General features: G+C 63.9%; 55 protein-coding genes, 1 tRNA gene and 3 pseudogenes (2 of these 59 cut by a window edge). 28 read left to right on the forward strand and 31 right to left on the reverse strand.

Annotated features, from left to right (window positions below):
- Window positions 1-488, reverse strand: partial view of an ABC1 kinase family protein gene (locus AADZ78_RS06765; RefSeq protein ID WP_085249733.1) — the start only. The gene continues 856 nt to the left of window position 1, outside the view; only the first 488 of its 1,344 coding nucleotides appear in the window; it begins with the start codon at window positions 486-488; its stop codon lies off the left edge, out of view.
- Window positions 489-580: 92 nt separating this feature from the next.
- Here AADZ78_RS06765 and AADZ78_RS06770 point away from each other — a divergent pair, with 92 nt between their 5' ends.
- Window positions 581-754, forward strand: coding sequence for a hypothetical protein (locus AADZ78_RS06770; protein ID WP_139828596.1), 174 nt, complete (start codon window positions 581-583; stop codon window positions 752-754).
- A gap of 19 nt (window positions 755-773) precedes the next feature.
- On the opposite strand, the gene AADZ78_RS06775 is transcribed toward AADZ78_RS06770, so the two are convergent.
- Complete coding sequence (locus AADZ78_RS06775) at window positions 774-1,619, reverse strand: TOMM precursor leader peptide-binding protein (RefSeq protein WP_085249798.1); 846 nt, start codon at window positions 1,617-1,619, stop codon at window positions 774-776.
- 38 nt (window positions 1,620-1,657) lie between these two features.
- Entirely contained in the window at window positions 1,658-3,037 is a 1,380-nt protein-coding gene (locus AADZ78_RS06780) for a zinc-dependent metalloprotease (RefSeq protein ID WP_139828597.1), read from the reverse strand.
- Window positions 3,038-3,115: 78 nt separating this feature from the next.
- Here AADZ78_RS06780 and AADZ78_RS06785 point away from each other — a divergent pair, with 78 nt between their 5' ends.
- On the forward strand, window positions 3,116-4,138 hold the full coding sequence (locus AADZ78_RS06785) for a YlbL family protein (protein WP_085249735.1): 1,023 nt from the start codon (window positions 3,116-3,118) through the stop codon (window positions 4,136-4,138).
- Between the two features lie 70 nt (window positions 4,139-4,208).
- Window positions 4,209-7,187, forward strand: a complete 2,979-nt coding sequence (locus AADZ78_RS06790; protein ID WP_085249736.1) for a UPF0182 family protein — start codon at window positions 4,209-4,211, stop codon at window positions 7,185-7,187.
- Between the two features lie 110 nt (window positions 7,188-7,297).
- Here AADZ78_RS06790 and AADZ78_RS06795 read toward each other — a convergent pair whose 3' ends face one another.
- The gene (locus AADZ78_RS06795) at window positions 7,298-8,308 is read right to left on the reverse strand and encodes a TIGR03617 family F420-dependent LLM class oxidoreductase (RefSeq protein ID WP_085249737.1); all 1,011 of its coding nucleotides are present in this window, start codon (window positions 8,306-8,308) and stop codon (window positions 7,298-7,300) included.
- A gap of 55 nt (window positions 8,309-8,363) precedes the next feature.
- Between AADZ78_RS06795 and AADZ78_RS06800 the strand changes: the two genes are divergently transcribed.
- Both AADZ78_RS06800 and AADZ78_RS06805 read left to right on the forward strand, forming a co-directional pair.
- On the forward strand, window positions 8,364-8,987 hold the full coding sequence (locus AADZ78_RS06800; RefSeq protein WP_239656780.1) for an alpha/beta fold hydrolase: 624 nt from the start codon (window positions 8,364-8,366) through the stop codon (window positions 8,985-8,987).
- A gap of 13 nt (window positions 8,988-9,000) precedes the next feature.
- Window positions 9,001-9,123: a hypothetical protein gene (locus AADZ78_RS06805; protein ID WP_264033442.1), complete on the forward strand. Its 123-nt coding sequence runs from the start codon at window positions 9,001-9,003 to the stop codon at window positions 9,121-9,123.
- Window positions 9,124-9,152: 29 nt separating this feature from the next.
- Here AADZ78_RS06805 and AADZ78_RS06810 read toward each other — a convergent pair whose 3' ends face one another.
- A complete protein-coding gene (locus tag AADZ78_RS06810; RefSeq protein WP_204803925.1) occupies window positions 9,153-10,124 on the reverse strand; it encodes a GlxA family transcriptional regulator in 972 nt (323 codons plus the stop codon).
- 101 nt (window positions 10,125-10,225) lie between these two features.
- On the opposite strand from AADZ78_RS06810, the gene AADZ78_RS06815 reads away from it, so the two are divergent.
- From AADZ78_RS06815 to AADZ78_RS06840, 6 genes and pseudogenes are all read left to right on the forward strand, one after another.
- On the forward strand, window positions 10,226-10,879 hold the full coding sequence (locus AADZ78_RS06815; RefSeq protein ID WP_372510590.1) for an HD domain-containing protein: 654 nt from the start codon (window positions 10,226-10,228) through the stop codon (window positions 10,877-10,879).
- Between the two features lie 11 nt (window positions 10,880-10,890).
- Window positions 10,891-11,790 carry an SAM-dependent methyltransferase gene (locus AADZ78_RS06820; protein ID WP_085249738.1) on the forward strand — a complete coding sequence of 300 codons (900 nt, stop codon included), beginning with the start codon at window positions 10,891-10,893 and terminating at the stop codon, window positions 11,788-11,790.
- Between the two features lie 137 nt (window positions 11,791-11,927).
- A pseudogene (locus AADZ78_RS06825) lies at window positions 11,928-12,068 on the forward strand (hypothetical protein); the annotation flags it as partial.
- Window positions 12,069-12,135: 67 nt separating this feature from the next.
- A complete protein-coding gene (locus tag AADZ78_RS06830) occupies window positions 12,136-12,381 on the forward strand; it encodes a hypothetical protein (RefSeq protein ID WP_239656467.1) in 246 nt (81 codons plus the stop codon).
- Window positions 12,382-12,456: 75 nt separating this feature from the next.
- Window positions 12,457-12,530: transfer RNA gene (locus AADZ78_RS06835), tRNA-Met, on the forward strand.
- 239 nt (window positions 12,531-12,769) lie between these two features.
- Window positions 12,770-13,612: an HNH endonuclease gene (locus AADZ78_RS06840; protein WP_239656779.1), complete on the forward strand. Its 843-nt coding sequence runs from the start codon at window positions 12,770-12,772 to the stop codon at window positions 13,610-13,612.
- 379 nt (window positions 13,613-13,991) lie between these two features.
- Here AADZ78_RS06840 and AADZ78_RS06845 read toward each other — a convergent pair whose 3' ends face one another.
- Window positions 13,992-14,405, reverse strand: a complete 414-nt coding sequence (locus AADZ78_RS06845) for a PIN domain-containing protein (protein ID WP_085249802.1) — start codon at window positions 14,403-14,405, stop codon at window positions 13,992-13,994.
- Between the two features lie 95 nt (window positions 14,406-14,500).
- A pseudogene (locus AADZ78_RS06850) lies at window positions 14,501-14,617 on the reverse strand (type II toxin-antitoxin system VapB family antitoxin); the annotation flags it as partial.
- Between the two features lie 165 nt (window positions 14,618-14,782).
- Between AADZ78_RS06850 and AADZ78_RS06855 the strand changes: the two are divergent.
- From AADZ78_RS06855 to AADZ78_RS06895, 8 genes are all read left to right on the forward strand, one after another.
- On the forward strand, window positions 14,783-15,043 hold the full coding sequence (locus AADZ78_RS06855) for a ribbon-helix-helix domain-containing protein (protein ID WP_085249740.1): 261 nt from the start codon (window positions 14,783-14,785) through the stop codon (window positions 15,041-15,043).
- 153 nt (window positions 15,044-15,196) lie between these two features.
- Window positions 15,197-15,436: a type II toxin-antitoxin system ParD family antitoxin gene (locus AADZ78_RS06860; RefSeq protein WP_085249741.1), complete on the forward strand. Its 240-nt coding sequence runs from the start codon at window positions 15,197-15,199 to the stop codon at window positions 15,434-15,436.
- On the forward strand, window positions 15,433-15,762 hold the full coding sequence (locus AADZ78_RS06865) for a type II toxin-antitoxin system RelE/ParE family toxin (RefSeq protein WP_085249742.1): 330 nt from the start codon (window positions 15,433-15,435) through the stop codon (window positions 15,760-15,762). Before AADZ78_RS06860 ends, AADZ78_RS06865 begins: the two co-directional genes overlap by 4 nt.
- A 53-nt stretch (window positions 15,763-15,815) precedes the next feature.
- A complete protein-coding gene (locus tag AADZ78_RS28960) occupies window positions 15,816-16,241 on the forward strand; it encodes a hypothetical protein (protein ID WP_085249743.1) in 426 nt (141 codons plus the stop codon).
- A 36-nt stretch (window positions 16,242-16,277) separates the two neighbouring features.
- Window positions 16,278-18,047, forward strand: coding sequence for a DUF6398 domain-containing protein (locus AADZ78_RS06880; RefSeq protein WP_139828600.1), 1,770 nt, complete (start codon window positions 16,278-16,280; stop codon window positions 18,045-18,047).
- Window positions 18,048-18,164: 117 nt separating this feature from the next.
- Window positions 18,165-18,839 carry a methyltransferase family protein gene (locus tag AADZ78_RS06885; protein ID WP_085249744.1) on the forward strand — a complete coding sequence of 225 codons (675 nt, stop codon included), beginning with the start codon at window positions 18,165-18,167 and terminating at the stop codon, window positions 18,837-18,839.
- Between the two features lie 144 nt (window positions 18,840-18,983).
- Window positions 18,984-19,712, forward strand: a complete 729-nt coding sequence (locus tag AADZ78_RS06890; RefSeq protein ID WP_085249745.1) for a DUF2652 domain-containing protein — start codon at window positions 18,984-18,986, stop codon at window positions 19,710-19,712.
- Window positions 19,709-20,086, forward strand: coding sequence for a hypothetical protein (locus AADZ78_RS06895; RefSeq protein ID WP_085249746.1), 378 nt, complete (start codon window positions 19,709-19,711; stop codon window positions 20,084-20,086). Before AADZ78_RS06890 ends, AADZ78_RS06895 begins: the two co-directional genes overlap by 4 nt.
- Window positions 20,087-20,089: 3 nt before the next feature.
- Here the strand turns inward: AADZ78_RS06895 and AADZ78_RS06900 are convergent, their stop codons facing one another.
- Entirely contained in the window at window positions 20,090-21,472 is a 1,383-nt protein-coding gene (locus AADZ78_RS06900) for a flavin monoamine oxidase family protein (protein ID WP_139828601.1), read from the reverse strand.
- A gap of 161 nt (window positions 21,473-21,633) precedes the next feature.
- On the opposite strand from AADZ78_RS06900, the gene AADZ78_RS06905 reads away from it, so the two are divergent.
- The gene (locus AADZ78_RS06905) at window positions 21,634-22,605 is read left to right on the forward strand and encodes an alpha/beta fold hydrolase (protein ID WP_085249804.1); all 972 of its coding nucleotides are present in this window, start codon (window positions 21,634-21,636) and stop codon (window positions 22,603-22,605) included.
- On the opposite strand, the gene AADZ78_RS06910 is transcribed toward AADZ78_RS06905, so the two are convergent.
- The 8 genes from AADZ78_RS06910 to AADZ78_RS06945 all read right to left on the reverse strand — a co-directional run bounded on the left by AADZ78_RS06910 (window position 22,600) and on the right by AADZ78_RS06945 (window position 31,509).
- A complete protein-coding gene (locus tag AADZ78_RS06910; RefSeq protein WP_085249747.1) occupies window positions 22,600-23,946 on the reverse strand; it encodes a flavin monoamine oxidase family protein in 1,347 nt (448 codons plus the stop codon). The two genes, AADZ78_RS06905 and AADZ78_RS06910, sit on opposite strands and share 6 nt — an antisense overlap.
- Before the next feature lie 263 nt (window positions 23,947-24,209).
- Window positions 24,210-25,280 carry a hypothetical protein gene (locus AADZ78_RS06915; RefSeq protein WP_085249748.1) on the reverse strand — a complete coding sequence of 357 codons (1,071 nt, stop codon included), beginning with the start codon at window positions 25,278-25,280 and terminating at the stop codon, window positions 24,210-24,212.
- A 7-nt stretch (window positions 25,281-25,287) separates the two neighbouring features.
- Window positions 25,288-26,214 (reverse strand): ThiF family adenylyltransferase, encoded by a 927-nt coding sequence (locus tag AADZ78_RS06920; protein WP_085249805.1) that lies wholly within the window; start codon window positions 26,212-26,214, stop codon window positions 25,288-25,290.
- Between the two features lie 34 nt (window positions 26,215-26,248).
- Window positions 26,249-27,592 (reverse strand): cytochrome P450, encoded by a 1,344-nt coding sequence (locus tag AADZ78_RS06925; protein WP_372510589.1) that lies wholly within the window; start codon window positions 27,590-27,592, stop codon window positions 26,249-26,251.
- A gap of 35 nt (window positions 27,593-27,627) precedes the next feature.
- On the reverse strand, window positions 27,628-28,386 hold the full coding sequence (locus AADZ78_RS06930) for a hypothetical protein (RefSeq protein WP_139828602.1): 759 nt from the start codon (window positions 28,384-28,386) through the stop codon (window positions 27,628-27,630).
- A 14-nt stretch (window positions 28,387-28,400) separates the two neighbouring features.
- Window positions 28,401-29,123, reverse strand: a complete 723-nt coding sequence (locus tag AADZ78_RS06935; RefSeq protein WP_239656777.1) for a class I SAM-dependent methyltransferase — start codon at window positions 29,121-29,123, stop codon at window positions 28,401-28,403.
- 134 nt (window positions 29,124-29,257) lie between these two features.
- Window positions 29,258-30,373, reverse strand: coding sequence for a hypothetical protein (locus AADZ78_RS06940; protein ID WP_085249749.1), 1,116 nt, complete (start codon window positions 30,371-30,373; stop codon window positions 29,258-29,260).
- Entirely contained in the window at window positions 30,373-31,509 is a 1,137-nt protein-coding gene (locus AADZ78_RS06945; protein ID WP_085249750.1) for a phosphotransferase family protein, read from the reverse strand. Before AADZ78_RS06945 ends, AADZ78_RS06940 begins: the two co-directional genes overlap by 1 nt.
- Before the next feature lie 43 nt (window positions 31,510-31,552).
- Between AADZ78_RS06945 and AADZ78_RS06950 the strand changes: the two genes are divergently transcribed.
- A complete protein-coding gene (locus AADZ78_RS06950) occupies window positions 31,553-32,155 on the forward strand; it encodes a TetR/AcrR family transcriptional regulator (RefSeq protein WP_085249751.1) in 603 nt (200 codons plus the stop codon).
- A gap of 81 nt (window positions 32,156-32,236) precedes the next feature.
- Here AADZ78_RS06950 and AADZ78_RS06955 read toward each other — a convergent pair.
- A pseudogene (locus AADZ78_RS06955) lies at window positions 32,237-32,791 on the reverse strand (HNH endonuclease); the annotation flags it as partial.
- A 77-nt stretch (window positions 32,792-32,868) separates the two neighbouring features.
- Here AADZ78_RS06955 and AADZ78_RS06960 point away from each other — a divergent pair.
- The 7 genes from AADZ78_RS06960 (at window position 32,869) to AADZ78_RS06990 (ending at window position 41,162) form a co-directional block, all read left to right on the forward strand.
- On the forward strand, window positions 32,869-33,816 hold the full coding sequence (locus AADZ78_RS06960; RefSeq protein WP_085249752.1) for a DUF4129 domain-containing protein: 948 nt from the start codon (window positions 32,869-32,871) through the stop codon (window positions 33,814-33,816).
- Window positions 33,813-34,295, forward strand: a complete 483-nt coding sequence (locus tag AADZ78_RS06965) for a hypothetical protein (protein ID WP_085249753.1) — start codon at window positions 33,813-33,815, stop codon at window positions 34,293-34,295. The genes AADZ78_RS06960 and AADZ78_RS06965 overlap by 4 nt, the downstream gene beginning before the upstream one ends.
- An 18-nt stretch (window positions 34,296-34,313) precedes the next feature.
- A complete protein-coding gene (locus AADZ78_RS06970) occupies window positions 34,314-35,297 on the forward strand; it encodes an AAA family ATPase (RefSeq protein ID WP_085249754.1) in 984 nt (327 codons plus the stop codon).
- A complete protein-coding gene (locus AADZ78_RS06975) occupies window positions 35,294-36,559 on the forward strand; it encodes a DUF58 domain-containing protein (protein WP_085249755.1) in 1,266 nt (421 codons plus the stop codon). Before AADZ78_RS06970 ends, AADZ78_RS06975 begins: the two co-directional genes overlap by 4 nt.
- A gap of 1 nt (window position 36,560) precedes the next feature.
- The gene (locus AADZ78_RS06980) at window positions 36,561-37,010 is read left to right on the forward strand and encodes a hypothetical protein (protein WP_085249809.1); all 450 of its coding nucleotides are present in this window, start codon (window positions 36,561-36,563) and stop codon (window positions 37,008-37,010) included.
- Between the two features lie 111 nt (window positions 37,011-37,121).
- The gene (locus AADZ78_RS06985; RefSeq protein ID WP_085249756.1) at window positions 37,122-39,011 is read left to right on the forward strand and encodes a PPE family protein; all 1,890 of its coding nucleotides are present in this window, start codon (window positions 37,122-37,124) and stop codon (window positions 39,009-39,011) included.
- A gap of 225 nt (window positions 39,012-39,236) precedes the next feature.
- Window positions 39,237-41,162 carry a PPE family protein gene (locus AADZ78_RS06990; protein WP_085249757.1) on the forward strand — a complete coding sequence of 642 codons (1,926 nt, stop codon included), beginning with the start codon at window positions 39,237-39,239 and terminating at the stop codon, window positions 41,160-41,162.
- Window positions 41,163-41,226: 64 nt separating this feature from the next.
- Here AADZ78_RS06990 and nuoN read toward each other — a convergent pair whose 3' ends face one another.
- From nuoN to AADZ78_RS07060, 14 genes are all read right to left on the reverse strand, one after another.
- A complete protein-coding gene (nuoN, locus tag AADZ78_RS06995; protein ID WP_085249758.1) occupies window positions 41,227-42,819 on the reverse strand; it encodes an NADH-quinone oxidoreductase subunit NuoN in 1,593 nt (530 codons plus the stop codon).
- Complete coding sequence (locus tag AADZ78_RS07000; protein ID WP_169726259.1) at window positions 42,816-44,393, reverse strand: NADH-quinone oxidoreductase subunit M; 1,578 nt, start codon at window positions 44,391-44,393, stop codon at window positions 42,816-42,818. The genes nuoN and AADZ78_RS07000 overlap by 4 nt, the downstream gene beginning before the upstream one ends.
- Window positions 44,390-46,276, reverse strand: coding sequence for an NADH-quinone oxidoreductase subunit L (gene nuoL, locus AADZ78_RS07005; RefSeq protein ID WP_085249760.1), 1,887 nt, complete (start codon window positions 46,274-46,276; stop codon window positions 44,390-44,392). The genes AADZ78_RS07000 and nuoL overlap by 4 nt, the downstream gene beginning before the upstream one ends.
- A gap of 10 nt (window positions 46,277-46,286) precedes the next feature.
- Entirely contained in the window at window positions 46,287-46,586 is a 300-nt protein-coding gene (nuoK, locus tag AADZ78_RS07010; protein WP_085249761.1) for an NADH-quinone oxidoreductase subunit NuoK, read from the reverse strand.
- Window positions 46,583-47,362: an NADH-quinone oxidoreductase subunit J gene (locus tag AADZ78_RS07015; RefSeq protein ID WP_085249762.1), complete on the reverse strand. Its 780-nt coding sequence runs from the start codon at window positions 47,360-47,362 to the stop codon at window positions 46,583-46,585. Before AADZ78_RS07015 ends, nuoK begins: the two co-directional genes overlap by 4 nt.
- Window positions 47,359-47,904: an NADH-quinone oxidoreductase subunit NuoI gene (gene nuoI / locus AADZ78_RS07020; RefSeq protein ID WP_085249763.1), complete on the reverse strand. Its 546-nt coding sequence runs from the start codon at window positions 47,902-47,904 to the stop codon at window positions 47,359-47,361. The genes AADZ78_RS07015 and nuoI overlap by 4 nt, the downstream gene beginning before the upstream one ends.
- The gene (gene nuoH, locus AADZ78_RS07025) at window positions 47,897-49,150 is read right to left on the reverse strand and encodes an NADH-quinone oxidoreductase subunit NuoH (protein ID WP_085249810.1); all 1,254 of its coding nucleotides are present in this window, start codon (window positions 49,148-49,150) and stop codon (window positions 47,897-47,899) included. Before nuoH ends, nuoI begins: the two co-directional genes overlap by 8 nt.
- Before the next feature lie 85 nt (window positions 49,151-49,235).
- Entirely contained in the window at window positions 49,236-51,635 is a 2,400-nt protein-coding gene (locus tag AADZ78_RS07030; RefSeq protein WP_085249764.1) for an NADH-quinone oxidoreductase subunit G, read from the reverse strand.
- Complete coding sequence (gene nuoF, locus AADZ78_RS07035) at window positions 51,632-52,960, reverse strand: NADH-quinone oxidoreductase subunit NuoF (protein WP_085249765.1); 1,329 nt, start codon at window positions 52,958-52,960, stop codon at window positions 51,632-51,634. Before nuoF ends, AADZ78_RS07030 begins: the two co-directional genes overlap by 4 nt.
- Window positions 52,960-53,715, reverse strand: a complete 756-nt coding sequence (nuoE, locus tag AADZ78_RS07040; protein WP_085249766.1) for an NADH-quinone oxidoreductase subunit NuoE — start codon at window positions 53,713-53,715, stop codon at window positions 52,960-52,962. Before nuoE ends, nuoF begins: the two co-directional genes overlap by 1 nt.
- Window positions 53,712-55,010 carry an NADH dehydrogenase (quinone) subunit D gene (gene nuoD / locus AADZ78_RS07045; RefSeq protein ID WP_085249767.1) on the reverse strand — a complete coding sequence of 433 codons (1,299 nt, stop codon included), beginning with the start codon at window positions 55,008-55,010 and terminating at the stop codon, window positions 53,712-53,714. The genes nuoE and nuoD overlap by 4 nt, the downstream gene beginning before the upstream one ends.
- Window positions 55,010-55,717 carry an NADH-quinone oxidoreductase subunit C gene (locus AADZ78_RS07050; protein ID WP_085249768.1) on the reverse strand — a complete coding sequence of 236 codons (708 nt, stop codon included), beginning with the start codon at window positions 55,715-55,717 and terminating at the stop codon, window positions 55,010-55,012. The genes nuoD and AADZ78_RS07050 overlap by 1 nt, the downstream gene beginning before the upstream one ends.
- Window positions 55,714-56,268 (reverse strand): NuoB/complex I 20 kDa subunit family protein, encoded by a 555-nt coding sequence (locus AADZ78_RS07055; RefSeq protein ID WP_085249769.1) that lies wholly within the window; start codon window positions 56,266-56,268, stop codon window positions 55,714-55,716. Before AADZ78_RS07055 ends, AADZ78_RS07050 begins: the two co-directional genes overlap by 4 nt.
- Before the next feature lie 27 nt (window positions 56,269-56,295).
- A protein-coding gene (locus AADZ78_RS07060; protein WP_085249770.1) for an NADH-quinone oxidoreductase subunit A crosses the window boundary here: on the reverse strand, window positions 56,296-56,633 show its 3' portion. The gene runs 52 nt beyond the window's last position; the window shows 338 of its 390 coding nt (coding positions 53-390); its start codon lies beyond the right edge, outside the window; the stop codon is at window positions 56,296-56,298.

Below are 56,633 nucleotides of genomic sequence, written 5' to 3' on the forward strand. Positions count from 1 at the left end.
GCGCCGGGGTACTGGATCTTGACGGCCACCTCGCGGCCGTCGGACCACACCGCTTTGTGCACCTGGCCGATGCTGGCCGAGGCCACCGGGGTGTCGTCGAAGGAACTGAACCGCGCGCGCCACTTCGTGCCCAGCTGAGCGTCGAGCACTCGGTGCACCTTGCTTGCGGACAGCGGCGGGGCGTCTTTCTGCAGCTTGGTCAGTGCCTCGCGGTAGGGCTCGCCGAATTGCTCGGGAATGGCGGCTTCCATTACGGACAGCGCCTGTCCGACCTTCATTGCCCCGCCCTTGAGCTCGCCCAGGACGGTGAAGAGCTGGTTGGCGGCCTTCTCCATCAGCTCGGCGTTGACCTCGTCTTTCGACTTTCCGGTGAGCCGTTTACCGAAGCCGAGTGCTGCCCGGCCGGCCATGCCGACCGGCAGGCTGGCCAGCTTCGCGTTGCGGGCCGCACGGCCACGCTTGATGTCTGTCACACACCCATCATCCATGACGGCCGGTGCAACGCGGGTTGATCTGACAACAAGTAGTGTCTTGCGGGCACGCATCGAAACCCACATCCGGAGGGTGGAGCCCAAAAACCATGTCAGCGAAATCAGCGCAGCACGACGCCGCCGAAGCCCTCTTTAGGGCGCTCATCGAAACGCTGGACAAGCACCGCAATGACCGCACGTTGACCCCGGGAGTGCTGGACGATTTGGCCCGGGCTTATGCGTCCGTCTCCACGAATGTGCCGGAGCAAGGTCGACTGGGCTAGCGGGCATCAAGGACGGGCGTCAACACGAGCACAACGGGTGCTTGGTCCACCGCCGCGCCACGATGGAGCCGGCGTTGAGGTCGAACTCGAGAGTCGCGTTCAACGCAGACGGTGGATCGGTCGCCGTCTCCTGCCCGCGTACCGCTGCGATCACCCGGTTCACCTGGCTGAGTGCCAACGCCGCAGTCGCTAGGAGGGTGGCCCGGTCTGCCACTCCGACGGTGTCTCGCAATTGGGCGGCGATCGCCGGCCACGCGGCGTCACGGTCGCTGCGGTGCAGGTCCGCGCAGCTCAGGCAGCTGGTCGCGCCGGGAATGACCAGCGGTCCGACCAGCCCGGTACCGTCACGAACCCGAACGGGAAGATGCGGCACGCCGTCATTGTGCAGATCCCGAACCAGGCGCGGATCGGCAACAAGGTAGTCCGACAACACCACCAGGTCCACGGTGGTGTGAGTCACCGCAGCATGAGGCTGGCTGCTGTGCCCAATGCGCGCCCCCGAGCAGCGCAGCGCCTGTATGAGCAGGTCCGACAACGGCCCACGACCATGCACCCGGATCGACGCCGACCGGGCATCGGAGTCCCGGTGTCGGCCGTTGGCTACACCGGCACCAACCAGTTGCGCGACGAGATTCGCCACGTCGTCACCATCCACCAATCCGCCGTCGGCGGCTTGGCGCTGCAGCTCAGCTAGCGGAATCGGCGATCGCATGGACCGCAGCAGCGCGGCCAAACCCGCCGCGGTCAGACCACGTGGTGGACGGACCAGCACGGCGCGGCGGGGATCCCAGCCCACCTGTACCGCACCGTCCGGCCGCAGCAGCACGGGCATCGCCGGATCCAGCGAATACGTCACCCCGGGCATGACCTGACACTGTGCCACGCCCCGCACAGCCGCCCGGATCAGTTATCCACAGGGCCGTCTTCGTCGCCGTCGTCGTCGCGGTCTTGCTCAAGTAGGGCGATCGCCTCGTCGATACCGCTGGTGTCGCCGCCGACGACCCGGTCGATGAACCCGGCCGGGTCATCGAGATCATCGGCGTCGGGCAGCAGGTCCGGGTGCTGCCAGACACCGTCGCGGGCATCCATACCGGCCGCCTGTGTCAGCCGTTCCCACAGTGAGCCGGCCTCGCGCAGCTTGCGCGGCCGTAGCTCCAAACCCACCAGGGTCGCGAACGTTTGCTCCGCGGGGCCGCCGCTGGCCCGGCGCCGGCGAAGCGTCTCGGCCAGTGCGGCGGTGCCGGGAATCCGCTCACCCAACGCGTCGGTCACCACCGTCTGAACCCAGCCCTCGATCAGGGCGAGCAGCGTCTCGAGCCGCTCGAGGGCCTGTGTTTGCGCCGGCGTCGCTTTCGGCTCGAACACGCCTTGGCTCAGCAGCTGTTCCATGGCGGCAGGATCGGCCAGCGAGGCCGGGTTGAAATCGCGGGCCAGCTCCTCGATCCCGGTCATGTCAATTTTCATACCCATGGCGTAGGCCTCGACGGCGCCCAGCAGCTGGCTGGACAGCCAGGGAACGTGGCTGAACAGCCGGTGATGCGCGGCTTCGCGGGCGGCCAGGAATGTCAAGATCTCGCTGCGCGGCTGCTCGAGTCCCGAGGCGAACGATTCGACGGCATCCGGCAGGAGTGCGCCTATCCCCTTGGGTCCCAGCGGAAGACCGATGTCGGTGGAGGTCAGCACTTCGCGAGACAATCGGCCGAGGGCCTGGCCCAGCTGCGATCCGAATGCAATGCCGCCCATCTGCGACATCATCGACAGCAGTGGGCCGGCCATGCTCTTGGCCTGTTCCGGCAGCGACGACGCCCACACCGTCGAGATCTGCTGGGCCATCGGGTCGCACAGCCGCTTCCAGGTCTCCAACGTGTTGTCGACCCAGTCGGTGGGGCTCCAGCCCACCGCTTTGGTGGTGCCGGCAGGTATCGCGGACACCCCATCGAGCCAGGTCTCGGCAAGGTGCACTGCGTCGGCTATCGCGGAGTTGGTTGTGGCCGGGATGGGCGCGATGAACCCGATCGAGCTCGACGCGACTTGCCGGGCCAAGTCGTAGTTGACCGGGCCCGAAGCTTTGCCCGCGGCCATCGCGGTACCTACACCGCCGAACATCTCCCCTAGGCGGGTGAACAGCTGTCCCAGGTCGGCCATGTCAAATTCCCCACCTTGACCGAACGGGTTAGCGCCTGAGCCCGAGCCAGGGTCGTTCTTGCCGCGCTTGTCGCGGTCGGGGTCCTCTCCGGAGGAGAAGCCGAACGGCAGGTCACCCATAACCCCAACGGTACCCACCGGGCCAACAGAAAGCGCGGGGCGCCGTCACGCTCGCAGCTGAATGAGTCCGGGACGGGTCCGTCTAGTGTATGCGGCGTGAACAGGCGGATTTTGACCTTGATGGTCGCGCTGGTGCCGATCGTGGCCTTCGGTGTGTTGCTTGCGGCGGTGACGGTGCCGTTTGTGTCACTGGGCCCCGGACCAACGTTTGACACCCTCGGCGAGGTCGATGGCAAGCAGGTAGTCCAGATTGAGGGAACCCAAACCCACCCGACATCGGGTCATCTCAACATGACGACGGTGTCCCAGCGCGACGATTTGTCGCTGGGTGAAGCCTTGACCCTGTGGCTCTCGGGTCAAGAGCAGCTGGTGCCGCGCGACCTCGTCTACCCGCCCGGCAAGTCGCGCGACGAAGTCGATAAGGAAAATAACGCGGACTTCAAGCGGTCCGAGGACAGCGCGGAGTATGCGGCACTGGGATATCTGAAATATCCGGAAGCGGTCACCGTAGCCACGGTAACCGACCCCGGTCCCTCGGCGGGCAAGCTGAAGGCCGGTGATGCCATCGATGCCGTCAATGGCACTCCGGTGGCCAACGTCGAGCAGTTCACGGGGTTGCTGAAAAAGACCAAGCCCGGCCAGGTGGTGACGATCGACTTCCGGCGCAAGAACGAGCCGGCCGGCATCGCGGAGATTACGTTGGGCACCAACAAAGATCGTGACTACGGTTTTATGGGCGTCGCGGTGCTTGACGCGCCATGGGCGCCCTTCGTCGTCAACTTCAACCTCGCCAACATAGGCGGACCCTCGGCCGGATTGATGTTCAGTCTGGCCGTTGTCGACAAGCTCACCACCGGCGAGCTGGTCGGGTCGACGTTTGTCGCAGGCACCGGCACTATCTCCGTCGACGGCAAGGTGGGGCCCATCGGCGGGATCACGCACAAGATGGCGGCCGCCCGCGCGGCCGGTGCCACGGTGTTTCTGGTGCCCGCCAAGAACTGTTACGAGGCGAGCTCCGACGACCCGCCGGGCTTGCGGTTGGTGAAGGTCGAGACCCTCAGCCAAGCGGTGGACGCGTTGCACGCATTGCGGTCCGGGGCTCCGACGCCGAGTTGCTAGCCGAGCGACGCGAGTGCTGAGGATGCGTACAGTTGTGACCATCTGGAAAACAGAGCAGGGAGCGTAGCTAGTGGGAATGCGTCCCGCCGCACGGATGCCGAAGTTGACTCGGCGCAGCCGGATTCTGATCTTGATCGCACTTGGTGTGATCGTGTTGCTGCTCGCTGGTCCGCGCCTGATCGACGCCTACGTCGACTGGCTGTGGTTCGGCGAGCTGGGCTACCGCTCGGTGTTCACCACCGTGCTGGTTACCCGCATCGTGGTCTTCCTGGTGGCCGGGTTGCTGGTTGGCGGCATCGTGTTCGGTGGGCTCGCGCTGGCCTACCGCACCCGCCCGGTTTTCGTTCCCAATAACGACAACGACCCGGTGGCGCGGTATCGCGCCGTGGTGCTGAGCCGGCTGCGGCTGGTGGGCATTGGAATCCCGGCGGCGATCGGCGTGTTGGCCGGCGTGGTGGCGCAGAGTTACTGGGTTCGGATCCAGCTGTTCATCCATGGCGGCGACTTTGGGATCACGGATCCGCAGTTCGGCAAGGACCTCGGCTTCTACGCATTCGAATTGCCGTTCTACCGGCTGGTGCTCACCTATCTGTTCGTCGCAATCTTTCTGGCATTCATAGCGAACCTGGTGGCGCACTACCTCTTCGGCGGCATTCGGCTGTCCGGGCGCACCGGCGCGCTGAGTCGTTCGGCGCGTATCCAGTTGGTCAGCCTGGTCGGCGTCCTGGTGCTACTGAAAGCCGTTGCCTATTGGTTGGATCGGTATGAGCTACTGTCGCATACCCGTGGCGGTAAGCCGTTCACCGGCGCGGGGTACACCGATATCAACGCGGTGCTGCCGGCCAAGCTGATCCTGCTGGCCATCGCGGTGATTTGCGCGGCCGCGGTGTTCTCCGCGATTACCTTGCGGGACTTGCGCATTCCGGCTATCGGTCTGGTGTTGTTGCTGCTGTCGTCGTTGATCGTCGGGGCCGGCTGGCCGCTGATCGTCGAGCAGATCAGCGTCAAACCCAATGCCGCGCAAAAAGAAAGCGAATACATCAACCGAAGCATCACCGCGACGCGACAAGCGTACGGCCTGACGTCCGAGGTGGTGACCTATCGCAACTACACCGGCGACGGCCAGGCGACCGCGCAGCAGGTTGCCGCCGACCGCGCCACCACATCGAACATCCGGCTGCTGGACCCTACAATCGTCAGCCCAGCATTCACCCAATTCCAGCAGGGCAAGAACTTCTACTACTTCCCCGACCAGCTGTCGATCGACCGCTACCTCGACCGCAACGGCAGCCTGCGCGATTACGTCGTCGCGGCGCGTGAGCTCAACCCCGACCGACTGATCGACAACCAGCGTGACTGGATCAACCGGCACACCGTGTACACGCACGGCAACGGATTTATCGCGTCACCGGCCAACACCGTGCGGGGAATCGCGAACGACCCGAATCAAAACGGCGGTTACCCCGAGTTCCTGGTCAACGTGGTCGGCGCCAACGGCAGCATAGTGTCCGACGGGCCGGCGCCGCTGGACCAGCCGCGGATCTATTTCGGACCGGTCATCTCCAATACCTCAGCGGACTACGCCATCGTCGGAAAGACCGGCGCCGACCGCGAATACGACTACGAGACCAGCACCGAAACTAAGAACTACACCTACACCGGCAGCGGTGGGGTCTCGATCGGCAGCTGGATCTCGCGCAGCGTGTTCGCCGCGAAATTCGCCGAGCGAAATTTTTTGTTCTCCAACGTGATTGGATCCAACAGCAAGATCTTGTTCAACCGCGATCCGGCGCAGCGGGTGGAGGCGGTGGCGCCCTGGCTAACGACCGACAGCTCGGTTTACCCGGCGATCGTGAACAAGCGGCTGGTGTGGATCATCGACGGCTACACCACCCTGGACAACTACCCGTACTCCGAACTCACATCGTTGTCGTCGGCGACGGCGGATTCCACCGAGGTGGCGTTCAACCGACTGGCCCCCGACAAGAAGGTCTCCTACATTCGCAACTCGGTGAAGGCGACGGTTGACGCCTACGATGGCACGGTCACGCTGTACCAGCAGGATGAGCAGGATCCGGTGCTGAAAGCGTGGATGCAGGTCTTTCCGGGCACGGTCAAGCCCAAGAGCGATATCACTCCTGAGCTTGCCGAGCACCTGCGCTATCCCGAAGACCTGTTCAAGGTGCAGCGCATGCTGCTGGCCAAATACCATGTGAACGACCCGGTGACGTTCTTCTCCACCTCGGACTTCTGGGACGTGCCGCTGGACCCGAATCCGACCGCGAGCAGCTATCAGCCGCCGTATTACATCGTCGCGAAAAACATTGCTAAGAACGACAATACGGCCTCTTATCAGCTGATCAGCGCGATGAACAGGTTCAAGCGCGACTATCTTGCCGCCTACATCAGCGCCAGTTCCGATCCTGCGACGTACGGCAAGATCACCGTGTTGACCATCCCGGGCCAGGTCAACGGTCCGAAGCTAGCCAATAATGCGATCACCACCGATCCGGCGGTGTCCCAGGACCTCGGTGTGATCGGGCGCGACAACCAAAACCGGATCAAGTGGGGCAACTTGCTGACGCTTCCGGTGGGCGTGGGCGGGTTGCTGTACGTTGAGCCCGTTTATGCGTCGCCGGGAGCCAGCGACGCTGCCTCGTCGTATCCGCGGCTGATTCGGGTGGCGATGATGTACAACGACAAGGTCGGATACGGGCCGACGGTGGGTGACGCGCTCACCGGGCTATTCGGACCTGGCGCCGGCGCCACGGCGACCGGAATACAACCCACCGACGCCGGTGTACCGGCGGCACCGCCTGCCAGCCCACCGCCGCAGGCCAATGGACCGGCCTCGCCGCCGACCGCGGTGGTGCCGCCACCCCCTGATGGTTCGGTCGCCTTGTCACCGGCCAAAGCCGCTGCAATGCAGGAGATTCAGGCCGCGATCGGTTCGGCGCGGGAAGCGCAGAAGAAGGGTGATTTCGCCGCGTACGGGGCCGCGCTGCAGCGGCTCGACGAGGCCATCACCAAGTTCAACAACGCCAAGTAGCCTGCATCCGGCGCGCGGCCCAGGCCGCGAGCGGCCCGGGCCGCGAGTGTGCGTGTTTGTACGGCAACACGCCGCTTAGCCCCAGACATTTTGCGCACCCTCGCCACGCATCACTGCAACCGGCGGGCGACCTCGCCGTAGCGCTCGAGGCGTTCGGGATCGCTTAACGCGTTATACAGCACCAGGCGCGTTGCGATCCCGGCGTACTTCTGGGTCAGCGCGTCGGCCAAGCCGTCCCAGGTCGACTCGGTGGCAAAGACGGCGATGTGTTCGTCGGTGATCTGGGCCGCCATGCCGGCGAAGTCGCCGGCCTTCTGCTTCTCGCGGATCCGCGCGGTCGTCCCCTCAAAGCCGGCCTCGTCCAACAGGAACGCATAGTTGGGTGTGCTTGCGTAGAAGGCGATGCTGGCCCGCACCGACTCTCGGTCGTTAGCGCGCTCTTCGTCACTGTCACCGACGATCGTCATCACCGGCACGATCACCGCGATGTCCGACGGCGAGCGCCCGGCTTTCGCCGCCCCCGCCGCGACGTTCGGCAGGAGGTGACGGGTGAGATAGCCGGGCTCGCCGATCGGATGGACATGAACCCCGTCGGCCACTTCGCCGGCCATCCGCAGCATCCACGGATTCACCGCTGCGACATCGACTTTGGGATCGGGTGCGGCAATGGGGCCCGCACTCCATTGCGGAGTGATGAAGTCCAGCTCGTAGAACTCACCGTGGTGATCAAGCGTTCCGGTGCGGAAAGCCGCGAAGCAAGCCTTCACGGCGAGCACGTAGTCGCGCATCCGCGGCCCGGGACGGTCGAAGGTCATACCGTATCGCCGCATGACGTGGGTGCGTACCTGCGTGCCGAGACCGAGCCGGAACTTCCCGCCGGTCGCTTCCTGGAGCTCCCATGCCGTGGCCGCGGTGACGAAGGGACTACGCGGAAATGCCACCGCGACCCCGGTGGACAGCTCGAGGCCCGGTGCGGCCTGGGAGGCGACGGCAGCGTTGAGATAGGCGGTGCGGCCGGTCTCGGTGAACAGCAGACCCGAGAACCCCGCGCTCTGGGTTCGGCGCGCCAGGTCGCCGATCTGACCCAGCGGTTGCGGGATCGTCATCACATCGGTGTGCATTGCGGAACAGTATGCCCGAAGCGCCGGCCCCTGGATGTCGCTGATTCTGGGAAAGATGTCCCCGGTCACCGGTGACGTAACCGTCGCTATAACACCAGACTCGGACACCGTGGTAGAGACGTCGACATATGTTCTGGTTCCGGGTGCTTGGCTCGGCGCGTGGTCCTGGCGACCGGTCGCCGAGCGGCTTCGTGCGGCGGGCTATCGGGCGATCACCGTGACGCTGCCCGGTTTGGCGGATGCAGCTGACCCGTCAGGTTATCAACTGCAGGATGCGATCGACTACATCGTCGATGCGGCCCACCGGCTGGAACTCGACAATGTCGTGTTGGTCGCACACAGCTGGGGTGGTTTTCCTGCCACCGGCGCCGCTCAGCTGCTCGCGGGCCGGGTCGGCAAGATCGTCTACTACAACGCGCACGTGCCGGTTCGCGGTAGATCGTTGGTCGACGAAAACCCGCCCAACAAGCGGGAATTGATGCTCCGCTTGATTGTGGAGTCGCCTGCCGGCGCCATTGCACCGCGCCTGGAATACGTTGAGCAGGAACTAATGCAAGGCGTTGCCCCAGAGCTGCAGCGCTTGGTGGCCGATTTGATGACGCCGCAGCCAGGTGGCTACTTCCTCGGTGGACTTCGAGCCGGTCGATCTCGGTATTCCCGTGGTCTACATCGCCGCTGACGACGATTGCGCGATGCCGCGACCCGCAGCCGAATCCGCCGCCCGGCTCCGGGTTGAGCCCATCGCCGTTCCGGGAACGCACAACGGAATGCTGACCCACCCCGACGACGTGGCCAGGGCAATCCTGACCACCTGACACACACAAGCCGTGCAGCACAAGCATTTTCAGCTGCGAGATGCGGTACGAAACCTGTCGCGGTAGGCCTTTGGACTGATACCGATGTGGTTGAGAAACACCCGCCTAAGTGTTTCTGGACTGCCGAAGCCCGCCAGTCGTGCGGTTTCGGCCACGGACCGGCCGGCTTCGAGTCCGGCACGCGCGAAATCGATTCGAACCAACTCGACGTAGCGCGCGGGAGTCATCGCCAGTTCGGACTGAAACAGCCGGGTCAGCTGACGGGTGCTCAGCGATGCCCGGGCCGCGAGCTTTTTCACGCTGTGGTCGGCGCCAGGATCGGCGGCGATTGCATCGGCGACCGCCCTCAGCGGTGAGTCCGGCGGCGGATCGGCCTCCATCAAGACCGAGAATTGCGATTGTCCGCCAGCGCGTTTGAGATACACAACCAGCGACCGAGCGACATTTCGGACCAACTCGGGACCATAGTCCAGCTCGACCAACGCCAATGCGAGGTCGATGCCCGAAGACACGCCCGCCGATGTGAACACGTCGCCGTCACGGACAAAGATCGCGTCGGGTTCGACCCCCACGTCGGGGAAGGCGCGGGCCAGCCGTCGGGTATGCCGCCAGTGCGTCGTGGCACGCCGACCACTGAGTAGCCCCGCCTGAGCCAAGATGAACGAACCCGTACACACCGACGCCAGCCGCCGGGTCCTTGCCGGCACGGTCTTGAGGGCGTCGATCAGCGCGGGATCAATTGGCCGGCCGACCAGTTGATCTCCACCGGCAACCAGGACGGTATCGGCGGCGTCGATCGACGCAATGTCGGTGGTAACGGCGAAATACGTTCCTATTGACGTGGTTACGTCGTGTCCGTCTACGGATGCGATCTCGAGTGAATAGTTCGCACCGAACCGGTTGGCTTCGGCGAACACCTCGGCGGGTCCGGCCGCGTCCAACAGCTTCACGCCGTCGAAGACGACGAGCACCACCACGCGGGTCGAATTGGCATCGCCCATCTGCCCATTGTGTCGCATTTTGTGGGAACGACGGCTCGAACGACCCCGGTGGGATGGCCGTCCAACCCGCACACTGGGCACATCCCAACCAAGGAGGTCTGATCATGGCCATTCAGTCGATCGAAACCATTGCCGGCATCGTGATACCTGACACCCCGCTGGTTCGCGCGGTCACCGAGTTTATTCGGGACGCCGAAGACGACCTGCTCTTCAACCATTCCCGGCGGGTGTTCCTCTTCGGGATGTTGCACGGCCGCCGCCTCGGCCTGGAGCCAGACCGTGAGCTGCTCTATGTGGGGGCGATGTTTCACGACCTCGGCCTGACCCCGCGCTACCGAACTTCCACCCGACGCTTCGAGGTCGACGGTGCCGACGCTGCCCGGGAATTCCTCCTGGAACGTGGGTTCGACGAGGCCGACGCCGAGAAGGTATGGCTGGGCATTGCGTTGCACACCACGCCCGAGGTGCCGGATTGCCTCCAACCCGAAATCGCGTTGGTCGCAGCAGGTGTCAAGACCGACGTGGTGGGTGTCGGTCTTGACGACCTCGCTGCCGAGGCTGTTGCCGCGGTCACCGCCGCCCATCCGCGTCCGGATTTCAAGAACCGCATCCTGACTGCCTTCAACGACGGTATGAAGCACCGCCCGAAGAGCACCTACGGAACCATGAACGCCGATGTGCTGCAGCACTTCGATCCCACATTTGTCCGCGAGGACTTCGTGGCCATCATCCGTAACAGCCCCTGGCCCGAATAGCGAGCGCGTCGATGAAACGCAGTGACAACGACACCTGGGATCTGGCGACGAGTGTGGGCGCTACGGCGACAATGGTCGCCTGTGCCAGGGCGGTGGCTAGCAGGCAGACGAACCCAATTATCAACGACCCGTTCGCCGAACCGCTGGTGCGTGCGGCCGGAGTGGACCTGTTTGCTCGGCTCGCTTGTGGCCAACTCGAATTTGCCGACATCGGAAGTCGTTGGATGTCAGATTTTTTCGGCGTCCGCGCTCGATTCTTCGACGCGTTCTTCCCCAGCGCCGGTTCCGCGGGAATCCGGCAGGCGGTGATCGTCGGCTCCGGACTGGATTCACGCGCCTACCGGCTTGCATGGCCGACAGGGGCCGTCGTCTACGAGATCGACCAACCCGAGGTTGTCGCGTTCAAGGACACGACACTGGCCCGTCTCGGGGCCACACCAGCCGCCCGATTGCACAGCGTGGGAGTTGATCTGCGCCACGACTGGCCAACAGCCCTGCGGCAAGAGGGTTTTGACCCCAAGCAACCCACCGCATGGCTGGCCGAAGGACTGATGATCGGATACCTACCGGGCGATGCGCAAAACCGGTTGTTGGATCTCATCACCGAACTCAGTGTGCCCGGGAGTCGCCTGGCGGCCGACCACCTGCCGGCCGGCTCGAAGGCCGTCGGATCAATGATCCTCGAAACCGCGGAGATCTGGAGACGGCACGGCTTTCATGTCGGGTTCGGCGACCTCAGCTATCCGCACGAACGCAACGATGCCGAAGCGTACCTTCGAGCGCTGGGATGGTGCACCACTACTCAAAGCCTCACCGATCTACTCAGCGCCGCCGACATGTCCGCCGTCGACATGGATATCGGTCCCAATGGCCAGGGCGCTATCCACTATGTGACGGCCACCCGACCGTGAGGAGTTCCACATGTCGCGCGCACCCAACCGCTCGCTGATGTGGCACGGCGTGTTCTTGTTCATGATCGGGCTGGTGACCGGCATGCAGCAGCGACGTGGTGCAGATCCGCAAGGCCTACCGCGGTCACGCGCAGCAGGTGGCCGCGGCGCTGTGGGGGACCAGTGGGTCCGGGTGGTTCTACAAGCACGTGATGGTCGTCGAGGAGGACATCGACATCCACGACCCGGAAGCGTTGGACTGGGCTATGGCCTACCGGGTGAACGCCGGCCTGGGCGATATCGCGTTCTATGGGCCTACACTTGGCTCGCCATTGGATCTGTCGACCCCCGCCCGAGAAGGCGAATATGGCCAAGTACGGCAGCGGCGAATGGACCCGGGTGCTCATCGACGCCACCCGAAGCTGGGAGTTCGAACCGCGGCCGGAGTGGGGTGGTCGCCACTACCAGGCGATCAACACGATCGCTCCCGAACTGGAATCGCGGGTCGCTGCTCGCTGGGAGGAGTACGGGATCGGCATTCCCTACCTCGATGACGAGCGGCGGGAACTGCTGACAATGGAGCAACTGAGCAAGCGGCTGCCGGAAGTGTAGTTTCCGGGGCGACGGTGGTCCCGAACGCGCGATTTGGTGAGGTTCGCACGCGTTGGGTAACCTTGCGTTTACCGACGCGGGGTGGAGCAGCTCGGTAGCTCGCTGGGCTCATAACCCAGAGGTCGCAGGTTCGAATCCTGTCCCCGCTACTAAATGGAACGGTCGCCAGCATCAGCTGGCGGCCGTTTCATGCTGTTTGTGAACGGATTTGTGAACGCGAGGACTGCTGATTACCACCGACCACTGCACTCGGCCGCGGGCATCCTTTCCATCCGGAGCACGTCCCGGATGAGCAACCCGTCAGTCAACTGAACCGGGGCAGTCCCCATGCTGTCTTGGGACGCTGTGTTGATCGATGGTGTCGGTGTGCGGTGGGATATTCGCTTGTATGGGGAACGAGATGCTTGATGAAGCGGATGATGTTCCGTGGCTTCGTGACCTGAAAACTGCTCGCCCTGGCAAGAAGTACTTTGCTCTCACTCTGGGTGCGAATAGGCGGGGACGGCCCTTCTGGGGAAGCCAGACGCACTTTGTTGGCTGGTCTGAACGAAACCCCCGATGGGAGATACGGGAAGCCAGCCTCGTAGATGCAGACCGGATGATGTGGTTGTGGAAGCAAATCAATCAGAGCTGGCTGGTCGTGCACGACGATCCGGCGCTTGCCGTTTTCGTTAGGCGGGGTGGCCACGCACTGGTCGAAAAGGAGTTGGCCGAAGACCGCCTACCCAACGTGATCTGTCCCTGCGAGTGCATGCACGATGGCGCAGTGGAGGTTGGCGGGTTCGGCTTCCTCGGGACTCGGCACTTCGCCGACGACGCGATAGAGCGTCGTGCCCCCAACCGAACCCTCCGCATGCAGGTGCTCAAGCGAGATAAGTACCGGTGCGTGATCTGTGGTCGCCGGGCGACGGATCACGTCGATGTCGAGCTGCACGTCCACCACCTCATTCCGTGGCGGATGGACGGTCCGACGGCTGAGGAAAACCTCGTTACCCTGTGCGGCACCTGCCACAAGGGACTCGTCCCGGACTATCAGCCGATGTTGCGTGAGCTTGCGGGATTGCCTGGTCCTGCGAGTCCGCTCAAGGAACGCAGGATGGAGTTCGACGAAGAGGTCGCTCGGTACCGCGCCTGGGTCGCGCGACGAATTGCTGAGCACGAAAAGGGCGTCGATCAGGATGCGTCGAACGGTCGCGACGACGATGCGACTCAGTCCGGTCGTGCTGGATAGCGGTTATTGAGCATCCTTCGCGACCGAGACGGGAAGCCCGAGAGATCGACGGTTTTGGGCTTCGAGCCGGTTGGCTTTTGTCGCTTCACGCTCCGGGATGACAGCCTGCGGTCGAGGCCCTCGAGTTCGCCGTACCGGCCTTCGGTTTCGGCTCGTTCACGCCGGCTGACATTGCCTTCCGCGCCGCGGACTACACCGCCGATTTGGTGGCCACCGATGCCGTCGCGGTCACGCCCGAGGCCAAGGGCGGCAGACTCGGCTGGCTCGTCGCCTCGTCGGTCGCCATCGCCTGCGTTCAACGCGCAATCGACGCCGACGGCAGATGGTCGAAGAGAGCTTGCCAAAATAGCTGCGCCTGACAAGGAGCAGAGTCCGCTTGCTACAGGGTTCCGTGCGGCGCGATCCACTCTGTGCGCTGGCCGGTGATCGCAGCGATGCGGTCGTAGTCCTCGTCGTAATGCCACACGACGGTGCCCGAGAGTTCGGCGGCCGCTGCGATGATCAGGTCGGCGATCTTGACGCTGCGGTGATGGAGACCGGCGACGTGGGCGAGCTCTCGCTGGACGTGGTATGCGCGAGCGAACGTTTCGGTGTCGATCGGGATGCGTGCCAGGCCATCGAGTTCATCGGCGAGCGCGTCGTAGTCGGTGGCCGACCTCGCCGAGTAAAGAATCTCTAAACGCACTTGGTCGCAGATGCCCACCTGATTCGCGGACAAGGCCGCCAACCACCGGTTCGCGACTTGCGGGTTGGCCGCGTGATGCCACGCGCTGGTGTCGACGCAGAACAACATCACCGGGTGGGACGAGTCTGCGCAAGCAGTGCTTCGGACCGATCGATACCCGCGCCGGATGCGATTCGCTCGGCGAGCCGGGTGCGTGCGGACTGCCGCACCGCGGCCCGCAACGCGGCATCGACCGTGTCCTTCAGCCCGGAGGTCCCGAGCGCGGCTTGGGCTCTGGCCAGCAATACATCGTCGATGTCGATAGTTGTACGTCTGGACACCCATCAATGATATAGCTATTTCACGACAGAATTTATGTCCTAAGCCCAGCTGGCACGGCACGCCGCGAGCGCTTAGCAAGCGCTGGAAAGGTGGGCTTGAGCGGGTCGCGTGGTGCGTGCGGTCGCCGGAGCAGGATTGAGTCCTACTGGTCCTGGGAGGGTGTCATGCGGACAACGAGGCAATTGAGCATTACGTTGCCGATCGATATGGCCGATGCGCTGCGTGAGCGGGTGCGCTCTGGGGAGTACGCCAGCGAGAGCGAAGTGGTCCGCGAGGGTCTGCGCGCTTTGTTTGCTCGCGATCACGCCGTGGAAGCCTGGCTGCGTGACGAGGTGGCCGCGGCCTATGACGCTGTTGCCGCTGATCCGTCGCGTGCCGTGAGTGCGCAGACCGTGCGGGCTCGGCTGGCAGCCGAGCAGGCCTGAGGCGTGTGAGCTTCACCGTCGTCTTCACCCCCGAGGCGCAAGACCAGCTTGTCGAGCTGTATCGCTACATCGCCGACGCCGCTTCCTCCGAAGGCCATGAACCGTATCCGTGCGTCTTTGGCAATTTTTGCCATTGCTCTCTAGCCTTGCTTTATGGGCACGATGAACATCTCGCTCCCCGATTCGCTTAAGGCGTTTGTGGAAGAGCAGGTTGCCGAGGGTGGGTATGGCACCAGCAGTGAGTATGTACGCGAGTTGATCCGCAAGGACCAGGACCGCGCGGCGCTGCGGCGGCTGGTCCTCGAAGGTGCCGCTTCGCCGCCGGCCGAGCCCGCCGACGATGCTTACTTCGATGGTCTGCGTGCCCGCGTCCGGCAACGTCGCACTGGATGACGATCAAGCCGGTCATCCAGCGCGATCAGGCTGTCCGTGATGTCGAACACGCGATTGACTACTACCTTGACGAGGGAGCGGCGCAAGCCGCGTCGGATCTGATCGATGCGCTGCAGGCCGCCTATCGCCTGATCGGACAGCACCCTGGGATCGGTTCGCCCCGTTACGGCTACGAGCTCGATATTCCCGGGCTGCGCGGACGGGCGCTGGGGCACTTCTCGTATCCGGTCCTGTACCTGGAGCGCGCCGACCACATCGACGTCTTACGTGTCTTGCATCAGCGTCGTGACCTTCCAGAACTGCTGCGCAATCTCGATCAGGACTAGCCGCCATCAGGCTGGCGAGACCACGCTGCTCCAACAGTTCCACGCCGAACTCGGTGGGTGGCTGCGTTTCGCTGGATGTTCTGGATGTTGAGGTCGAGCGCGCATCCGCGCGAGCCGATCCTGCGTTGATCCTGGCGATCAAGACGGCCACCGATCGCGACCGCCTGCCCGGAGTTCTTCCTGTCGGGCTCGACCCGATTCCTGACGGCGCCGACGATCTCGGAGCCATCGCTGTCGCCGCCGAGGACGCCGACCCGGACGGTGTTGTCGTCGGCCTGCTCGACGTGATCGGCTGGATGAACGACGACGGCACGCCGTTGCCGCGGTCGACTGCATCGCGCGCCGCCTGGGACACCAAGGATGTGCCGCGGCGACTGCGCATGTTGGACCGCGGCCGTCGCGCGGTGGATCGGCGCGAACGCGTGACGCCCGGGGCGGTCGCCTTCGCTCGGGCCGCCGTGCGGTCGTGGCCCGGCTGAACACTGGCGATCGCAGCGGACGGTATCGTGGCGCACATGTCGGACAGCCGTCGCCGTCGCGACGCGAAGCGAATGCGCAGAGAGGCACGGAAGGCCCGGCGTCAGCGGCACACCTCGGACGAACCGCCGCTGCTCGGCGACGTGAGGCGCGCGCTCGCCAACCCGGATCCACTGGCTTTGCTGACGTACGTGAGCATGCTTATGTCCCTCACTGACCCGCGCGGCAAGAACCCGTTCATGGCTCCCAATGAGCCGGAGCCGCCGCGCCGCGAAGAACTCGTCGGCATGTTTATTGACGTTCCGTGCGACGAAACCTCCGCGCTGCTCACGGTATTCGCTGAGATGATCGGTGACGACGAAGTGCTGCGGGCACGGGTCCGCCGAGAGCTGTTGCTGCGTCCGAAAATTCAATTGCCGTGGCTTGCCGAGCTTTCCAGGATCGAAGTCTATCGAGCGGTGCTGATGACTCATGTTCTCGGCGACGGTGACAACGTCATTCTCGGAGCACGGATACCCGGCGGACATGAACTCGCCTGCCCGGTATACATCGACCACAACCTGGGGACGCTGGTCAAAGATGCCTTCGTCGTGCCCGAACCGATCGAGGAATTGGTCGCCAAATACCAGGAGGTAACGGAAGACCCCGACACGCGCTGGGAGGATCTCAACCTGGCTGACGCCAAAGCGTGCATCACCGCAGCGATCCAAAGGGCCGCGATCACCGTTCCACCGTACGAGTCAGACACGTGGCCGGCCTGCCGGGCTCTGGTCGAGTGGATGATCCGGGGACTGCCCGACGGTGGAATGAACTTTCAACGACCGGAGTGGGATTCGAAGGCCACCGCCAACTTGGCCAAGCGCTTCCTCACGTCCGACGAGGGCGTCCAGTTCGATGACCGGGATCATCGCGACCTCCTTGACTCGTTGCTGTGGTACGGCACCGACTACGGGACCGGTGATCCGATGCGCTGGAGCCCGGTGAAAGTCGAACTGCTACTTGCTGATTGGCTTCCCCGCAAGATCGTTGACACCGCGGAGCGGCTAGCTTCGGCGCCCGATCTGCTTCGGGCGTTCGTTCGGTTCGCCCACGCCGAGGTGGGGATACGGCCCGATCTGACCGCCGACGCGCTGGCTGAGATCGATGCCTTGGAGCCGGAGTATCAGCGGATCATCCGGTCGCCACGACCACAGGGTCCGGCGGCGTTGCTGGCGGCAATGGGCGTCTATGACGAGGACAACTGGCTCGATGAGGACCCCGACGCCGACGTCGGAGAATTGATACTTGGCGAGCTGGAGCTCGACGTCGGCAGTCGCGTGGTGCTCGACCGGCTCGACGACCACGCGTTGCCGGACGAGCCGTTCAGCTGGCAGGGCATCGCAGATGACGTCGTCGAACGTGTGCGGGCGGTTCTGGAACTGACCGACCGCTGCTGCAACGACCTTTTCGACGTCGAGGCCCGCACGGCCTGCCGACGCCTCCTTTCACGCGTCGCCGCCGGTAACGCGGAGGTGTTCCGGCGCAAGGGGAGATCGGAGACCGCGGCCGCGGCGATCGTGTGGATCATCGGAAAGGTCAACGATCTGCTCTCCCTCTATTGGGGGCCTGGGCTGCAGGTCAAGGACCTCATGAGCTACTTCGGGGTCAAGGGCAGCCCCTCGCAACGTGCCGAAACGCTGTTACGCGCTGGCGGATTCGAGTGCAGAACCTACGACATGCACCTTGGTTCGCCCGACTATCTGACCTCGACCACTCGGCGGCGGATGATCGAGTTGCGCGACCGCTACTCGTCGGAGACCGACGCTTGAGGGCTGCGGGCTCCACCTCACCGCAGATGCCGGCGCTGCTGGACCGCCGGCATGAGCGATCCGAGTCGACACCGCGTAGCTGGCCGCCATTCGGTTCGGTCGGATACGTTGGAGAATATGAGCATCGGTGTCAAGACAATCGCACTCAGTGTGTTGGGGCTGGTCGTCTTCGGCGTGCTGCTGTTCTTGCCTGCGGGCACATTTAATTACTGGCAGGCTTGGGTTTTCATCGCCGTGTTCTCGCTCACGACGGCCTGGCCCAGCATCTATTGGGCCAAGCGCAAGCCCGAGGTCCTGCAGCGACGGATGAGTTCCGGCCCCATGGCGGAAACCCGGCCCGCGCAGAAGATCATCGTCCTCGGCATACAACTGTGGTTCGCGGGATTGCTGGTGGTCAGTGCGCTCGACCACCGCTTTGGTTGGTCGAGTGTGCCCGTACCGGTCGTCGTGCTCGGCGATGTGCTGGTAGTGATTGGCCTAGGCATCTCCCTGCTTGTGGTGGAACAGAACAGTTTTGCGGCCGCCAACATCAGAGTCGAGGCGGAGCAACCACTGGTGTCCACGGGACTGTACGGGCGGGTGCGCCATCCCATGTATTCCGGAGCGCTGATCATGGCAATCGGCATTTCCCTTGGGCTGGGCTCCTACTGGGGGCTCGTCCTCCTCATCCCGGGCGTGATCGTTCTTACCTTCCGAATCTTCGATGAGGAGAAAGCGCTCAAGCAGGAATTGCCCGGATACGTCGAATACACGCAGCAGGTGCACTACCGGCTGGTGCCGCACGTGTGGTGATCGCACGGGATCGAAAGCGGGTAGTCTACACCGTCTTTCAGCGTCCGGGAGGCCGACGGCTGGTGTGTCTTAGGTGCCGTGATGCTGGCTCGCAGGTCGCCCAGTCTATGCGCCGCCGTCGGGGGCCACTAGACTTCCGAAATCATGGCCATCCGGCGCGCCGTTCTGCTCATTGCCGACATCGGTGGATACACGCAGTACATGAGTTGGAACCGGATGCACCTGGCCCATGCGCAGCAAGCGGTGGCCGGACTGCTGGAGGCGGTCATCGACACCGGTAAAGGCCTCAAGCTGGCGAAGCTTGAGGGCGACGCCGCCTTCTTCTGGGCGCCTAACGGAGATGCCCGACTAGTGTGCGAATTGCTGCCGGCCATGCGGCAGTCGTTTGTGGCGCGGCGGGAGCGGTATAAAAAAGACGCCATCTGTGACTGCCGAAGCTGCGAACAATTGGGCAAGCTGTCCCTGAAATTCGTCACACACGTCGGCGAGGTAGCCGAGCAAAGGGTGAAGCGTCGTATCGAGCTCGCCGGTGTCGACGTCATCTTGGTCCATCGCATGCTGAAAAACTCAGTGCCCATACCGGAGTACGTGCTGATGACCGACGTCGTTGCCGAGTGTCTCGACGATTCGATGCGCCAGCTGTCAAAGCCGCTGATCCACAACTTCGAGGGCATCGGCGAAACCTCGACTTTCTACCTCGATCTTTCGACGTACGAGGTGTCGGAAGCGGAGCCAGCCCTCGGTGCCCTCGGCCGGTTGACGGCGAAGCTGAACCTCGAGATGAAGTCGTTGCCGTTTGTGTTGGGCTTCAAGAAGCCCGCGGCGGGTTTCCGCAACCTGGGTCGCGCCCCAAGGGAAGAGCTGCCGGCATGAGCGTTGCATTACTTCGCGAAATGTTCGACCAGATGGTCGTGTCCAAGAATGCTGCGCTCATCGAGCACTATTACGACCCCGACTTCGTGATGTACTCCGACGGGCTGCGTCAGACCTTCGCCGAGTTCCGCGACAGCCACCGCGAGATCTACGCGACGGCCATCGGCTACGCGATCGAGTACGACGAGCAGGCGTGGGTGCAGGCCGCGGACAAGGTTGCCGGCCGGCTTTGGATTACGACGTCGCGCCCCGGCGAGGAGCCGAACCGAATCGAAGTGGTACTCATCGCGGCCTATCGCAATGGGCGAATCCATCGGATCTGGGAAACCACCTGGCCGAGTTGGCGTGATGTAGCTGCATTCGAAAGTTACTGAATATCAACGCAATCGGCGCATCAGCTGGGCGGCCGCGTATCGCCCACTGAGCAGCGCACCATGCACCGTTGCGGGATTATCCACCCCGATGGCCTCACCGGCCAGATAAAGCCGATCGCCGACGGGTTCCTGCAGTCGGCGCCGGTCGTCAAGGCCGGACCCGGGCGCATGGAACGAGTACGAGCCGAGCGCAAAGGGGTCCACGGTCCAACTCGACGATTTGATCTCGATCGGCGCGATGTTGTTGCCGAACAGTTGTCGTGCGATGGGCAGCGCGCTGGCTATCAACTCGCTGGGGGCGGTGGACTCCACGTACCGGCCGCGATGACCTGCGTTGAAAGCCAACACAATCGGTCCCGCAGCGGTTGGCAAGCTGAACCACTGTGCCCACATGCCGTCGTCGGAGTCCAGGAACTGGTAGAAGGCGTTGGCCACGTCCCAGGTTCGCCGGTCGAAGCGGAAGTAGGTCTTGGCCAAGGCGCCAAATCCCAACGTACTCACGGCGTGTGCGTGTCCGTCGGGTAGGGGTGGGTCGAAGGTGATCGCACCGGACTTCAGCACGCCCAGCGGAACAGTGACGATCGCTGCGGGTCCTTCGAACGACTGGTTTCCGGCCCGAACGGTAACGGAATTGCCGTGCTGCACAATGGCATTGACGGATGTGTTGAAAACGACTGGGAGCCCGCCGGCGAGTAACCGTGGTATCGCGTCGTAGCCACTGGTGACAACGAGCTGTGGGCCACTGGTGTAGTTACCCATGTCAAACGTCGTGACGGAGAGCTCGTTCGCATCGGCGGCGTACTCCTCCTCGATCACGGTGTTGACATAGAAGGCCAACTCGGCCCGCTCGGTATCGGAGAGGCCTGCGCGATTGGCCGCTGCATCGACGGCGGCAGCCAGGGAGCCGCCGTCGACCTGGTAGCAGGCCTCCGCCACGAAACGCCGCCACCTGGCCTCGTCGTATTTGATGGACGGCAGCCGGGGGTCTACCGCCAGTTTCGTCCACTTGTTGTAGTCGGTGGGACTGGTCTGTGCCTGCACTTTTTGGGCCAACTCCACGAGCGGATTGTTGGTCGCGCCGTGAATCCAGGACGCGCCCATTTCCAGCGGCAGACCCCAGTCGCGATTGGTGTTCACCCGGCCACCGATTCGATTGCGGGCTTCGATCAATCGCACGGGCCACCCGGCGTCGGCAAGGCTGCGGGCGGCGGACAAGCCCGCCATGCCGGCGCCGACGACGAGGACGGACTTGGTGTCGGGTGGGGCCGGCTGTGGTGATGGTGCGGGGAGTGGCCGCCGACGCACCGATGTGCAGGCGGCCGCCAGTCCGGTGCTGGTTAGGTTCGCTGTTGCGGCCAAGAACTCCCGACGGGATATCTGGGACACGCGTATCAGCTTCTCACATGCCCCACAGCGCCAACCTGGGCTTTGTCCAGTGTTTTGGCACGTCGAACTTTGGCGAATTTGACCGAGTTCGCCGTTACGGTCAGGTAAACTCGCGACAACCGGAGGGCGGCAATGGAGCCGCGGTCGAGGGGGGAGCGGCAATGAGTGCTCGAAAGTCCACTCGTGGTGGTGGGGGCGGCCAGGTGCCCGAGGCTCTGCCGCCGAGCCGAACCCTGACCGTCCGTGCTACCGACGGCACCCCACTGCACACTCAAGTGTTCGGCCCGCCCGATGGCTACCCGATTGTGCTGACGCACGGCATCGTGTGCGCCGTCCGGGCGTGGGCCTACCAGATCGCCGACCTGGCCACCGACTACCGGGTGATCGCATTCGACCATCGCGGCCACGGACAGAGCGGCATCCCGGGACGGGGCGGCTACAGCCTCAAACACCTTGCGTCCGACCTCGATTCGGTACTGGACGCGACACTGCGCCCGCGCGAGCGTGCGGTGATCGTCGGACACTCGATGGGCGGCATCACCATTGCCGCGTGGTCCGAACAGTATCGCCGCAAGGTAGCCAGCCGCGCGGACGCCGTCGCGCTAATCAACACCACGACCGGGGACCTGGTGCGCAAGGTGCAGTTGCTGCCGGTGCCGCGCGGGTTGTCGCCGGCTCGGGTCTTGGCGGCCCGGAGTTTGATTAACGCCTTTGGCGGGGTTCCCCTGCCGGATGTGATGCGTATTCCGACTCACTACCTGGTCGCGGTGTTGGCGGTCGCGGCCGACGCCGACCCGAGCGCGGCGAATCTGGTCTACGAGCTCTTCGTGCAGACATCACCGGCGGGTCGCGGTGGGTGTGCGCGGATGCTCGTCGAGGAATTGGGATCGCGGTACCTCAACCTGGACGGTCTGACGGTGCCGACCCTGGTCATCGGCAGTGAACGTGATCGACTAACACCAATCAGCCAGTCCCGCAAGATCGCGGCCACCGCACCCAATGTCGTCGGGCTCGTGGAATTGCCCGGCGGCCATTGCTCGATGCTGGAACAGCCGCAGGCGGTGAACAGCCAGCTACGCGCGCTCGCCGAGTCGGTGACCCGGGACGTTCGGGTCCGTCGCATCAGCTCATAGCAAGGCTGCGATCTCCGCGGCGGCCCGCTGGCCGGACCTCACGGCACCCTCGAAAAAACCGGTCCATTCGTCCGCGGTCTCGGTGCCGGCCCAATGAATCGGTCCTACCGGCTCCCGTAACCACCTCCCGTACTTCGTCCACGACCCCGGGGGCACCGCGGCCGTCGGACCACCTGGCGCGAATCCATCTGTGCCCCAACGATAATCGGCATAATCGAGGGGTTTGAGCGCGTCGTCGCCGAACAGCGACGCGAAGCACCGCAGCGCATCGCGGCGGCGCTGCTCTGCGGGCAGCGAGTCGAATGCTCGGGCATCGACAAACCCCAACAGGACGCCGGGCCCGTCGGCATGGGGGCTGACATCGAAGGTGATGAACACTGGTCCTTTGTCGGACAGGGCCTGTCCGGAAAACCCATTGGCTCGCCAGAACGGCGTCGAATAGGCCGCATACGCCTTGCTCAGGCGCCCCTGTGGCCAGTTCCTGGCGAGTTCCTCATACTCCCGGGGCAGCGGTGGAGTGAACTCGATGACCGCGCGATGGGCCGGCGGGACCGCCACGATGACGAACCCGGCCTCGGCCTCGCCTCGATCGGAGGTGACGGTGACACCGGCGCCGTGCCGCTCGATGCGACGGACCGGCGCGTTGAGCACAACTCGGGTGCCGAGTTCAGCCGCCGCCAGCTCGGCGATCGTTTGTGTGCCCGCCGGGAAGCGGTCCTGCTGGGCACCGTTCTCGACGTCGAGCAGCCGGTCCAGGCCGCCGGCGGCGCGGACATAGCGGGCGGCGTGCAGCATCGACACGTCGTCGGGTTCACACCCCCATGTCACCCTGGCCATCATGGCCATCAGGTCGCGCGAGGAGGCCGTCGCGTGCACCAAACGTAACCACTGACCGAGCGACACATCGTCGAGCTGCCGGGCTCGCCGCGCGTCCCACGGCGCGGAGATTGGGATGTTGCGGGAAATTCTTTCGAATTGCCAACGCAACCGCCCGATGTCGAGCAGCGTGGCCAGCGAAAGCCTGGGGACGGTGCCACGGTAAACGCGTGCTACACCGCGCCACTGGATCACGTTCTTGCCGTCGTTGTGGGTCGGGGTGGTCAAGACTTGGAGTTCGGCAGCCAGCGCCAGGACCGCGTCCTGGGTGGGGCCGACGAACGTGCCCCCCATGTCCGCAGGTAAACCTGCGACGCTGCCGGTGAACGAACGGCCGCCCACCCGATCGCGGCCTTCGAATACCAGCACGTCGTGACCCAGTCGTGTCAGCTCGCGGGCTGCGGCTAGCCCGGCGAAGCCGGCGCCCACCACGACAATGTCGACACTCCGCGCTGGGTTTGTCACGCCGTACAGTCAACCGCATTTCGTCGGCTCTCCGTAGGAAAACTTTTGATCGCCGGCTGGTTCCGGTCATCAGGCAGGCAATTCGCGACGAGTCGATCCGGTGTGAATCTTGGCATTTAAGGGTGAATTCTGGGCGCGAAAACCGGCTGGGATCCTGCCCTGTATGCACACTGAAAGCCGGGGGCTCACAATCGATCTCGAAGCACGCTCGAATAACGAGCCATATCGAAAACCCCAGGGCCGCAGCCCAGTTGGTGCGTAAGTCAGCCGACGGTTGGCGCCGAACGCGCGCAGCGGTAGGCCTCCGGCGATGGTCGCGTAGTACGAACTGACGGCGCGCGCGCATGTCCCACGCGGAAAACCATCATTGGCAGGCGCCCCGGTGCCAATCCTTTCCAGCCCGCGGTGAGTGCCGTGCGAACGTTGGGTGATACCCATTCGCAGCCCGGCAGAGCAAGCAAGGCGGAACCCGCCAACGGCTGCAGCGCCATTCCCAACAGTGTCGTTCGCAACCAGATGCGCTCGAAAGCGGCTCCGGCGGCAATCGGACCGGCTTCGGTGTCAAGCGATGTCGTCAAAGCGCCAACGTGAGGCGCAAATCGGCAGGGTAGGTAGCCGGCGCGCAATCCGAGCACATGGTGCATTCCCACTGTCTGCAACAGGCGTATGACCTGCCAATGTCTCAGCGAACGAAACATCGGCCGCATCCAGCGCTCAATCTCCAGCGAGCCGGGCGGCAGCCCGTCATCGGAAGTGACTTTCCAACCAACGTCGAAGCGCACGGCCGAGAAGAGCTCTTCGTGGAGCTCACGGCACCGGAAACGATCGGTTTCGGCAATTCGTACCAACCGCAGGATCTGTGCCCGTTTCTCGGTGGTGTCAAACCAGTGCAACTTGATGCCGTCGATGGCGTCGACTTCAGCCGACAGACTGTGGATTTCGCTCTGCGGCAGCGCTGGTCCGTGGAACATGACACGGCGATTCGTGTGCCGTTGCGCGATAGCTGCTTCTAGCGGATCCGTTGTGGTCGACGGAACGCGGTGAAAGTCGATTTCCGCAATCAGCCCGGCCGAGTCTTTGTTTGGGCACCATCGCACGTCCATGTTGAAACCAAGACGTGTGGCGCGCAGCCGCATATTTTCGGCGGCGGCGCCGAGCGATATCAGCCCCAGTATGCGGCGTTGTTTCGGTCCTGACACATAGGTTTCGTCGCCCCAGATCCGCACCACACTTCCCGAATGTTCGAGCTGGAAGGTCTGCCTGTTGTCCGCGGAAGGCGCAAGCATCGCCGCCTCCACCAACGACATAAATTCACTCGAATCCAATTCGGTCATATCCCTGTCATCCCGTTTGGATCGCGCTGTTCGATTGATTGATGAAGTTGAGTAGCCGACGACGCTTCAATCTCTGCAAAGGGTGCCGATTGCCGCCCCGCAGGCGCTTCCGGACATACATGCCGCGATAGGCGTCGAACTGATGAAAGTAGGGAGCCGAGTAAATGCGTCCACGCCCGAGCAGGATCTTCAGCACTTCGACCGCGACCACAGCCGACGCCAGATGACATGCAAGGCCTGCCGACGGTGCGGTGTGATTCTTGAGATCGATGTAGGACAAATCCATGTAGGGCCGATGTGTCGACGACGGCGCCGCTCCGGCGACAAATGCGACGAACTTCTCCACCGCGCTCATCTGGTCGCAGAGATCGTAGTACCGATCGAACGTCATACCCGTGGGATCGAAAACCGACCAGGCTGTGCTGAACCCGAACGGGCCGGCGCCCAGGGCATAGATCCCCTTTTGTTGCGCTTCGCGATACAGCAGGCGGCGCAGGTCGATTTCGAAGGCGTCGATGGCGTCCACGAAAACGTCGGCTCCGTCGATAAAGCTCGTCGCGTTCTCCGGCCCGACGGGTTCGCACGAGAGGCGAATTTCCGCCTCGGGGTTGATGTTGAGGACGACATCGCGCATGACTTCGGCCTTGAGGTGGCCTTCCGTCGAGCGTGTCGCACCATACTGCCGATTCATGTTGTGCAGTTCAAACACATCGGGGTCGGCGATGGTGAACTTTCCTACCCCCAATCTCGCCAGCGCAACCAAATTCACACCGCCCACCCCGCCGAGTCCAGCGATGGCCACACGGCTGTGTCGGAGGCGCTGTTGTTCGCTTGGGCTAATCAACCCGAGGTTGCGTGAAAAGGCTTCTTCGTACGACCATTCCGCGCTTGCCTGCAGCGTCCTGGTGATGGCGAATTCTGCGTCCTGAAACATTTTGTTGATCCTTTCGTCCTGCGATGCGCGCAAGTCAATGGCGGAGCTGGACGCGAGCCCAGATCGGGCCGTCGGCGATGACGGTGAACGGTGCGGTCAATGGGAAATCTGTGTGCAACGAGTGCACGGTGGCGCGCCGGATGAATGTCGCGAGACCAAGCGTGGCCTCCAGCGTGGCGAAATGGTCACCGATACACGACCGCGGGCCGGCGCCGAAAGGTAGGTATTGCCAACGACCATGGCCTTTCATGTGCTGCGGACTGAACCGGTCCGGGTCGAATGTCGACGGCCGGTCCCACAATGTCGGATCCCGATGCACTGCCATGCGCCCGAATGCAACCAGCGTTCCGGCTTCCACTCGATAGCCGGCGATTTCGACGTCACGCGTGGCCATGCGCGTGCCGGTGGCGCCCGGTGGACACATTCGCAGGGCTTCCATGAGCACTTGCCCGGTGTAGGGCAGCCGCGGGACGTCCTGCGGCGTCAATTGCCGATCCGGCAGATTGGTGACCTCGGCGGCGACGCGACTCTGAATCTCAGGATGACGGCCGAGCTGCCACATCGCATAGGCCAGTGTTGTCGCCGTGGTGTCATGGCCGGCGAACAAGAAAAGGATCAGCTCCGCGGCAATGTCCCTGTCAGAAAGGCGCTTATTGGTGAGTGGGTCTTTGGCTTCTATCAACGCTTGCACCAGGGGTGCGTCCGTATCGGGGCGTGCCCGACATTCCCGCAGGATCGTCCCGGCCAGACTGTGGAGCGTGGCGGCAGCGGCGCGGGCTCGGCGGCGCGCAGGGGTCGGTAACCAGGCAGGGGCCCGCAGCGGATGTAACGCCCGGCTCACCACATAGGTCAGCGCCGTTCGCAGGGGCTCGGTGACCTCAGCGACGTGCTCGGTCAAGTCCATCCCCAGCACCGCCCGCCCCAGAGCCCGCATTGTCAACTTGCGGCATTCCGCATCCAGATTGATCGTGTGCCCGTCTTGCCAGGATGACGACACCGACTCGGCGGCGTCGGCCATATGTCCCCCAAACCGCTGGACCTGTTGTTTGGTAAACACAGGTTGCAGCGTGCGCCGGCGCGGCAACCACTGTGCATGTGGCAAATCAAAGAGGTTGTCGCCCATCACCCGGCGAAACTCCGACAGGACCCGGCTGGTCTTGTCGAGGGACCCGTCCCTATTCGTGAGGATGTCGTGAATGGCTTCGGGCGACGTGGCCACAACGATTGGTGGTATCAACCATTTCGGTCCCAAAGTGACCCGAGAAACCGGTCCACCGGCGTCCCGCAGTTGATCGACGCCGGTGTGAAATGACCTGACCGCGCGCGCCCGCTGCCGGTACGGCAGGGGATTCTTTGGGGCCAGCGGCAACAACGTTATTTTCTCTGGCGCAGGTGCGCGCGATGGCCGGGGGGTCAACACTCGCACGGTGCCCCTTTGTCGCAGAAAACGTTGCTGACCTCAGCCGTCTGCGTCGCCAGGTCGCGCATTTCTTGCAGCATCTTCGTAAGCTGGGTGGGCTCGGCGAGTTGGGCGAACGTCCTGCGGTCCCACCACATGATTTTCGTGCGGTATCGGTCGCTGGGATACGGTGCGGCGGGAATCTCAGCGGGCACAACGCCGCCCGCGGTACGCCAGCGCTCCAACACATGAGCGGCCGCGGTGGCGAGAATGAAATTAACGTCCAGCAATGCCGCCGTCGGAAACGCCATGCGGGCCAACGCTCTGGTTATCAGCTTCCTGCAGTTCGGGTGGTCGATCGCCCACGCCGCCCTCATCTCTACTAGCCCGAATGGCAGCCGTTCGGTGATCATCGTGCGAACCACACCCTGGCTGGGTTGGCCAGCCCACTCCACAATTGCGTGCGCCTCCTCGGCACTGCGTAGCGGACCCCTTACCCGTACGCCGCCCACTACCCGACCGCCATCGTCTATGGCGCTATAGAAGAGCGTTGTGTCCCGCCCGTCGCGTATCTGCTCAAAATCGAGCGCACTTTCGACGCCGTATTTGCTGTAGCTGCGGAGTGCCCCGGATAGGTATTGCTCCCACAATTTCGGTTCGCACTCTGGTTGCGACAACACAATCGTGCAGCCACTATCCCGATCCAGCCAGTTGAATGCCGCGGGCAGGTGATACGGCATCGTCTTCACGGCGCCCCGCATTGACAGGTCCATGATTTTCCGAATCCCTAGGCGGAGGAGCTGATAGCGGGACTGCCGGCCTTCGCAGGGGCCCGGCGGCCGGAGATCCTGAGCAGCGGTGAATTGGGGATGCGACGGGAATCGTTGTCGATGAGATCGAGGCCGCTTGCGATGGCCCGCGCGTCTTCCATGTCGATCGAGCGACCCGCGACCCAGGTTCGAAACATGGCGAGCATTGGGCCACGCAGGAATCGTGGTGCTCGGTATCGAGAGACGAATGCGTAGGCATTTTCGAATGTCATGCTGCGATCAACCTCGACGATCAGCAACGGCCCCGACGGTTTGAGCACCCGAATACATTCGGCGAGGCCAGTGTCCCGCGATGTCCAGTGTTTGATGGAGCCGTAACTGATAACGCCGTCAAAGCTGCAGTCCTCGAATTGGAGATGGGTTGCGTCACCGAGTTGGAACTGCACCCGATCGCCGTAGTCGCGCATGCGTTTGCCGGCCCGACGAATCTGCGGCTGTGACAAATCGATGCCGATGATGGTGACATCGGGTCGCCGATCGGCGATGTGCTTTGTGAATTGCGCGCCGCCGGACCCGACATCCAGAATGTGGGCTCCAGACGGTAGGTATTCCAGAAAGTGCTCGTCTATGACATAGCTGGTGTAAAGGACGGCCGGCGCCACGACATTCTCGTAATACCACCCATGCAGCCACGAATAGGTCGTGGTGTCGTTATTGAACGGCGGTAATGGTATCGGCATGGCAAAACGATCCCGGCCGCGGTCGCGGCGACACAAGGGCAAATTCGCTGACGTTGCGCGAACAGACGATGCACAATGCACAATGCCCTGACGCCCGGCTGTGTTATGGAGGCACACTCACCGCGGCGAGAAAGTTACGGCGCGACCGTCAACCAGTCCTTGAATCCCGACGGGTCGTGGCGTCCCAACGCTCCGTGCTCGTAGAGACCCCAGCCCTCCACCGGAACCGCGTCCCCATCCCGGCAGACCGCGCGGCCCACGTGGTCGATGACGCCGAAGCCCGACCGCGCGATGATCGCCGGATCGGTCATGTCGTACGTCAACCTCTCGGTGAACTTTTCGCCCTTCCACATACCGTGCAACCAGTCCGAATCGCCGCCATAGCCGCCGCCGACGTGAATCGGCACCGGCAGCTTAGATTCCACGTCGAAGTGGACTGGCATGCCGTCGGGGGCGGTCGCGTCGATGGTGGCTCCGGTTGGGATCCGGGTGCCGGAGCGGTAGTGGATCTTGACCCGCGGCCAGCCCAGCTGCTCGACACGACCGTCGCGCCACACCCGAGTGCAGTCGTTGAGTGACCGGAAGCCGCTGGGCTCTTCCTGGATGATCAGCACGATGGCGAAGTCGTCGAACGCCATTGGCACATATAGCCACCACATGCCCTCGAACGGGGGGTCGGCGGGCCGGCCGGCCGGTTCGGGTTCGCCCACCGGCCGAATCCCCCAGGACCGGTCGCGGCTGCCGATCCACGTGGCGGGGTCGACCGCGATTTCCTCGCCGTCGACGACGATCCGTCCGCGCCAGGTACCGAGCTGGGCGAATCGTTGTGCATCCAGCGTGACCCGGTTGCCCGACCGCAACAGATGTGGCTGTTCCTGGACCACGCGGAACAGCCCCTCCCAGGTGAGATCGGCTGCGATGCCTTCGGTTTCGTCGAGAACCAGCCGCAATTTGCGTAGCGGCTCGGTGACCTCGATCCGGTAGCCGTTGACGTGTTGGTGCAGCCGGTCCTGGTCGATAGCGTCCGAAAGGTGCACCGCAGTCTGGGTATCGCCGCGCCTGATGAGCAGGAACGCGTCTTTGACGCCGAGGTTGGGGTAGTAGCCGATGCCGCTGATCACGAAGATGTTCCCGGTGCGGTCGTGGGCGTTGAAGTAGGAGCGGTCGTAGAAGTTGCGGTCCGAAGAGCCCGGCCACGCGATCGGCTGGGGTACCTGATGTACCGGGTACTCGTCGAGCGGTCCGAGCATTAGCGATCCTCTCCGATAAGACGCTTCATCAATCCGGCGTGATAGAACAGCGACTCCACATCACCGGGTTTCTCGATCTCGCCGAAGTGCACCCGCCGCGCACTGGTGCGCATGAACACAATTGCCCACATGACGCCCGAATACGCGTAAAACCAGTGCAGATCGCCGAGTTCCACGCCGGTGAGCCGTTCATAGGTGGCGCGCACGTGGTCCTCGCGCATCACCTCCGGCAAACCGGGCAACGTCGCTAAACCGGCCAGTTCCTCAAAGACCTTGTGTGCGTAAATCATCCATGCAACATCGAGCTCGCGCGGGCCTAGCGTCACCATCTCCCAGTCCAGCACGGCCACCGGTTTGAAGTCGCGATACAAGACGTTGCCCACTCGGGCGTCGCCCCACAGCAATACCGGCTCGCGCGCCGCGGCACCGTTTGGCCAGTTGTTCAACAGCCACTCGAAGGTCCGTTCCAGTAGCGGCGAGCGACCGATATCCGGGACCGCGAAGTCGTACCAGGACTGCACCCAGCTGAAGTGCCGCCGCAGCGCGGTATCGCCGACGAGGCCCTCGGTTAAAAAGCCAAATACGTTCTCTGCGTTGGGAATCGAATGTAGCTTCGCCAGCACCCCGACGGTGGCGTCCTGCAATTGGCGCTGGCGTTCGGCGGGTGCGTCGGCGAACCAGTTGTGGCCGAAGGTGTAGGGCATGACATCGGGCGGCACCACGCCCTCGACGTAGTCCATCAGGAAGAATGGCGTTCCCAAAACGTCGCCGGTGGTCTCGATCCAGCGCACCCGGGGGACGGGGACATCGGTGAGTTCGCCGACCTGACGGACGACTTCGAATTGATGGTCCAGTCGATAGGTCGGGAACACCGGCACATCGTCGGCGGACGGTGCCACCCGGGCCACCAGCTTCTGCTCTGTCGGTTGGCCGTCCTGTTCCCAACGAGCGGTCAAGATGATGGTCTCCGACGACATGCCCGTGGCGTCCACGCCGCTTTCCACGGTCACCTCGGGTGTCGCGCCGCCGGGTAACACCGTGGACAACCATCGCGACATCACCGCCGGCAGTGTGGTGACATCACGGCTCGACCGCTGCAGGCGGTCTACATTATCGAGGGCCGGTTCATTGGCCACGGGGCTTCCTTCGCGAAGTAATTACGATACGGTAGGTAGCGTTATGAAAGCAGACCCGTCCTTCCTTGACAAGCCCCCCGGCGCCGGACGGCCCCGCGATCCACGCATCGACTCCGCCATCTTGTCGGCGACCGCGGAATTGCTTGTGCAAATTGGTTATTCGAACCTCAGTTTGGCCGCCGTCGCCGAACGCGCGGGGACCACGAAATCCGCGCTGTACCGACGTTGGTCGAGCAAGGCCGAACTGGTGCACGAGGCGGCATTCCCGGTCGCGCCCACCGCTTTAGAGGCTCCCGCCGGTGATTTCGCCGCAGACATCAGGATGATGATCGAGGCCACCCGCGACGTGTTCACTACCCCGGTGGTCCGGGCCGCGCTGCCCGGTCTGGTGGCCGACATGACCGCCGACGCCGAGCTCAACGCCCGCGTGCTTGCCCGCTTCGCCGACCTGTTCACCGCGGTGCGGGTGCGGCTGCGTGAGGCGGTCGATCGTGGCGAGGCGCACCCCGATGTTGATCCGGAGCGGTTGATCGAGTTGATCGGGGGAGCCACGATGCTGCGGATGCTGCTCTCGCCGGACGACAAACTTGGTGACACCTGGGTGGATCAGACCACCGCCATCCTCGTACACGGGGTTACCCGATGAGGCTTGCCGTACGGGCAGTGGCGGTCCGCGCCGATCTGACCGGACGCGCGATCGGTCATCGTCAGGCGGCGTGCAGGTCGATCAGCGCGACAGCAATGCGACTCTCATTTCGCTGACGTCGACCATTGGGTAACCGGGTAGCGGTGGCGCGGTGGAACGGTAGGATGCCCCAGTCGGTGTGACGTATTAGGCAGTGTGCCTGCCGTTTTCGACGCCGGCTGCGACTTGCCAACCCGGTGCTTCCTTGACGTGGTCGCAGCGCTCGCGCAATCCGAGGCCGTTGTCCGCAGTGGTGGGTCCACCGCGACTGCGTGGCTGAGCGTGATCACGCTGTCGGATGGGGGCGTCGCAATATGGGGTGCGGCATCGCTGATCTCGCAGCCCGATGAACTCGGCGAGTCCGCGCGGGAACCGCCGTGAGCGTGATTCCAAGGCCACCAACGCGCCGGTCTTGGGGTGGGCATAGCGGCGTCTCAGGGTTGTCCGGGAACGTCGATCGGTCACTGCCTGACTGACCAGGTTGCGCGCCACCCCGGCGGGTATTGGCCCATAGCCGTCGACCACCGCCGGGGCGGAGTCGTCCCCGAACAAGGTTTGATCGGAGAGCACCACATTGACAGCGATTGGTGCCGGTTGCGTCGGCGAGGGGTACGACAGCACTAGACCCGCACGACTCAACGCCGCTAGCCTTCGGCTATGAGGCGGACGCGTTGATGTCCGACAAGCCCACGGGGCGGATTATCGTCCTGATCGCTCTGCTGATTGTGGTGGCGGCCGCGCTCCGCGGCTATCTTCCGGCTCGCCACGGGTCACGACTTGCGGAGGCAGGCGGCAATCGGGCGGCGTTGATGTTCATTGTCACGGCCATCGCGGCGACGCTCGCCATTCTGGCGTTCGCCATCGTCACGCGGCTCCGGGATCCCCGCACGGTGGCTCCCAGCGTGGGCGATCTGTCCGACATGCTTGGCACCGGCAAAGGGCGCCCAAGTTGGCGCGCGCTATTGATCGGATTCGGGGTGATCCTGGCCTGGCTACTTATCGTGCTACTGCTTTCCCGACTATTCGCGCCACCCGAGGTCGTTCTCGAAGCCCCCACCCAGGATTCGAGTGCGCCGCCATCGGTCAACGGCGGCGCACCGCCAGAGCAACCCCAGTCACGCCACACGAACACCAGGGACACGCTCGATATCCTGATTGCGAGCACGGTACCGCTGCTCCTGATGCTCGTCGCGGGGGCGGCTATCGCTACCCGGCGACGCCGGCGCACACCGACACCGGGCCTCGTCGCCGAAGATGACGTCGTAATCCCGCCGCCGCCAAGAAGTTCGGAATCACTGGTTCGGGCAGCTGAAGTCGGACTGGCCGAGATCGCCGACCTTAGTCGCGAACCACGCCAAGCGATCATTGCGTGCTATGCCGCGATGGAACGTGAACTCGCCAATGTTCCCGGAGCTGCACCCCAGGACTTCGACACCCCAACCGAAGTCCTCGCCCGAGCCGTGGAACACCATGCGTTGCACGCCGATAACGCCGTCGTGCTGGTGGACCTGTTCGCCGAGGCGCGATTTAGTCCGCATGTGATGAACGAGGGGCACCGCGAGGTTGCGGTGCGGATACTACGGCTGGTTCTCGACGAGCTGGACGCCCGGAGTTCGATATGAAAAAGCTTATAACACTGGGTGTTTGCCTCATGGCCGGAACAGAGCTACTGGCGCTGATACTGCAAGATCGCCGGTATGTGCTGGCCGCGGCGGGAGTCGCCTTGGCATTGGTGTTGCTCAACATTCGCCGAGTTCTGGGACATCCGAACGAACCCGTGGCCGAGCCGTACTCCGACGATATGGGAGAGGGGTTGCGCCGCTGGCTGTCCAACACCGAAACGACAATCCGGTGGTCGGAGTCTACCCGCGCGGACTGGGACCGGCACCTGCGCCCGATGCTTGCCCGGCGGTTCGAAATCGCCACCGGGCAACGGCAGGCAAGAGATCCGGCGGCCTTTGCTGCCACCGGCCAAATGTTGTTCGGCGCCGCACTATGGGAATGGGTCAACCCGAACAACGTCACGCATACCAGCGACCGCCAGCCCGGTCCCGGTCGCGGTGCACTAGAAGAAATCCTGCAAAGGTTAGAACAGATATGACTCAACCATGACTGAACTATGAGCATGCCGGCGGCTACGACTACCGCCCACTGCGAGGCGGTGCTCGACGAGATCGAACGGGTCGTTGTGGGGAAGCGCTCGGCGCTGACGCTGATCCTCACCGCAGTGCTGGCGCGTGGGCACGTACTGATCGAAGATCTTCCCGGCCTGGGCAAGACGCTGATCGCGCGATCCTTCGCCGCGGCGCTGGGACTCGAATTCACGCGGGTCCAGTTCACGCCCGATCTGCTGCCGGCCGACCTGCTCGGCTCGACCATCTATGACATGCAGTCGGGACGCTTTGAGTTTCGGCGCGGGCCCATCTTCACCAACCTGCTGCTGGCCGACGAGATTAACCGCACGCCACCCAAAACCCAGGCGGCGCTGCTGGAGGCGATGGCTGAGGGCCAGGTGAGTATCGACGGCCAAACCCACCGCCTGCCAATGCCTTTCATCGTCCTGGCCACGGACAACCCGATCGAGTACGAAGGCACCTATCCCTTGCCCGAGGCGCAACTGGACCGGTTCGCGATCCGGCTAGAACTGCGATATCTCTCGGAGCGAGACGAAACCTCGATGCTGCGCCGTCGCCTCGAACGCGGTTCAGCAGAGCCGACGGTGAACCAGGTCGTGGACGCGCACGATTTGCTGGCTATGCGGGAATCGGTCGAGCAGGTGACAGTGCACGAAGACGTCTTGCACTATGTGGTGTCGCTGGCCACGGCGACCCGCAATCATCCGCAGGTGGCCGTAGGCGCGAGTCCGCGTGCCGAACTCGACCTGGTGCAGCTTGCGCGTGCCCGGGCGCTGCTGCTCGGCCGGGACTACGTGATCCCAGAAGACGTCAAGGCGCTTGCGATTGCCACGGTCGCGCACCGCATCACGTTGCGTCCAGAGATGTGGGTGCGAAAAATTCAGGGCGCCGATGTGGTCGCAGAACTGTTGCAGCGCTTGCCGGTGCCTCGAGCTAAGGGAGCCGATGGGGTGACCGGATCGGTGTGATCGAGATTCGTGAAGTCGAGTTACGCTGGCGTGCATCGCAACTGACGCTGGCGATCGCCACCTGCGCCGGAGTTGCACTGGCCACTGCCGTCATCGGTGATCGCTGGCAGCTGATCGCTTTCGCGGCACCGCTACTCGGTGTGCTGTGCTCGATTAGTTGGCAGCGCCCCGTCCCGACGATTCATGTGCGCGGGGAGCCGGATTCACAGCGCTGCTTCGAGAACGAGCAGGCACGGGTGAAGGTCTGGGCAACAACGGATTCCGCAGCTGGTGTGGTCGAGCTCAGGGTCTCGGCCATCGACGGAATGCAACTCGAACTTCTCGAATCTGACTCTCGCCAAGCGAAAACCGTTGCGGTCCAAGCCGAACGTTGGGGACGCTATCCGATCCGGGCGCGCGTCGACGTCGTCGCGCGCGGCGGGCTGTTGAGCGGGACGGGGACGGTCGACGCCGCCGACGTCATCGTCTTTCCGCTGACGCCGCCGCAGTCGACGTCGATCCCACAGACCGAGTTGCTCGACCGGCTGGGCGCTCACCTCACCCGGCACATCGGCCCAGGTGTCGAATACGCCGATATACGCCCCTATGTCCCAGGTGACCAACTGCGCGCCGTGAACTGGGCGGTGAGCGCGCGCCGCGGCCGACTACACGTAACGCAGCGGTTGACCGATCGTGCCGCCGACGTGGTGGTTCTGATCGACACCTATCAGCAGCCCGCTGGTCCGGCGACCCAAGCCACCGAACGCGTCGTGCGCGGTGCGGCTCAGGTCGTGCAGACTGCGCTGCGAAACGGCGATCGCGCCGGGATCGTCGCGCTCGGGGGCAACCGCCCACGATGGCTGGGCGCCGACATCGGCCAACGCCAGTTCTATCGGGTGCTCGATACCGTGCTCGGAGCCGGTGACCGGTTCGAAAACACCACCGGGACACTGGCGCCGCGCGCCGCCGTCCCCGCGGGAGGGATCGTCATCGCCTTCTCCACGCTGCTCGACACCGAGTTCGCGCTGGCGTTGATCGACTTGCGCAAACGCGGCCATGTGGTGGTTGCTGTCGACGTTCTCGACACATCTCCGTTCGAGGCCGAGCAGGACCCGCTGGTGGTCCGGATGTGGGGGCTGCAGCGCTCCGCAATGTATCGCGACATGGCCACCATCGGTGTCGACGTGCTGTCCTGGCCGGGGGAACGGTCGCTGAACCAGTCGATGAGTGCGCTGCCGATCCGCCGCCGTCGGCTTCGGGGACGGCTCGCGGGAAGGCGCTGAGATGGCGTCCATCGCGCAGTCTGGCAGCCACGCTGTCGCGCCGGTGTTCGGCCTGCTGATGGTGGGGTCAGCCGCGGTCGGATCGCACGGACCGGCGATTATCGCTGCTGTTGCAGCCGTGATCGCCGTGGCGGTGGGGACGGTGGTTCGCGCGGCGGCAACGCTGGCCGTGCTGCTCTCGGTGTCCGCGATAGCGCTGTCCGATCGGCCGCACGTGCTCGCCGCACTCTCGGGACTCTGCGCCGCCGCCTACCTGGTGTGCCGGCATGGAGCCGGCGCCACGGCCGGTTTGGTCATGGGCAGCTCGCCGACAATCATTGCTGCGGCGGGGTTTACCTTCGTCGGGTTGGTCGCGACGTCGTTCCCGTTGCAGTTGCCGTGGTTGCCGTTGGTAGCGCCGCTTGCGGTGTTGGCGATCTACGTCTTGGCCACCCGCCCGTATTTGGGCTAAAGGCATGCTACGGCTCCAAATCCGCCAATCCGCAAATATTCGACCGAGATTTTTCTAGAGTCTCGTCGTATAGGTCGACTCTGCAATGACTCAGTGGAAGGGGATTGGCTCATGAACTACTCGGTGTTGCCGCCGGAGATCAATTCGTTGCGAATGTTCTCGGGAGCAGGGTCGGCGCCGATGTTGGAGGCGGCGGTGGCCTGGGATGGGCTGTCGGCGGAGCTGGGGTCGGCGGCGGAGATGTTTGGGTCGGTGACGTCGGGGTTGGTGGGTCAGGCGTGGCAGGGTGCGGCGGCGGCGGCGATGGCGGCTGTGGCGGCGCCGTATGCGAGCTGGTTGAGTGCGGCGGCGGCGCGGGCCGCGGGGGCGTCGGCTCAGGCCAAGGCGGTGGTGAGTGCGTTTGAGGCGGCGCGGGCGGCGATGATTCATCCGTTGGCGGTGGCGGCTAATCGGAATGCGTTCGTGCAGTTGGTGTTGTCGAACATTTTTGGCCAGAACGCGCCGGCGATCGCGGCTGCCGAGGGCATTTACGAGGAGATGTGGGCCGCCGATGTGGCCGCGATGGTGGGTTATCACGGTGGGGCCGTGGCGGCGGCCGGGGCGTTGCCGTCGTGGCAGCAGGCGTTGGCGGGTTTGCCGGGTCTGGGTCAGACGGCCGCCGCGGCTGCCGCGCCGGCGGCAAGTGTTCTTCCGGCCATCAACACGGGTCTGGGGAACATCGGTAATTGGAACGTGGGCGGCGGGAACAAGGGCTCGTTCAATTTGGGCAGTGGGAACTTCGGCAACGTCAACCTGGGCAGCGGGAACATCGGCAACCTGAACTTCGGCAGCGGGAACTTCGGCTCCTTCAACTTGGGCAGTGGAAACATAGGCCACACCAATTTCGGTAACGGAAACTTTGGCCGCCTCAACTTTGGTGGCGGCAACAGCGGTAGTGGGAACTTCGGTTGGGGGAATATCGATAATGGAAACTTCGGCGGCGGAAATAGCTTCAGCCCGATGGATTTCACCAGTGGGACCAACTTCGGTAGTGGGAACCAGGGTGGGTTCAATGTGGGTAGCGGGAACATTGGTTCTTCGAATGTCGGGTTCGGGAACAAGGGTAATTTGAACTTTGGGTTTGGGAATAACGGCAACAACAACATTGGTTTCGGGCTTACCGGCGATAATCAGGTGGGTATTGGTGCGCTGAACTCGGGCACCGGGAACATGGGTTTCGGGAACTCGGGTAACAACAACATCGGGTTCTTTAACTCCGGCGATGGAAACTTCGGCTTCTTCAACTCGGGGAATGGCAACTTCGGCTTCGGGAACTCGGGTGAAACCAACACCGGCTTCTGGAACTCGGGCAACGTCAACACTGGCTTCGGGAACGCCGGCTTCACGAACTTCGGTTTCGGCAACTCGGGCGACTCAAACGTCGGCAATGGGAACTCCGGCGACTTCAACATGGGTTCGGCTAACGCGGGTGTGGGCAATACCGGCAGTTTCAATGCGGGTGGCGCCCCCGGCTTGAGCACCGGGCTAGGGGCAAATACGGGCTGGTTCAACTCCGGCAGCGTAAACACCGGCTTCGGGAACTCAGGCGGAACGAACACCGGACTGTTCAACTCCGGGGATCTCAACACCGGATTCGGCAGCTCGATCAACCCAGCTGGTGTGACGTCGTCGGGCTTCGGCAACACCGGCACCGGTCTCTCCGGGTTCTTCAATTCCGGTACTGACACTTCCGGCTTCCAGAACACGAATACGGGCTCCGGAGTGAGTTCAGGTTTCAATAACTCAGGCGACTTTCAATTCGGCATCAATAATTCAGGCAGCCGAAACACAGGTTGGGGCAATGAGGGCTTGCGAAACGTGGGCTTCTTCAACACGGGTGAGTTCAGCTCCGGCATCTCGAATACGGGCGATGAGAGCAGCGGAATCGGGAACTCGGGCAACAATGACGCAGGCGCATTCAACCGCGGCGATTTTCAGGCGGGTATTTTCGGTCCGGCATAGTCTGCCAGGACTCAGTGCACCAGCTGGGCGGCATGCCCGGCCGGATCGAGCATGGGCTGGAGGCGATGCCCAAATCAGGGTGACCGTGGCAGACACCGCAACGGCGGCCTGAAACATTTCTTCGGGTAGCCGGAATTATTCGGTGAATCCCGGATATTTCGCCGCGAATTTCCTAGCTTTGTCCTCGAGTGAGGTTCTGTAGCGACCCACGGAAAGGACAGGCTGATGAACTACTCGGTGTTGCCGCCGGAGATCAATTCGTTGCGGATGTTCGCTGGGGCGGGGTCGGGGCCGATGTTGGATGCTGCGGCCGCCTGGGGTGGGTTGGCTACGGAATTAGGGGTGGCCGCGGATTCGTTTGGCACGGTGACATCGGGGTTGGTGGGTCAGGCGTGGCAGGGTGCGGCGGCGGCGGCTATGGCGGCAGCGGCGGCGCCGTACGCGAGCTGGTTGGGTGCGGCCGCTGCTCGCGCCGCGGGGGCATCGGCTCAGGCCAAGGCGGTAGCGGCGGCGTTTGACGCGGCGCGGGCGGCCACGATTCCTCCGCTGGCGGTGGCGGCTAACCGCAATGCGTTCGTGGAACTGGTGCGGGCGAACATTCTAGGTCAGAACGCGCCGTTGATTGCGGCTGCGGAGGGCATTTACGAGGAGATGTGGGCCGCCGATGTGGCCGCGATGGTGGGCTATCACAGTGGCGCGGCCGCGGCTGCGGCGGCGTTGCCGTCCTGGCAGCAGGTGCTGGGAGGCCTGCCGGGGTTGGGTCAGGTGGCCAGCGCGGCTGCGGCGCCTGCGGCGAGCATTATCCCGCCCATCAATACGGGTTTGGGGAACATCGGCAACTGGAATGCGGGCGGTGGCAACAACGGCTCGTTCAACTTGGGCAGCGGAAACTTCGGCAATCTGAACCTGGGTGGCGGAAACATCGGCAACTTAAACCTCGGCAGTGGCAACTTCGGCTCTTACAATTTGGGCAGCGGCAACACAGGTCACACCAACTTCGGCAGCGGGAACTTCGGTCGCCTCAACTTTGGCGGCGGAAACGAGGGTAATGGAAACTTCGGCTGGGGGAATATTGGTGACAGAAACTTCGGGGGCGGTAACACATTCAACTCCATGGATTTCAGTAGCGGGACCAATTTCGGCAGCGCGAATCAGGGTGCCTTCAATGTAGGAAGCGCCAACATCGGTTCTTCAAATATTGGGTTCGGCAACATTGGTAATTTTAACTTCGGGTTTGGGAACAACGGCAACAACAACATTGGCTTCGGGCTCACCGGCGATAATCTGGTGGGTATTGGTGCGTTGAACTCGGGGGCCGGAAACACCGGTTTCGGGAACTCGGGCAACAACAATATCGGATTCTTCAACTCGGGAAACAACAATGTGGGCTTCTTCAACTCGGGCGATGGTAGCTTTGGCTTCGCGAATTCCGGTGACACCAATACGGGCTTCTGGAACGAGGGTAACCGCAACACCGGCTTCGGAAATGGGGGTGGCACCAACTTCGGTTTCGGAAACTCGGGCTCGAATAATATGGGCGCCGGGAATTCGGGTGACTTGAACATGGGCTGGGGGAATTCGGGGAGTTTCAACACCGGCAGCTTCAACTCTGCCAACACTAACACCGGCGGTTTTAACGCGGGTTCCACCAACACGGGATGGGGCAACTCGGGCGACACCAACACTGGCGTGCTGAATTCGGGCAACCTGAATACATCCGTCGGCAGCGCGGAGACGCAGAGTGGTCCGAATTCGGGCTTCGGCAATAATGGCACCGGTAATTCCGGATTTAACAACACGGGTGATGGTAACTCCGGCTTCCAGAATACGCAGTTTGGGACTAGCAAACCACTACCCTCGCCGCCGTTCCCTCCTGACATTGTAGTCGATTTTGATGAGGGCAACTCCGGTTTCCTCAACTCGAGCCAAGGCAGCGCGGGCGTCTACAACATCGGCGACGGCTTCAACGTAGGCATGTTCAATATGGGCTTCTCCAACACTGGCATCGGAAATTCCGGCGACAACGGCTTTGTGTTTATCCCCCCTGGTACCGTCCAGCTGACCAGCACGTCGGGCCTCTTCAACTCCGGCGTCAACAGCACGGGTGGGTTCAACACCAGCGACAGCCAGTCGGGATTCTTCCACTTCTGACCCGTTCGCTGCCTAGGTTCGGGTGCCCGGTCGCTGGCAGGCGCCGGCGAGTGCCGCGGCCGATTCAGTGCACCAGCTGGGCGGCGTGCTCGGCCAGATCGAGCACTGGTTGCGGCACGATTCCCAGGATCAGGGTGACCGCCGCGCATAGCGCGATGGCGGCCTTACTGAGCACGCCGGGCGCCACTACTTGTGGTGTGTCGTCAGATCCCTCGGTGAAGAACATCAGCACGATCACCCGGACGTAGAAGTACGCGGCCACTCCACTGGAGATCACTCCAATGATCACCAGCGGCACCGCGCCGCCCTGCGCGGCGGCCTTGAACACCGCGAACTTGCTGACGAATCCACTCGTCAGCGGGATGCCGGCGAAAGCCAGCAAAAACATCGAAAACATCACGCCCACAATCGGTGAGCGCTGACCAAGCCCTGCCCAGTGCGACAGGTTTGCGTCTTCTGAACCGTCTGAGCCGTCGGGTTTACGAATCAAACTCACGATGGCGAAGGCGCCTACCGTACTGAAGCTGTAGGCGACCAAGTAGAACAAGGTCGCGGAGAGGCCCGCGGGGCTGTCGGCGATCACGCCGGTGAGTATGAAGCCGACGTGAGCGACCGACGAATACGCCAGCATCCGTTTGACGTCGGTCTGGTTCACGGCGGTGATGGTGCCAACCGCCATGGTCAGGATCGAAATCCCCCACAGCACCGGGCGCCATTGCTCATGAAGCGGCGGTAGCGCGACATAGACGACGCGAAGCAGCGCGCCGAATGCCGCGACTTTGGTGGCCGCCGCCATGAAGCCGGTGATCGGGGTCGGCGCGCCCTGATACACGTCGGGAATCCAAGAATGGAACGGCACCGCACCGACCTTGAACAGCAGGCCGACCGACAGCAGCGCGACGCCGGCCAACGCCATTGAGGTGTCGGTGTGTGCCGCGAGTGAATTCCGGATTCCGGACAGGGTCAGCGTGCCGGTCGCGCCGTAGAGCAAGGCGACACCGTAGAGGAAGAAGGCCGACGAGAACGCACCCAGCAGGAAGTACTTCATCGCGGCTTCCTGCGACAGCAGACGGCGGTGCCGGGCCAGCCCGCACATCAGGTACAGCGGCAGCGACAGAACTTCCAGGGCGACGAACATCGTCAGCAGGTCGTTGGACGCGGGGAACACCATCATGCCGCCCACGGAGAGCAGCGCCAGCGGGAAGAGCTCCGTCTGGGCGGCACCCGCGCGTTCCGCCTCGCGCTCGGCGTCGCTGTCGGGAACCGCCGAGGCTTGCGGCGTAAAGGAATCCAGCCCCCTGAGCCGCCCAGCCCCCACGGCGATCTTGCTCGTCGAAGCAACCTGGCGGCGCTCGGCGATGAAGATCACCGCCAAGACCGCGACCAGCACCACGGTGCCTTGCAGGAACAGCGTGGGTTGATCGACCGCCACTGCGCCGAGCACGGTGCGACGACCGGACGCCGGAATCGACCTGGCCACCACGATGACCGCGACCAGGGCTGCGACCAACCCGCCGAGGGCCAATATCACCTGCGCGCCGTAGCGGAACCGGCGCGGCAGGAACGCCTCGACCAGCACACCGGCCACCGCGACGGCAAAGACGATGAGCATCGGGCACAGCAGGAAGTACTCGATGCTGGGACTGGGCAGGGTCATTGGTGCGGTCCTTCGGCTGTGCGGGGTGCGCCGCCCGTCATTGGCACATTGGGCGCGGGATCATGCTGGCCGATGGTGGTCATAGTGTTCTCGACCGCCGGGTTGATGACATCGAGCACCGGCTTGGGATAGATCCCGAGCACCAGCAGCAATGCGATCAGAGGTGCCACGACGACCATTTCACGCGGCCTGAGGTCGCCGATTTTTTCGTTGCCGGTGGCCACCGGCCCCGTCATCACGCGCTGGTAGAGCCACAGCATGTAGATGGCCGAGAGGACCAGCGCACTGACGCCGAAGGCCGCAGCCAACCAGTAGCGGTTGAAAGTGCCCAGCAGAACCAGGAATTCGCTGATGAACGGAGCCAGGCCTGGCAACGATAGGGTGGCCATGGCCGACACCATGAATGTGCCCGCCATAATTGGCGCCACCTTCTGCACGCCGCCGTAGTCAGCGATCGAGCGGCTACCGCGGCGAGCGATCAAGAAGCCCGCAATCAGGAACACCGCCGCCGTGGACAGGCCGTGGTTGAGCATGTACAGAGTCGAGCCGCTCTGCCCCTGGCTGGTCATCACGAAGATGCCCGCGATGATGAAGCCGAAGTGTGAGATCGAGGTATAGGCGATCAGGCGCATCATGTCGGTCTGGCCGATCGCCACGACCGCGCCGTAGATCACGCCGACGATCGCCAATGTCACGATCAGCGGACGGAAATATGTTGAGGCGTCGGGAAATAGCTGCAGGCAGTAGCGCAGCATGCCGAAGGTACCGACCTTGTCCATGATCGCCATCATCAGCACCGCGCTCGCGGGTGTGGACTCGACCGCGGCGTCCGGCAGCCAGCGGTGGAACGGCCACAGCGGTGCCTTGATGGCGAACGCGAACATGAAGCCGCCGAACAGCGCCTTGAACACCGCGGGATCCACACCGGCGTAGCGGCCGGAGGTCACGCCGGCGACGATTTCACGAAAGTCGAAGGTGCCAGAACCGTGCTGAGCGGTGACCACGTACAGCCCGATGACCGCCGCCAACATGATGAGCCCACCGAACAGGTTGTACAGCAAGAACTTCACCGCGGCGCGCGAGCGCCCCGGACCCTGGCCGAAGCCGCCGATGAGGAAGTACATCGGGATGAGCATTGCTTCGAAGAACACATAGAACAGCAGCACGTCCAGCGCGATCACCGAGATCAACACCATCGATTCGATGGCCAGCGTCAAGGCGACGTACGCGTGCACGCCGCGGGTGCGTTCGCCACCATCATTCCAGCCGGCGACCAGCAGCAGCGGAACTAGCAGCGCGGTCAGTATCACCAGCACCACCGCGATGCCGTCCACACCGAGCGTGTAGCGGGCACCGAAAGCCGGTATCCACGAATGATTTTCGAGGAATTGGTAAGTATCGCCGCCGGGTTTGAAGCCGACGGTGATTTTGATTGCCACCGCCAGGGTCAGCACGCTGACCAGCAGGCCGGTCCACTTGGCGAGCTGACGCAGTCCAGGGGGCAACAGGATGATGAGCACGGAACCCGCCAACGGCACCAGCCACAGGACGGTCAGCCATCCGAGGTGGTTCACCACAGGTTCACCGCCAGGAGCACCGCGGCCACCAGCACGGCGCCGGCCAGCATTGACAACGCGTAGTTGCGGGCGAAGCCAGTTTGCATTCGCCGCAGTCGATTTGACGTCCGACCCACCAGCGCCGCCAGCGCGTTGACCGAGCCGTCCACACCCGCGTCGTCGACCGCGACCACGGCCTTGGTCAGTTCCGCGCCAGGGCGCATGAACACCTCCTCGTTGAAGGCATCGCCATAGGCGTCGGCACGTGCGGCGGTGGTCAACACCGACACCTGGACGGGCGCCACTCTCGGGACGGGTGCCGTGCCATACATCCGGTAGGCGACCGCGATGCCGATCGCGACGACGGATAGCGCCAGGGTGGTGCTGGCCCAGGCCGGCAGGGCATGGGCGGTTTCTTCATGAGCTCCGACAACCGGCTCGAGCCAGTGCTGTAGAGTCCCACCGATCGCGAACAGGCCGCCGGAGAAGACCGAGCCGATAGCCAGCAGAATCATCGGCCACGTCATCAGCGCCGGCGCCTCATGCGGATGGGCGTCCGGCGCCCAACGCTTCTGGCCGAAGAAGGTCATCAGCATCACCCGCGTCATGTAGAAAGCGGTGATGCCCGCACCGAGCAGCGCGGCGCCGCCAAGGACGTAGCCCCGGCCGCCGCCGGCCCCCAGTGCAGCCTCGATGATGGCGTCCTTGGAGAAGAAGCCCGCGAACGGCGGCACACCAATGATCGCCAGATATCCCAGCCCAAAGGTGACGAAGGTGACGGGCACGGCGGCGCGCAGGCCGCCGTAGCGGCGCATGTCCTGCTCGCCATGCATTGCGTGGATCACCGCCCCGGACCCGAGGAACAGGCCGGCCTTGAAGAAACCGTGGGTGAGCAGGTGCATGATCGCAAACGCATAGCCGGCGGGGCCCAAGCCGGCGGCGAGCACCATATAGCCGATCTGGCTCATTGTCGAGGCTGCCAGAGCGCGTTTGATGTCGTCTTTCGCGCAGCCGATGAAGGCCCCGAGCAACAATGTGACGGCACCGACGACGACCACGCCCAGTTGCGCGTCGGGGGCCAGGTTGTACAGCGGGTTGGACCGCACGATCAGATACACGCCCGCGGTCACCATGGTGGCGGCATGAATCAATGCGGACACCGGGGTGGGGCCCTCCATCGCGTCACCCAGCCAGGCCTGCAGCGGAACCTGGGCGGACTTGGCGCAGGCGCCCAGCAGCAGCAGCAACCCCATCGCGGTCAACGCCCCCCGGCTGGCCGCCGGGGCGCCGGCGAACACTCCGGCGAATGAGAGCGTGCCGAAGGTGCTGAACATCAAAAACGTGCCCAGCGCCAGTCCGGCGTCCCCGACCCGGTTCATCACGAATGCCTTCTTGGCCGCCGTGGCCGCCGACGGCTTGTGGTACCAGAAACCGATCAGCAGGTAGGACGCCAGGCCGACGCCTTCCCAACCGACATAGAGCAGCAGGTAGTTGTCGGCGACAACCAGCAGCAGCATCGAGGCCAGAAACAGATTGAGATAGCCGAAAAATCTTCGGCGGTCCGGGTCTTCGGCCATGTAGGAGACCGAATAAATGTGTATCAGCGACCCGACCCCGGTGATCAGCAGCACAAAGCACATGGACAGCTGGTCGATCTGCAACCCGAAGTCGATCTGCAGGCCGCCGACGGGAATCCAGGTGAACACCGTCTGATGGATCACCCGGTCGTCCGTGCCCCGGTTGAGCAGGTCTGCGAGCAGCGTCGCGCCCACCCCGAACGGCGCCAAGGCTGCCGCACAGCCCAGCCAATGCCCCCACGCGTTGGTGCGTCTGCCGCCGAATAGCAAGATTGCGGCACCCGCTAATGGCAGCGCCACCAGCAGCCAGGTGTAGTGAGTCATCTTGGCGTTCTTAGCCTTTGAGTAGATTCGCGTCGTCCACCGACGCCGATTTGCGGGCACGGAAAATCGTCATGATGATGGCCAGGCCGACGACCACTTCGCAGGCGGCAACCACCATCGTGAAGAACGCGATCATCTGTCCGTCGAGATGGCCGTGCATTCGTGCGAAGGTGACGAATGCCAAGTTGACGGCATTGAGCATCAGCTCGACACACATGAACATCACGATCGCGTTGCGCCGCAACAGCACACCCGCGGCCCCGATGGTGAACAGCAGCACCGAAAGGTAAAGGTAGTTCGCAGGATTCATGATGGGGCACCGCCCTTCACGGCTTCGGGGGAGGGCGTCTCGAGGCCGTCCGCACCGCGGGTCCGCAGTATCCGGGAGACCGATCGTTCCGAATAGGAGCCGTCGGGGAGCAGCGCGGCCACGTCGACCGCGTTGTGACGCGCATAGACACCCGGGCCGGGCAGCGGGGTGGGGTGACCGCCGGGACGGAAACGTTCCTGGGAGAGCTCCCGCTGGGTCTTGCGGCGCTCGAAACGCTCCCGGTGTGCCAGCACCATCGCTCCGACGGCGGCGGTGATCAGCAGCGCGCTGGTCAACTCGAACGCCCACAGATAGCGGGAGAAGATCAGCGCCGCCAACCCTTCGACGTTGCCGTTGGCATTGGCAGCGGTCAATCCCGCGAAACTTCCGGTCGCCACGTTGCCTATGGCGGCGATCAGCAACACGCCGAACCCGACACCGGTCACCACCCCGGCGATCCGCTGGCCGCGCAACGTCTCCTTCAGCGATTCCGCCGAGTCCACACCGATGAGCATCAGCACGAACAGGAACAACATCATCACCGCGCCGGTGTACACGACGACTTGAACCACTCCCAGAAACAGTGCGTCCTGGACCATGTAGAACACCGCCAGGATGATCATCGTCATGGCCAGAAACATCGCCGAGTACACGGCATTGACGGCCAACACCACGCCCAGTGCGCCGATGACGGCCAGCGCACCCAGCACCCAGAATGTCACCGCTTCTCCGGTGGAGGTGCGAACGAGGGTGTCCGAGGCCAGTACCGCTATCACCGAGGGCCTCCGGCTGTTTGGCTCTCGCGCAAGCCATCTGCGGTCACGTTGCCCTGGTAGTAGTCCTTATCGGTGGCGCCCGGCGCCCTCGGATGCGGCGGCGGGGTCATCTCGGGCAGCAGCGGGGCCAGCAGCCGGTCCTTCTCGTAGATCAGGTCGGCGCGGTTGTCGTCGGCCATCTCGTAGTCGTTGGTCATGGTCAGCGCACGGGTGGGGCAGGCCTCGATGCACAGACCGCAACCGATGCACCGCAGATAGTTGATCTGGTACACCCGGCCGTATCGTTCCCCGGGCGAAAACCGTTGCTCTTCGGTGTTATCCGCGCCCTCGACATAGATCGCGTCGGCCGGGCAGGCCCAAGCGCACAATTCGCAGCCGATGCATTTCTCCAGCCCGTCGGGATACCGGTTGAGTTGATGCCGGCCGTGGTAGCGCGGCGCCACCGGACCCGGCTTCTCCGGATACTCCTCGGTGACTGTCTTTTTGAACATCGAGCCGAAGGTCACGCCGAATCCTGCTACGGCGTCTAGGAATTTAGGCACGTGCTTTCTCCTTGCTCGCAGCGACTGGTTGTGTCGGCAGCGGCGGTGTCGGAAATGCCGGTTCCGGAAATTCAAGGCTGGCCTCGGGATGCTTACGGCGCTGCCGGGCCAGCGCGCGAGCGCCGGGAACGCTGAACGGTTTCCGCAGCGACAGCACCAGGACCGCCGCGACGACAAGGCTGCTGATCACCAACACCGGGGTCCAATAGGGGTAGCCCTGGTTGCGCATGGAGCGGATGACGGCCGCGATCATGATCCAGATCAGCGAAACCGGGATCAGCAACTTCCAGCCCAGCGCCATGAACTGGTCGTAGCGCAGCCGGGGCAGCGAGGCCCGCAGCCAGAAATAGATGAACAGGAAGCCCCATACCTTGGCGGTGAACCAGATCAGCGGCCACCAGCCGGTGTTGGCGGCCGGCCACATGTTCAGCGGCCACGGGGCGTGCCAACCGCCGAGGAACATGGTCGCGGCCAGCGCCGAAACCGTTGTCATGTTGACGTACTCGGCGAGCATGAACATCGCGAACTTCAGCGACGAGTACTCGGTGTGGAAACCCGCGACCAGTTCACCCTCGGCTTCGGGCAAGTCGAAGGGCGCGCGGTTGGTTTCGCCCACCATGGAGATGAGGTAGGTCACGAACGACGGCAGCAACAGGAAGATGTACCAGACGCGGTCCTGTGCGGTCACGATCTGCGACGTCGACATGCTGCCGGCGTAGAGGAACACGGTCGCGAATGACAACCCCATCGCAACCTCGTAGGAGATAACCTGCGCGGTCGAGCGCACGCCGCCCAGCAGCGGGTAGGTGGAACCGGACGCCCACCCGCCCAGCACGATCCCGTACACCCCGACCGCCGACAGCCCCAGGATGAACAGCACCGCGACCGGCAGGTCGGTCAGCTGCAACGGTGTCCGGTGGCCGAATACCGACACCTCCGGACCAAACGGGATGAACGCGAACGCCGTAAACGCGGGAATCACCGAAATGATCGGCGCCACAAAGTAAACGAAGCGATCGATGCCGCCGGGAGTGATGCTTTCTTTGAGCGCCAGTTTGATCCCGTCGGCCAGGCTCTGCAGAGCGCCTTTCGGACCTACCCGGTTGGGGCCGGGCCGCAGCTGCATGCGGCCCAGCAGCTTGCGTTCGGCCAGGATCGCCACCAGCACCGTCAGCATCAGGAATACAAAGATGGCGATCGCCTTGGCCCCCACGAGCCACCAGACGTCGTGTCCGAAGCCTGTCATGCCGCCGCCCCATCGCGCGAGGGTGCGCATATGTACGTCAGTGCCGGCGTGTCGGCGTACAGACACGCACGCTCGCCGCAACGGATCATTTGGTCACCCCGATCTTTACAGTGGCGCCGATGGTGACGCCCAGTTCCCGGTGCACCGCGGAACCTTCCGAGTTCAGCGGGAGCCACACCACCCGGTCGGGCAGGTCGGTGACGGTGAGCGGCAAGGTGATTGAGCCGCGCGGCGTGCTGACGGTGACCGGCTCACCCTCTGCGGCGCCGATCTCTGCGGCCGTATCCGGCGACAGTCGAACCACGGGTTTACGTGCCGTTCCGGCCAGATGTGGTTCGCCGTCCTGCAGCCTGCCGCGGTCGAGCAGCATCCGCCAGCCGGTCAATATGGCCTCACCCGCCCCTGGCTGCGCGGGCTTGATGGGCGCGACATTCGGGGTGTGGGCGTGCTTGCCGTCCCAGGGGCCTAGGGCGGATAACTCGTTGCGGGCCGCCTCGACGGTAGACAAACCGAGATACACGCCCATCTCGTCGGCCAGCGCGTCAAGCACCCGGTGATCAGGCTGGGCGCTGGCAGGCAGGGCGGGTTGGAAGCCGCGGTAGCGGCCCTCCCAGTTGACGAAGGCGCCGGCCTTCTGGGTCGTCGGGGCGACCGGGAACACCACGTCGGCGCGTTCGGTGACCTCGCTGTGCCGCAGTTCGAGGCTGACCACGAAGCCGGCGGCGTCCAGCGCGGCGAGTACCGCGTCCGGGTCTGCGAAGTCGGCGGGTTCGATACCGCCGACCAGCAGCGCGCCCAGCGTCCCATCGGTGGCGGCGGCCAGGATGCCGTCGGCGTCGCGTCCAGGCGCGGTGGGCAATTCGCTGACATGCCACGCGGCGCTGACCTGCGACCGCGCGGACTCGTCGGTCAGTGGACGGCCACCGGGCAGCAGCGTGGGCAGTGCGCCGGCTTCCAACGCGCCGCGTTCTCCGGCCCGCCGCGGCACCCAGGCCAACCGCGCCCCGGTGGCGTCGGCCAGCCGCGCCGCGGCGGACAATCCGCCGGGCACGGTAGCCAGGCGTTCCCCGACCATGATGACCGCCCCCGGTGTGCTCAGCAGGTCGCCTAGTTCACCGGTAGCCAGCCCATCGAGCGTCGAAGGCTCTTGTCCGGGAACGGTTTTCAGCAGCCGGCCGAACATCTTCCGCAACGAGCGAGTCGCGAACGGCGCGACGGCGTAGATGGGCACACCATGCTTGCGGGCCGCCTTGCGCAATCGCAGGAAAACGACCGGCGCCTCGTCTTCGGGTTCGAAGGCGATTAGCAGCACCACCGGGGCCGATTCCAGGTCGGAATAGCTAACAGTGACCGGGCGACCGGCGATGCGGGCCGCCAGGAAGTCGGTCTCTTCGGCCGAGTGCGGACGAGCGCGGAAGTCAATGTCGTTGGTATCCAGAACGATTCGGGCGAACTTGGCGTAGGCGTAGGCGTCCTCCCAGGTCACCCGGCCCCCGACCAGCACACCCGTGCTTCCGCGGGCGGCCTCGAGTCCCTGCGCCGCCGCCACCATCGCGTGCGACCAGGATGCGGGCACCAGCTCGCCCGAGGCGTCCCGGATCAGGGGAGTGGTGATTACGTCCGGCAGGGTCGCGTAGGTAAACGCCCACCGGCCCTTGTCGCAGTTCCATTCCTCGTTGACTTCCGGGTCGTCACCGGCAAGCCTGCGCAGCACCTTGCCGCGGCGGTGGTCGGTGCGCTCGGCGCAACCGCCCGCGCAATGCTCACATACGCTTGGGCTGGAAACCAGGTCGAACGGGCGGGCGCGGAACCGGTAGGCGGTTCCGGTCAGCGCTCCTACCGGACAGATCTGCACTGTATTGCCAGAGAAATAGGACTCGAACGGCTGGTTGGCGTATATGCCGACCTGCTGCAGCGCGCCGCGCTCCTGCATGTCGATGAACGGATCCCCGGCGATCTGGTCGGAGAACCGCGTGCAGCGCGCACATAGGATGCAGCGCTCGCGATCCAACAGGACCTGCGAGGAGATGTTGATCGGCTTGGCGAAGGTGCGCTTGACGTCGGTGAAGCGAGAATCGGCGCGTCCGTTGGACATTGCCTGGTTTTGCAACGGGCATTCACCGCCCTTGTCGCACATCGGGCAGTCCAGCGGGTGGTTGATCAGCAGCAGCTCCATCACGCCGTGCTGGGCCTTGTTCGCGGCCTCGGAGGTGAGTTGGGTGCGCACCACCATGTCGTCGGTGGCCACGGTGGTGCATGACGCCAGCGGCTTGCGTTGGCCCTCAACCTCGACGAGGCATTGCCGGCAGGCGCCAACCGGGTCGAGCAGCGGGTGGTCACAGAACCTGGGAATCTGGATGCCCATCAGCTCGGCCGCGCGAATTACCAAAGTGCCCTTGGGAACGCTGATTTCGACACCGTCGATGGTCAGCGTCACCATTTCGGGTTGGGCCACCCGGTTTTCGGCGTCGGCAGTTTGGGTCACGCATTCACTCCGTTCGGCGTCAGCATGGAGTCTTTAGGGTCGAATGGGCACCCGCCGGTCTCGACGTGAGCCAGGTACTCGTCACGGAAGTGCTGGATCGACGACATCACCGGGCTGGCAGCGCCATCGCCCAAGGCGCAGAACGACTTTCCCAAGATGGAGTCGGAAATGTCCGACAGTTTGTCGATGTCTTCGTGGGTGCCCCGACCGGTCTCCAGGCGCTCGTAGATCTTGTCCAGCCAGAACGTGCCCTCCCGGCACGGCGTGCATTTCCCGCACGATTCGTGCTTATAGAACTCGGTCCAGCGGCGCACCGCGCGCACCACACAGGTTGTCTCGTCGAAGATTTCCAGCGCCTTGGTCCCCAGCATCGAGCCGGCTGCGCCGACGCCTTCGTAATCCAACGGGACGTCGAGATGCTCGTCGGTGAGAAGCGGTGTGGACGAACCGCCGGGCGTCCAGAACTTGAGCTGGTGCCCGGCTCGCACTCCGCCGGCGTACTCAAGCAACTCTCGCAACGTAATGCCCAGCGGGGCCTCGTACTGGCCTGGGCGGGTGACATGCCCGGACAACGAGTACAGCGTGAAGCCAGGCGACTTCTCACTGCCCATCGACCGGAACCAGTCGACGCCGTTGAGAATGATCGAAGGGACGCTGGCGATGGTTTCGACGTTGTTGATCACGGTGGGGCAGCCGTACAGCCCGGCGACGGCGGGGAAGGGCGGTCGTAGCCGCGGCTGGCCACGCCGGCCTTCCAGCGAATCCAGTAGCGCGGTCTCCTCGCCGCAGATATAGGCGCCGGCCCCGGCATGCACCACCAGATCCAGATCGAAGCCTGAGCCGTTGATATTGCGGCCCAGGTAGCCAGCGGCGTACGCCTCGGCCACCGCGTTCTGCAGCCGGCGCAATACCGGGAGCACTTCACCGCGCACGTAGATGAACGCGTGATTGGCCCGGATCGCGTAGGCGGCGATGATCACGCCCTCAACCAGTACGTGCGGTGTCGCCAGCATCAGCGGAATGTCTTTGCACGTACCGGGTTCGGACTCGTCGGCGTTGACAACGAGGTAGTGCGGCTTGGCTGCTGGTCCGGAGTCGCCCTGCGGGATGAACGACCATTTCGTGCCGGTCGCGAAGCCCGCACCCCCGCGCCCGCGCAGTCCAGAGTCCTTGACCATGCCGATAACGTCGTCGGGCTCCATTGCTAGGGCCTTTTGCAAGGCCTGATAGCCGTCATGTCGTTGGTAGGTTGCCAGCGACCAGGACTCGGGGTCGTCCCAGTAGCGGCTGATCACTGGCGTCAATGGTGTTGCCTGGGCAGTCATCACTGACCTTCCGGTCCTGACGGCGCTTGCATGCCGTTCTCCTGTGCCACCCGAAGTCCGGCCAATGTGGCCGCGCCGGCGCCGCCCTGTCCGTCATCGGGTCGCTGGTCGGGCATGCCCGCCAGGATGCGCGACGTCTCTCGGAAGGCGCACAGCGGCGCGCCGCGGGTGGGCGCCTTCGGCGTGCCCGACCGTAGCGAGTCGACGAGTTCGCGTGCCGATTCGACCGTCTGGTTGTCGAAGAATTCCCAGTTGACCATCACCACCGGTGCGTAATCGCAGGCGGCGTTGCATTCGATGTGTTGCAGGGTGACCTTGCCGTCGGAGGTGGTCTCGTCGTTGCCGACGCCGAGATGGTCTTTGAGGGCGTCGAATATGGCGTCGCCGCCCATGACGGCGCACAGCGTGTTGGTGCAGACGCCCACCAGATAGTCCCCGGTGGGCCCGCGGCGATACATGGTGTAGAAGCTTGCCACCGCCGACACCTCTGCCCCGGTCAATTCCAGCTGCTCTGAGCAGAACTCCAAACCCGCCGGCGTCAGGTAGGAGTCCTCGCCTTGCACCAGGTGCAGCAGCGGCAACAGCGCCGAACGCTTGTTGGGGTAGCGGCCGATGATCTCCTTGGCGTCGACCTCCAGGCGCGCCCGTACCTCCGGTGGGTAGGACTGCGGGGCGCCTTCAACCACAAACTGATTGGGCTCTTCGGGCGGCGGTCCCAGCCGGAGGAACACCGGTTCGCCTTGAGGCCCCGTCATCGATCGACTCCGCCCATCACGGGGTCGATGCTGGCGACGGCGGTGATGAGGTCGGCGACCATCCCGCCCTCGCACATCGCCGCGACCGACTGCAGGTTGGTGAACGACGGATCGCGGTAGTGCACCCGGTAGGGGCGGGTACCGCCGTCGCTGACCATATGCACGCCGAGCTCGCCGCGCGGTGACTCCACAGCGACGTAAACCTGGCCCGCCGGAACGCGAATGCCCTCGGTCACCAGCTTGAAGTGGTGAATCAACGCCTCCATCGAGCTGCCCATGATTTTGGCGATGTGTTCCGGTGAGTTGCCCATCCCGTCGGGCCCCACGTACAGATCGGCCGGCCAGGCGAGCTTGCGATCCTCAATCATGGTTGGGCCCGGCCGCAACTTGTCCAGACATTGCTCCACGATCTTCAATGATTCCCACATCTCTTGGACGCGAATGATGTAGCGCCCGTAGGCATCACAACGGTCGTCGGTGATCACGTCGAATTCGTAGTTCTCGTATCCGCAGTAGGGTTCGCTCTTGCGCAGGTCATGCGGTAACCCGGTGGCGCGCAGTATCGGGCCGGTGATGCCCAGCGCCATGCAGCCGGTGAGGTCCAGGTAGCCGATGCCCTCGGTGCGAGCCTTCCAAATGGCGTTTTCGTTGAGCAGGTCGCCCATCTCGCGCAGTGGTTGCCGCAACTGCTTGAGCGCGTCGGCGATGTCGTCGGTCGCGTTGGGTGGTAGGTCCTGAGCCACGCCACCCGGCCGAATGTAGGCGCTGTTCATCCGGAGCCCGGTGATCTTTTCGAACAAGGTGAGGACAATTTCACGCGCCCGGAAGCCGACGAACATCGGAGTCATGGCGCCCAGCTCCATGCCGCCCGTCGCCAATGCGACCAGATGCGAGGAGATCCGGTTGAGCTCCATCATCATCACCCGTATGACGTTGACCCGCTCCGGAATCTGATCGGTGATGCCCAGCAGCTTTTCCACACCCAGGCAGAACGCGGTCTCGTTGAAAAACGGTGACAGGTAATCCATTCGGGTCACGAAAGTGACGCCCTGGGTCCAGTAACGGTACTCGAGGTTCTTCTCGATCCCAGTGTGCAGGTAGCCGATTCCGCAGCGCACCTCGACCACCGTTTCGCCTTCGATCTCGAGGATCAGACGCAACACTCCGTGGGTGGATGGGTGCTGCGGTCCCATGTTTACCACGATGCGTTCACCGGGGTCCGCGGCTCGCGCGGCGTCGACGATCTTGTCCCAGTCCTGCCCGCCGGCGACCAGGACAGTTTCGACGTCTGTCATCAGTTGTAGCCCCTCCGCTCGTCGGGCGGAGGTATCTGCGCGCCCTTGTATTCGACTGGGATGCCGCCGAGAGGATAGTCCTTGCGCTGCGGATGCCCGTGCCAGTCATCGGGCATCTCGATCCGGGTCAATGACGGATGGCCGTCGAAGATGATCCCGAAGAAGTCGTAGGTCTCGCGCTCATGCCAGTCGTTGGTCGGATAGACCCCGAACAGCGACGGGATATGCGGATCACTGTCCGGCGCAGCCACTTCCAGCCGCAGCCGGCGATTATGGGTGATCGACTGCAGCGGGTACACGGCGTGCAATTCCCGGCCGGTCTCGTGCGGGTAATGCACGCCGTTGACACCAAGGCAGAGTTCGAAGCGCAATTCGGGCTCGTCGCGAAGACGCTGAGCAACCTGCGGCAGCAGGTCCCGCTTGACGTACAGGGTGAGTTCGTCGCGGTCAACCACGACTTTCTCGATCGCGTCGTCGAATTCGACGCCCTCGCGCTGCAAAGCCTCGGCCAACCGGTCGGCGACGTCGTCGAAGTAGCCGCCGTAGGGTCGCGGGCTGCTACCCGGGAGCGTGATCTCGCGCACCAGCCGCCCATACCCGGAGGTGTCGCCGGTGCCCGTTACCCCGAACATGCCGCGGCGCACGTCGACGACTTCCTCACCGGGGCGCGCCATTGCTTCCTGCGGGTCCTGGTCTGGCGAGCTCATCGCAGTAATCCACGCATCTCGATCGTGGGCCGGGCCAACAACGCCGCCTCCTCGGCCTCGGCGATGGCGCGCTCCCGGTTGACTCCCAACGGCATTTCCTGAATCTTCTCGTGCAGCTTGAGGATTGCGTACAACAACATCTCCGGCCGCGGCGGGCAGCCCGGCAGGTAAATATCGACCGGAACGACGTGGTCCACGCCCTGCACGATCGCGTAGTTGTTGAACATCCCGCCCGAGGACGCGCACACGCCCATGGCCAGAACCCATTTCGGCTCGGCCATCTGGTCGTAGATCTGGCGCAGCACCGGCGCCATCTTCTGGCTGACCCGCCCCGCCACGATCATCAGATCGGCCTGCCGCGGCGTCGCCGAGAACCGCTCCATTCCGAACCGGGCTATGTCGAACCTCGGCCCGGCGGTCGCCATCATCTCGATTGCGCAGCAGGCTAACCCGAACGTCGCCGGCCACAGCGAGTTCTTGCGGACGTAGCCCGCCACCTTCTCGACTGTCGATAGCAGGATCCCGCCGGGCAGCTGTTCTTCGAGTCCCACGCCGCTACCTCAATCCCATCTCAGGCCTCAATCCCACGTCAGGCCCCCGCGGCGCCACACATAGGCGTAGGCCACGAACACCGTGAGCATGAACACCAGCATCTCGACAAGCGCGAAGGTCCCCAGCGAGTCGTAGCTGACCGCCCAGGGGTAGAGGAACACGATCTCGATGTCGAAGACGATGAACAACATCGCGGTCAGGTAGTACTTGATCGGGAAGCGTTGACCGGCGGCGGCGCCGGGGACTGCGGCCCCGGTTCTGGCCCCAGTGTCGGTGGGTTCGATCCCGCACTCGTAGGCCGCCAACTTTGACCGGTTGAAGCGGGATGGGCCGACCAGGCTGGCGATCACGACCGAGACCACGG

Origin of the sequence: Mycobacterium riyadhense, from assembly GCF_963853645.1 — a bacterium.
Classification (GTDB): domain Bacteria; phylum Actinomycetota; class Actinomycetes; order Mycobacteriales; family Mycobacteriaceae; genus Mycobacterium; species Mycobacterium riyadhense.

Bases quoted from the DNA above. Each gene is read 5' to 3' on its own strand.
- AADZ78_RS06915 (WP_085249748.1), bottom strand. From the start codon at position 25,280: ATGACCGAATTGGATTCGAGTGAATTTATGTCGTTGGTGGAGGCGGCG.
- AADZ78_RS06960 (WP_085249752.1), top strand. From the start codon at position 32,869: ATGTCCGACAAGCCCACGGGGCGGATTATCGTCCTGATCGCTCTGCTG.
- AADZ78_RS06970 (WP_085249754.1), top strand. From the start codon at position 34,314: ATGAGCATGCCGGCGGCTACGACTACCGCCCACTGCGAGGCGGTGCTC.
- AADZ78_RS06830 (WP_239656467.1), top strand. From the start codon at position 12,136: ATGGCCAAGTACGGCAGCGGCGAATGGACCCGGGTGCTCATCGACGCC.
- nuoE (WP_085249766.1), bottom strand. From the start codon at position 53,715: ATGACGGGGCCTCAAGGCGAACCGGTGTTCCTCCGGCTGGGACCGCCG.
- AADZ78_RS06855 (WP_085249740.1), top strand. From the start codon at position 14,783: ATGCGGACAACGAGGCAATTGAGCATTACGTTGCCGATCGATATGGCC.
- AADZ78_RS06895 (WP_085249746.1), top strand. From the start codon at position 19,709: ATGAGCGTTGCATTACTTCGCGAAATGTTCGACCAGATGGTCGTGTCC.
- nuoK (WP_085249761.1), bottom strand. From the start codon at position 46,586: ATGAATCCTGCGAACTACCTTTACCTTTCGGTGCTGCTGTTCACCATC.
- AADZ78_RS06965 (WP_085249753.1), top strand. From the start codon at position 33,813: ATGAAAAAGCTTATAACACTGGGTGTTTGCCTCATGGCCGGAACAGAG.
- AADZ78_RS06795 (WP_085249737.1), bottom strand. From the start codon at position 8,308: ATGCACACCGATGTGATGACGATCCCGCAACCGCTGGGTCAGATCGGC.
- AADZ78_RS06860 (WP_085249741.1), top strand. From the start codon at position 15,197: ATGGGCACGATGAACATCTCGCTCCCCGATTCGCTTAAGGCGTTTGTG.
- AADZ78_RS06940 (WP_085249749.1), bottom strand. From the start codon at position 30,373: ATGCTCGGACCGCTCGACGAGTACCCGGTACATCAGGTACCCCAGCCG.
- AADZ78_RS06865 (WP_085249742.1), top strand. From the start codon at position 15,433: ATGACGATCAAGCCGGTCATCCAGCGCGATCAGGCTGTCCGTGATGTC.
- AADZ78_RS06810 (WP_204803925.1), bottom strand. From the start codon at position 10,124: ATGGGCGATGCCAATTCGACCCGCGTGGTGGTGCTCGTCGTCTTCGAC.
- AADZ78_RS06880 (WP_139828600.1), top strand. From the start codon at position 16,278: ATGTCGGACAGCCGTCGCCGTCGCGACGCGAAGCGAATGCGCAGAGAG.
- AADZ78_RS06990 (WP_085249757.1), top strand. From the start codon at position 39,237: ATGAACTACTCGGTGTTGCCGCCGGAGATCAATTCGTTGCGGATGTTC.
- AADZ78_RS06920 (WP_085249805.1), bottom strand. From the start codon at position 26,214: ATGTTTCAGGACGCAGAATTCGCCATCACCAGGACGCTGCAGGCAAGC.
- nuoD (WP_085249767.1), bottom strand. From the start codon at position 55,010: ATGACAGACGTCGAAACTGTCCTGGTCGCCGGCGGGCAGGACTGGGAC.
- AADZ78_RS06775 (WP_085249798.1), bottom strand. From the start codon at position 1,619: ATGCCCGGGGTGACGTATTCGCTGGATCCGGCGATGCCCGTGCTGCTG.
- AADZ78_RS06890 (WP_085249745.1), top strand. From the start codon at position 18,984: ATGGCCATCCGGCGCGCCGTTCTGCTCATTGCCGACATCGGTGGATAC.
- AADZ78_RS06820 (WP_085249738.1), top strand. From the start codon at position 10,891: ATGAAACGCAGTGACAACGACACCTGGGATCTGGCGACGAGTGTGGGC.
- AADZ78_RS06950 (WP_085249751.1), top strand. From the start codon at position 31,553: ATGAAAGCAGACCCGTCCTTCCTTGACAAGCCCCCCGGCGCCGGACGG.
- AADZ78_RS06805 (WP_264033442.1), top strand. From the start codon at position 9,001: ATGCCGCGACCCGCAGCCGAATCCGCCGCCCGGCTCCGGGTTGAGCCC.
- AADZ78_RS06845 (WP_085249802.1), bottom strand. From the start codon at position 14,405: ATGTTGTTCTGCGTCGACACCAGCGCGTGGCATCACGCGGCCAACCCG.
- AADZ78_RS06905 (WP_085249804.1), top strand. From the start codon at position 21,634: ATGAGTGCTCGAAAGTCCACTCGTGGTGGTGGGGGCGGCCAGGTGCCC.
- AADZ78_RS06885 (WP_085249744.1), top strand. From the start codon at position 18,165: ATGAGCATCGGTGTCAAGACAATCGCACTCAGTGTGTTGGGGCTGGTC.
- AADZ78_RS06800 (WP_239656780.1), top strand. From the start codon at position 8,364: ATGTCCCCGGTCACCGGTGACGTAACCGTCGCTATAACACCAGACTCG.
- AADZ78_RS06980 (WP_085249809.1), top strand. From the start codon at position 36,561: ATGGCGTCCATCGCGCAGTCTGGCAGCCACGCTGTCGCGCCGGTGTTC.
- AADZ78_RS06840 (WP_239656779.1), top strand. From the start codon at position 12,770: ATGGGGAACGAGATGCTTGATGAAGCGGATGATGTTCCGTGGCTTCGT.
- AADZ78_RS06770 (WP_139828596.1), top strand. From the start codon at position 581: ATGTCAGCGAAATCAGCGCAGCACGACGCCGCCGAAGCCCTCTTTAGG.
- AADZ78_RS06985 (WP_085249756.1), top strand. From the start codon at position 37,122: ATGAACTACTCGGTGTTGCCGCCGGAGATCAATTCGTTGCGAATGTTC.
- nuoL (WP_085249760.1), bottom strand. From the start codon at position 46,276: ATGACTCACTACACCTGGCTGCTGGTGGCGCTGCCATTAGCGGGTGCC.
- nuoN (WP_085249758.1), bottom strand. From the start codon at position 42,819: ATGACCCTGCCCAGTCCCAGCATCGAGTACTTCCTGCTGTGCCCGATG.
- nuoF (WP_085249765.1), bottom strand. From the start codon at position 52,960: ATGACTGCCCAGGCAACACCATTGACGCCAGTGATCAGCCGCTACTGG.
- AADZ78_RS06935 (WP_239656777.1), bottom strand. From the start codon at position 29,123: ATGCCGATACCATTACCGCCGTTCAATAACGACACCACGACCTATTCG.
- AADZ78_RS06930 (WP_139828602.1), bottom strand. From the start codon at position 28,386: ATGGACCTGTCAATGCGGGGCGCCGTGAAGACGATGCCGTATCACCTG.
- AADZ78_RS07050 (WP_085249768.1), bottom strand. From the start codon at position 55,717: ATGAGCTCGCCAGACCAGGACCCGCAGGAAGCAATGGCGCGCCCCGGT.
- nuoH (WP_085249810.1), bottom strand. From the start codon at position 49,150: ATGACAGGCTTCGGACACGACGTCTGGTGGCTCGTGGGGGCCAAGGCG.